Below are 57,671 nucleotides of genomic sequence, written 5' to 3' on the forward strand. Positions count from 1 at the left end.
CTCGTCGACGGCGGCTACGACGTCGCCGACTACCGCACCATCGACCCCGCCTTCGGCACCCTCGAAGACGCCGAGAAGCTGATCGCCGAGGCCGGAGAACTCGGCATCCGGGCCATCGTCGACATCGTCCCCAACCACGTCTCCGACCAGCACGCCTGGTTCCGGGCCGCGCTCGCCGCCGGCCCCGGCAGCCCGGAACGCGAGCTGTTCCACTTCCGCCCCGGCCGGGGCGAGAACGGCGAACTCCCGCCCAACGACTGGCCCTCCCAGTTCTCCGGGAACACGTGGACCCGAGTCTCCGACGGCGAGTGGTACCTCCACCTCTTCACCCCCGAACAGCCCGACCTCAACTGGGCCCACCCGGCCGTCCGCCAGGAACACGAGGACGTGCTGCGCTTCTGGTTCGAACGCGGGGTCGCCGGCGTACGGATCGACTCTGCGGCGCTGCTCGCCAAGGACCCGGCGCTCGCCGACTTCGTCGAGGGCGTCGACCCCCACCCGTACATCGACCAGGACGAACTCCACGACATCTACCGCTCATGGCGGGCCATCGCGGACACGTACGGCGCCGTCTTCGTCGGAGAGGTCTGGCTGCCCGACTCCGAACGCTTCGCCCGCTACCTGCGCCCGGACGAACTGCACACCGCCTTCAACTTCAACTTCCTCTCCTGCCCCTGGGACCCGGACCGCCTGCGCCGCACCATCGACGACACCCTCGCCGAACACGCCCCCGTCGGCGCCCCCGCCACCTGGGTCCTCTGCAACCACGACGTCACCCGCACCGCCACCCGCTACGGCCGCGAGGACACCGGCTTCGACTTCGCCAAGAAGCGCTTCGGCACCCCCACCGACCTGGAACTCGGCACCCGCCGCGCCCGCGCCGCCGCCCTCCTCACCCTCGCCCTCCCCGGCTCCGTCTACCTGTACCAGGGCGAAGAACTCGGCCTGCCCGAGGCGGAGGTCCCGCTCGACCGGATCGAAGACCCCATGCACGCCCGCTCCGGCGGCACCGACCCCGGCCGCGACGGCTGCCGCGTCCCCCTGCCCTGGGAAGCGGGAGCACCCTCGTACGGATTCGGCTCCCACACCGAGCCCTGGCTTCCGCAGCCCCGCGACTGGGACGGCTTCGCCGTGGACCGCCAGCGGGCCGACGCGGGGTCGATGCTGGCGCTCTACCGGGCGGCCCTGCTCCTGCGCCGGACGACCGAGGGATTCGGCGACGGCCCCCTGACCTGGCTGCCCGCCGCGGAGGGAGTACTCGCCTTCGCGCGGTCCGAGGGCCTGGTGTGCGTGGTCAACCTCTCCACGGACCCGGCCGCGCTCCCGCCGCACCAGAGCCTGCTCCTGTCGAGCGGCCCCCTGGACGCCGACGGCCGCCTCCCCGAGGACACGGCGGTGTGGCTGCGCACCTGATGCGCGGCCGGCCGACGGGCGTTTCCGGTGCCGGCACCGGGAGCACCCGTCGGCCGGCCACACCGCAGACGGCGGCGAAGACCTCGTTCGGCTCACGTGCGGCTCACACCGGGCTCGTCGGACCCGCCGGTGATCCGCTCCAGGTCCGTGGTCAGCGAGTCCAGCCACTCCACGGTCGCGTAGTACGACCGCGGCGCACCCGGGGGCTCGACCGCGAGGTCGTCGAAGGCGCGGGCGCGCAGCGCCATCGGCGTGCCGGGCGTGTCACCGCGCGGATCCAGCCGGGCGGAGACCAGGAGCATGCCGGCGGCCACCCGGTCGCCGATCAGCGTGACCGCCACGGCGGACTCCCCGGGCAGTGGCGGAACGACCACCGGCTCGGGCGGCACGAGCAGCCGGTCCGCGCCCCACAGCGTGTGGTGGCCCGACATCAGCGCGGCCTGCCAGTCGTGGGGGTCGTCGGAGCCGGCCCGCTCCTTCGGCTCGCTCCGGTACTGGGCGTACGCCGTCTCCGCCATGATCAGCGCGTGCTGCAGCGACCGATGGCCCGGCGCCGTGGGCACCGGAGCCCGCGACCCGCCCGTGGAGACCTCGGCGGTCGTGGCCACCACGGTCTCCGCGGCGATCCGGAGCATCCACGCCACCGACCGGCGCAGCTCGTCCTGGGCGCCCCGGGGCCAGGCCAGCAGCCCGAACACCGCGCCGATCGCACTGCCGCCCAGCACGTCGAGCAGCCGGAACTCGGCGAGTTGCCAGGTCGCGGGGGCCAACTGGGCGAAGACCAGGGCGACGAGCACCGTGAACAGCGCCTGCGCCCACCCCACCCCCTTCACCGGGCCCAGCGTGAAGGTGACCAGCATCAGCGGGGGCAGGGCCGCGGCGTACACCACCGTGTCCGTGCCGACCGTCGCGAGCAGCGCGGCCGCGACGAGCGCGCCGACGAGGGTGCCGGTGAGCGCCACCCGCACGGTGCCGCGTGTCTCGCGCACCGTCGTACGGGTCAGGGTCAGCGTGGCGAGGAGCATCCAGAACCCGTGCGGGAGGGTGTCGAGCCCGGCGATCGTCCGCGCCGCCGCGAGGGCCAGGCTGATGCGTACGGCGTTCTGGAAGAACACCGACCGCTGTCCCGCGTGGCCCGTGAGCCGCCGCCACCACAGCTCGGGCGCCCGCATCCCCGCGTACCAGAACCGTCCCGGGGCCGCCGCGGCGGCGGCCGCCCGGCCCCGTACCGCGAGCTCCGCCGCCGTGGACGTGGCGAGCGCCGCGTCGGCGACCTCCAGCATCGCCGCGTGGCGGCGCAGCGCGGCCGGCGGGGCACCCTCCTCGGGCCCCTCGGCCAGGGCCCGGCGTGCCTCCCGCAGCCGGGCGCGCGCGTCCCCGGTCGCTTCCCGGCCCCCGTGGGGCGCCGCCCGCTCCCGGCCCCGCAGGAGCGCCGCGGCCTCCCGGGAGGCGTCGGCCACGGCGTGCAGAACGGTCAGGTCGGCCCGGCCCGACGAGGGGTCGCCCGGAGGAGGCGGCAGCAGCGCGAGCCGCGCGAGCAGGGTGCGGACGGCCAGACCGGTGTGGGTCAGCGCCCGGTCCCGTACCCCGGCCCCCGCCGGACGTTCCGCCTCCGGGACCTGGGAGGCCCGCAGCCCCGCGCCCAGCTCCCGGGCGGCCCGCAGCGTCGCGCCGGAGGCCGCGTAGGGGGCCTTGCCCAGTTCGTCGGCGCAGCGCGCCGCGCCGTCGGACGCGCGGGCGGCCAGCTCCCGGTAGGGGACGCCCGCCGCGCGTTCGGGCAGCAGGAACGTCTCGGCGACGATGAGCAGCAGGAGCCCCGCCGTGGCCCCCACCAGGCGTTCGCCCAGGGAACCGGGATCGTAGGGCGGGAAGGACGGCAGGATGTACATCAGGTGCAGCCCCGGGGCCGCTCCGGCCGGACGGGGCCCGCCCACCGCCATGAAGGCCAGCGCGAAGCCGATGACCAGCATGCCGAGGGCCGCGGTCCAGGTCCGTACGGACAGGTAGGTGCCGATCGTGATCAACACCCAGCAGACGGGCACCGCGCGGGACAGCACCACCGCCCGCTGCCGCCCGGTGCCCGGGATGTGCGACAGGCCCGCCAGCGCGATCGCCGCGAACAGCGCGTACGTGGCGGCGACCGTCGAGCCGAAGCCGTACAGGAACACGTAGAAGCCGACCGTCGCGGCGAGCGTGACCCGCACCGACCGTCGTACGGCCGCCGCGTAGACGGGCGGCAGCCGCACCTTCGGACGTCGGACTCGGGGAACGCCACCCATGCGACCAGCTTCCTCCGCGGGGGCCACCAGGTCGTCGGAGCGCCGTGCGTCGACGTCTCGCCCGCCGCCCCTTCCACTATCGGACAGTCGGATGAGCGGCGCCAACCACGGCCGGCGACCACGCGCCGGTCCGCCGCCCCCGGGGGGGGACGGCGGACCGGCCTGCCACGGGCCCGGGTCGAGCCGGACCGGTCCGGTTCCTACGTGGCCGGCACGGAGTCCTCGAAGGCCGTGCCCGCCGACCGGTACGCCCCGACCTTGGCGGCCACCTGGGCCGGGGTCAGGACCTGGTCCTTGACGTGCAGGACGTAGTCGACCTTCTGGTCGTAGGCGCGCGGAGCGGTCGACGTCTGGCCGGCGAGGTCGATGAGCCACTGGTTGAAGTTGATGGACATCGGGCGTTCGGGGAGGTAGCGGGCGTCGTGCCGGCCGAACTCCTGGCCGTCGACGTAGTAGACGATCGTGTTGTCGTCGATGGTCAGGACGAGGTCGTGCCAGCCGGCGTAGCTCGCCCGGACCTCGGAGTGCTGGTTGACGGCCTCCCAGGGGTCGGGCCGGTAGGTCTCCCACGAGGTGGTGTACAGGATGTTGGCGGGCTCGCCCCAACCGCCGTTGGGGAGGTACTCGAAGTCGTACTCGGCGTAGTCGTCGGCCATCGGGGCCTTGAGGTCGTTGATGGTGAAGAAGGTCTGGACGACACGGTCGCCGTCCGGGCCGGACACCGGCGCGTCGGAGAAGCGCACCCGCGCCGCGTACGTGCCGTTCTTGAACTTCGACGCGCGCGTCAGGATCTCGGTGTGCCGGGTCGACTCGCCCGTTCCGGCGGTCGAGCTCCGCAGGTTCATGATCGAGTTCGTGCCCTCCTTGGCGAAGGTGACGTTCTCGGGCGCCCAGGTGGCGCCGGGCACCCCGGGGCCGCCGGAGTTGGAGCGCACGCTCCACCCGTGGGCGTTGATCGCCGGGTCCGTGTGCCCGGTGTAGTCGAAGTCGTCGAAGAGCGCGGCCCCGGCGGGCGGCGGGGTGGTCGGGCCGGTGGGGGTCGGCGTCGGCGTCGGCTCGTTCCCGGCGGGAGCGGTGCCCCAGACCGGTACCCCGCCCACGGTCGCCGTGACCTTGGACCAGTTGGCGTACGTCGTCTGGGCCGGTCCGAAGGAGTAGTCGTCGTTCTGGTTGAGCGGCTGCCAGTTGGAGCGGTGGAAACGCAGCTGCATGTCGCCGGTGTCCGCGCCGGGCGCCAGCGAACCGGCACCGGCGGTGAAGCCGATCTCCAGGTAGCGGTCGGCGGTCGCGGTGGGGTTGGCCAGGGTGCCGAACGTGCCGGTGAGGTTCGCGCAGCCCTTCACGGCCCAGGAGCAGGCGTAGGTGTACGAGGCTCCCGCGTCGGCCTTGAAGTAGTAGCGCACCTTGACCTGGCTCAGCGGCACGCTCGACGTGCCGGTGTTGACCACCTTGAGCCAGGGCTCGACCTGGTCTCCGCCGGTCGCGCTCTGCCGGTACTGGACGGTGACGGCCTCACCGGCCGCCGCGGCCGGAAGGGCGGTGAGGGCGGTGGCGCCGAGTCCGGTCACCGCGGCGACGGCGAGCGCGGCACGGATCCGCAGCCTCCTGTTGGCCGCGGGTGCGTTCTGGGGGTCGCTCATGGGGAATTCCTCTCCTTCGGTGGGGTGGAACGGGGGTCCGGGGGCGGTCATGGGGTGGGGGCGGGTACGGGAGCGGGGAGGGACGGGGGCGTGGGGGAGAGCCGGCGCGGCACCCCGAGGGCGTCGAGCCGCGTCCTGTGGTGGCGGAGCCGCTCCTGGAATCCGGGCCAGTCGTGACGGCCGGTCCACACGACCTCGGCGAGGGCGCAGAGCCGCGGAAAGGTCAGGTACTCGGCGTGCGCCGTGGTCGGCACGTACTCGGTCCACAGCTGCACCTGCGAGCCGAGGACCTGGGCGGCCTCCTCGGGGCTCCACTCCGCCGGTGCCGGGTCGTTGCCGTGGACGGTGCGCAGGTCGACGACCTCGCCGGCCTGGCCGGGCGGCTCCGTGGGGCTGTGGGACTGGGGGTAGTCGAGGTAGGTGGTGCGGTGCGGCGCCATGATGACGCGGTGCCCGCGCCGGACGGCGGTGCGGCCGTGGTCGGCGTCCCGCCAGGGCATGACGGTGAAGTACGGGGGGAGGTCGGCGCCGTTCTCGGTCCAGCTGAGCGGGCGGCGGCCGGCGTCGAGGAGATGGCGGCCGATCCGCTCCATGAACCAGCCGTGCAGGGCCGAGGGGCCCGCCAGTCCCTCCTCGGCGGCCCTTCGGCGGGCGGCGGGGGAGTCGTGCCACTCGGTGGTGGGGCACTCCTCACCGCCGATGTGGACGTACGAGGAGGGGAAGACGTCCATCACCTCGTCCAGGACCGTGCGGCAGAAGCCGAGGGCCCCGTCGTGGACACCCAGGATCGTGTCGCAGACGCCCCACCGGTCCCAGACGTCATAGGTGCGGCCCGGGTGGTTGCCGAGTTCGGGGTAGGCGGCGAGAGCGGCGCGGACATGGCCCGGCATCTCGATCTCCGGCACGACGGTGACACCGCGCTCGGCCGCGTACGCCACCAGACCGGTGAGCTCCGCCCGGGTGTAGGCACCGCCGTGCGGCACCCCTCCGACCTCGGTCAGCCGGGGCAGCGCGGCGACCGGCATGCGCCAGCCCTGGTCGTCGGTGAGGTGGAGGTGGAGGACGTTGAGCTTGTGGAGGGCCAGGAGGTCGACGTACCGCCGGAGGTAGGAGACGGGCCGGAAGCGGCGGGCGACGTCCAGCATGGAGCCGCGCCACGGGAAGCGGGGGGTGTCGGTGATCTGCGCACAGGGCACCGACCAGGCGACACCGGTCACGGGCTCGGCGTGGAGGGCCTCGACGGGCAGGAGCTGACGGAGGGTCTGGACTCCGGCGAGGAGCCCCTGGGGGCGCGCGGCCCGCAGGAGGATTCCGCCGGCGCCGACGGTGAGGCCGTACCCCTCCTCGCCGAGGCCGGTCAGCGCGCGGTCGAGGGCCAGGACGACCGAGCCGTCGGGGCGCGCGGGCAGCGGCAGACCGGTGGCCGGCCCGAGCAGGGTGCGCAGCAGTCCGGCCGCGCCCTCGGCGCCCGGCGAGACCTTCAGCGAGGTCGTCGGGTCGAAGGTGAACCGGCCCGGCAGGAACTGGAGTTGGGTGGGTTCGGGGACGAGGTGGGGGTGGGGCATCGCGGTGCGTTATCCCTTCACGGCTCCGCCGGTCATTCCGGCGGCGACCCGGCCCTGCAGGACCAGGAAGAGGACGAGGACGGGCAGGGCGAAGAGGGTGGAGGCGGCCATGGTGGCGCCCCAGTCGGTGCCGAAGACGTTGGAGAAGGACGAGAGCCAGACGGGCAGGGTGCGGTCGTCCTGGTTCTTGATGATGAGCATGTTGGCGAAGGCGAACTCGTTCCAGGCGGTGATGAACCCGAAGAGCGAGGTCGCGAGCAGCCCCGGCGCGAGCAGCGGGAGCGTCACGCGGCGGAAGGCGGTGGCCCGGGTGCAGCCGTCGACCTGCGCGGCCTCCTCCAGCTCGGCCGGGACGGCCGCCAGGAAGGACCGGAGGGTGACGATGGTGAAGGGCAGGGTGATCATGAAGTAGACGAGACTCAGGGTCGCCAGCCGGTCGAGCAGGTCGGCGTCCCGGGCGATCACGTACATCGGGATCAGCAGCGCCTCCCAGGGCGCCACCTGGGCGATGAAGACCATGAGGATGAAGCCCCGCCGGCCGCGCCAGCGCATCCGGGCGACGGCGAACGCGGCGGCGAGCGCCACCACCAGGGCGAGCAGCACGCATCCGGCGGTCACCAGCAGGCTGTTGCGCCAGAAGATCCAGAAGCCGTCGGCGGCCACGGCGTCGCGGAAGTGGTCCAGGGTGACGGAGACGGGCAGGAACCGCGGGGTCTCGGACTGGATGTCACGGGTCGGCCGGAAGGCGGTCAGGACCATCCAGTACACCGGGAAGACGGCCAGGACGAAGACGAGCGCCGCCGCGGTGTTCAGGGGGAGTCGGCGCAGGATGCGCGGTGTCACCGGTCGGCCTCCTGTCGGAGCATCTGGCGGAAGTAGGCGATCAGTACGGCCACGAGGAGCAGCACGGTGAGGGTGGAGACCGCCGCCCCGAGGTCGTAGCGGTGCAGCGACTGGGCCACCCGGTAGGCGTAGACCGGCAGCGTGGTCGTCGCCTCGCCGGGCCCGCCCTTGGTCACGGCCCAGATCTGGGCGAAGCAGCGGAAGACCCAGATGACCTCCAGGCAGAGGACGAGACCGAAGATCGGCCGCAGAAGGGGGAGCGTCACGGAGCGGAAGATCCGCCAGGCGCCCGCCCCGTCGAGGCGGGCCGACTCGTACAGCTCGGTCGGGACGGTCAGGAGCGCCGAGTGCAGCGTGATGGCCGCGAAGGGCACCGACTGCCAGACCACGAGCAGGACCAGGACGGTGAACGCGGCGGGACCGTCCGCCAGCCACGAGTACCCCTCGAACGACTCGAACCCGAGCCGGACGAGAACCCAGTTGACCACCCCCAGGCGGGAGGCGAAGAGCCACTGGAAGACGGTGGTGGTGGCGATGACCGGGCTCGCCCACGCGAGGACGAGCCCGCTCGTCACCAGCATCCGCATCCGCCGGCCGAGCCGCTGCATCATCAGGGCGACCAGCGTGCCGATCACCATGATCAGCACGACGTTCACCAGGGTCCACCAGAAGGTGCGGCGGACGACCTCCCAGAACTCGGGGTCGGCCAGGACGGTCCGGTAGTTGGCGAACCCCACGAACCCTGCCTCGCCACGGATGAGCTCGCCCAGCCCGTACTCCTGGAAGGAGATGAGCAGGTTGCGGGCGAAGGGGTATCCGAGGAGGAGCACGCCGCCGAGGACGGTGGGGGCGACCAGGAGGTAGGGCCAGAGCGCTCCCCGGTCCGGCCGCTTGGGGCGCCGCGCCCCGGGACCGCTCGGGCGGCCGGTCCCGGGACCGGCCGACCCGGCGTCGGTCGCGTCGGTCGGGTGGGTCGCGGCGGTCGAGCGGGCGCTCGTGGGACCGGTCGTACGGGCGTTTCCGGGGCCGGTTCCGTCCCCGCCCGCGCGGCCGCTCGCGAGATCGGTCACGGGACCGCTCACGAGCCGAGGGTCTTGGTGATGCTCCGCGAGGCGGTCGCCGCGGCCCGCGCGGGATCGGTACCCGTCAGCACGGCGGTCATGTACTGCTTGATCGGGTTGGTGGCCTCGACGGCGGCCCACTGCGGGGAGTTGGGCGTGGCCCGGCCCTGCGCCGCGCCGGCGGCCATCGCTGCCGTCCCCTCGTCGTCCTGGATGACGTGCGCCAGGGAGGTGCGGTTGGGGACGTAACTCATCGTTCTCGCCATGTCCGTCTGCCACTTCTCGCCCGCCAGCGCCCTGACGACCGCGTAGGCGGCATCGGGGTGCGTCGAGGCCTCCGGCACGATGAGGTCGGAGCCGCCGGTGAAGACCGCGCCGGGCTTCTCCGCCGTCTTGCCGGGCACCGGGAAGAATCCGAGCTTCCCCTTGAGCGCGGGGTTGATCTCCTCGACGATCTTCGCGCCGCCGGGCACGGCGACGATCTGGGCGACGTCGCCCTTGGCGAAGACCTCGGCCTGCGGGGGCTTGGCCTCGTCGGAGTCCTTCGGCCCCTTCCCCAGGGCCTGGAGCCGCCGGTAGAAGTCCATCCCGGCCAGGGCCTGCGGGGTGTCGAGCGACCCCTTCCACCCGGCGCCGTCCTTCACGGCGAGGTCGCCGCCGTCCTCCCAGACGAAGCCGGACAGGGTGTACCAGTTCTGGCCGGGCAGGTAGATGCCCTGGGTCCCGCCCCGGTTGAGCTTGGCCGTGACGGAGAGCCACTCGGCCTGCGTCTTCGGGGGAGCGGTGACGCCCGCGCGGGCGAAGAGGTCCTTGTGGTAGATCACCACGCGGTTCGCCGCGTACCAGGGGATGCCGTACTGCTTGCCGTCGACCCTGCCGGGCTCGGCGAGCCCCGGCAGCCAGTCGGCGCCCTTCAGCTCGGCCGTCTTGCCGCTGAGGTCGCGGACGCCGCCGCTCGCCGCGTACTGCGCGACCTGGGTGTTGCCGACCTCGATGACGTCGGGGGCGTCCTTGCTGGCCAGGGCCGCCGTGACCTTCTCGCCGATGCCGTCCCACTCCTGGATCTGGATGTCGAGGTCGATGTCCTTGTGCTCCGCCTCGAAGCCGGCGCGGAAACGGGAGAGGAAGGCGTCGGTGACGCTGTCCTTCATGATCCATACGGTGACCTTCTCCGGTCCGCCGGAGGCTGCCGGGTCGCCCGATCCGCCACATGCCGTGGCGGTGAGGGCGACGGCCGCCGCGAGGGCGACGGAGCCGGCGAGGGGACGAGTCTTCACGAGCACCTCGATGAATGGTTGACCAATTGGTCAAGTGGTCAGGTGTGTGACCAGAAGGTGACACGGACCGTGGGAGCCGTCAATCCCTTGAAAAACATGAGTTGTTCACCCAGTGACAGGTCAACAGATCCGGTTAGTATCGGACTTACCAGTTGACCAGTCAGGGAGAGTGGCATGAAGGGCGTGGCATGAAGGACGGTTCCTCCAGCGGGGTGCTGAAGCGGGAGCGGGTACGCGAACACCTGCTCGGCCTGATCGAGGCGGGCGGCCCGGGCGACCCGATCCCGTCCGAGCGCACCCTCTGCGCCACCCTCGGGGTCTCCCGTCCCACCCTGCGCGCGGCGGTCGACGAACTCGTCGCCACGGGCGCGCTGGTGCGGGAGCACGGCCGCGGCATGTTCGTCGCACCCGCCAAGATCACCCAGCAGCTCGCCCCGGACGACGCGGCCTTCACCGTCCCCCGCGCCTCGGGCAGCTGGTCCAGCACCGTCCTGGAGTCCGCCACGATCCGCGCCGGAGCCCGCATCGGCCGCAGGCTCCGCCTCTCACCCGCCGCCGAACTCCTCTACGTCGCCCGCCTCCGCCTCGTCGACGGCTCCCCCATGGCGATCGAGCACCTGCACATCCCGGCGGACCTGGTGGGCGCCGCGCTCACCCCGGAGGAGCTGGAGGCGGGCGACCTCTACGACCATCTGCGGGAGCACCACCAGGTCCACGTCCGGGAGGCCACGCAGTCCATCGAGCCCACCGTCGTCAGCGAGGACGAGGCCGCGCTCCTGGACGTCCCCGTCCTCTCGCCCGCCCTGCTGATCGAACGCCTCACCCTCGACACGGCGGGGCGGCCGGTCGAGTACGTCCACTCGGTCTACCGGGGCGACCGCTACCGCATCGTCTCCCGCCTCGACTTCACCCGCGACGGCCTCGTGACCTCCTCCACCGAGGGGGATGCATACTGACCCCCAGCCGGGCCGTGCCCGGGGAGGCGACTCCCGGGTGAGGACCCACGGAGGCGTACGGGGGAGGGAACAGGATGGAGTTCAAGCGCGAGCGGGTACGGGAGCATCTGCTCACCGTGATCGAGAGCCGTCGGCCCGGCGACGCCATCCCCTCGGAGCGCACCCTCTGCGCCGCCCTCGGCGTGTCCCGTCCCACGCTGCGCGCGGCGGTCGACGAACTCGTCGCCACCGGCCTGCTGGTGCGGGAGCACGGCCGCGGCATGTTCGTCGCCCCCGACAAGATCACCCAGGAACTCGTCGCCGAGAACCGGGCGGCAGAGGCCCCCAGGAGCCGCGGCAGCTGGACCAGCACGGTGCTCGAACTCCGCACGGTGCGGGCCGGAGCCCGGATCGGCCGCAGGCTCGCGATCTCCCCGGCCGCCCAGCTCGTACGGGTCACCCGCCTCCGGCACGTCGACGGCGCCCCCATCGCCCTGGAGCACCTCCACGTCCCGGCCGACCTGGTCCCCGGGCTCACCGCCGCCGACATGGAGGGCGGTTTCTACGCCCACCTCCGCGAGCGGCGCGGGATCCGGACCGCCCACGCGGTCCAGTCGATCGAACCGACCGTGCTCAGCGAGGAGGAGGCGGCCCTCCTGGACGTTCCGGTCCTGTCACCCGCGCTGCTCTTCGACCGGATCACCTCCGACACGGACGACAGGCCGGTCGAGTACGTCCGCTCCCTCTATCGGGGCGACCGCTACCGCATCGTCTCCCGGCTGGCCCTCGGCGAGAGCGCGACCGGCGACCCCGCGGCCCAGGCCGCGCGGGGCGGGGCGTGGTGGGGGACGGTGCGGTGACCCGGCCGGAGGGCCGCACTCCCCGGGATGCGGTGGCCCGGCCGGAGGTCTTGCTGCCCGGGGTGCGGTGGTCCGGCCGGAGGTCTTGCTCCCCGGGGTGCCGTGATGCCTCGCCCCTCACCCGGCCCGCTTGGAGAGGAGGACCCGGGTGAGCAGGTCACGGGTGAGTGCGAGAGGGGACTCCTCGGGGTGGGTGGTCAGGCGGATCCTCACCCAGGCTTCGTCGACGGGCAGTCCGGTGACCCGGGAGAGCCTTCTGGCCTGCCAGGAGGTGATGGGAGACCAGATCCAGCGACGGTGTCCGAGTGGCTTCATGCGCTGATCAACGAGGCGGGGCCGTCAACGGAATGGAGCAGACCAGGTGATTCGGGGAGGAGCGGGGCGTCGATCGCCCCACGGGGACACCAGCGTGGGTGCCTGGTTCACGCCGGGCAGCGCGGACGCGGAGGTGCTCCGGTGACGTCCGAGATGCCGCCCGCATGCCCACTGCACGGCGCCGGGCTCGACGCACGGAGTCTGGTGGGCCGGCGGATCGAAGGGGTCGTCGCGTCGTGGCACCTGTACGGCGAGGACGACCCCGAGGGCCCGCTCGACGTCTGGCTGATGGACGAACACGGGGACGCCGTCCTCGTCACGACGGGATCGGACTGGTGCCTGATCCTTGAGGCGTCGGCTCCGCACGAGGGCTACGAGATGGCCGAGTCGGGACGCGTCACCGTGGGGCCCGCCGGTGACGAGACCCCCCTCGCCGCGCACCTCGGGGAGGAGATCCTCGCGGTACGGGAGGAGTACGAGCCCCGCACCGGCCGGACGGCCCTGGAGCTGTCGTTCCCCACCGGCGGGGTCCGCTGCGACAGCTGGGCGGGGGACCTCCGGCTGCGCCCGTTGTGACGGAGCCGGTTCGGGGAAACGGACTCCTGCCCGCACGGAGGTGATCCGTGCGGGCAGGGAAGGGCCTACGCCGTCGCCAGGGCCAGCGTCGGTGACAGGCGTGAGGCCCGGACCGCCGGGTACAGGCCCGCCACCGTGCCGATCGCGAGCGTCGCGGCGAAGCCGCCGCCCACCGCCCACAGCGGTACGACCCACGGCAGCCCGCCCGTGGACGCGTACACCCCCGTCGCCGCCCCGCCGAGCGCCACGCCCGCCAGACCGCCGAGGCCGGAGAGCATCAGGGACTCCGTCACGAACTGGATCCTGATCTGCCCCCTCGTCGCGCCCAGCGACCGGCGCAGGCCGATCTCGTGGCGGCGTTCGAGGACCGAGATGATCATGGTGTTGGCCACACCGACCCCACCCACCAGGAGTGCGATCCCCCCGAGCCCGAGCAGCAGCGTGGAGAACGCCCCCTCCGTAGCGGCCTTGGCCTTCAGCGCCGAGGACGGATCGCCGACCGACACGTTCTGCGGGTTCTGCGGGTCGATGGTCGGGGCGAGGAGCCGCTGGACCTCCTCCACGGACGCGTCGGTGGACCGCTCGTACACCGTCGTCGGATGACCGTCGAAGCCCAGCAGCCGTCCCGCGCCCTCCCAGCCGACCAGCGCCGAGCGCTCGATCTCGGGTGCGAGCGGCAGCGGGTCCAGTACGCCGATGACCGTGAAGTACCGGTCGTCGATCCAGACCTGCTGCCCCGGCCGGGTGATGCCGAGCCGCTCGGCCGCGACATGGCCGAGGACCACGGACGGGTAGCGGCCGTTGGCGGCGTTCAGCCAGGTGCCGGCCGCCGTCCCACCGCGCAGCACGCCGAGGAGTCCCTCGGTGGCCGCCTTCACCGCGATCCCGCCGGTCTCGGCCTCCGGGATCTTCTCGGAGCGGCGCACCGAGCTCCTGAGGTCGCCGGTCCCGGCGGCCTCCTCCACGCCCGCGATCCGGCCGACCATGCCCACCGCGTCCTTGGGCAGCTTGACCTCCTGCCCGCTGAACATCCCCTCGCCCGGCTTGGCGACCAGCATGTTCGTGCCGAGCGCGTCGAGCTGTCGCAGCAACTGGGCCTGGCTGGAGGCCGAGATGCCCACCACCGCGATCATCGTGGCGATCCCGATGGCGATTCCGAGGGCGGACAGCACCACCCGTACGGGCCGGCTGCGCAGTCCGGCGGACCCGACGTGGAGGACATCGCGCGGCCCGAGCCGGGCGGCCGCGAGTTTCGTACGGGGCATCAGGCCGCGACCTTTCCGCCACCGGAGTCACCGGAGGTACCGGAGCCACTGGCATCACCGGCATCACCCGAAGTACCCGAGTCGCCGGCATCACCGGAGTCCCCGCCGACCGGCGACCCGTCGGGGGAGACGAAGGGCTCGCCGCCCCCGTGCCCCGTGTCCTCCACCACGCGCCCGTCCCGAATCCGTACCTGCCGCGGCAGGCGCCCCGCGATCTCCGTGTCGTGCGTGATGACCGCGATCGTCGCGCCCTCCGCGTTGAGCTCGTGCAGGAGCGTCATCACCGCCTCCCCGGACGCGGAGTCCAGCGCGCCCGTCGGTTCGTCCGCCAGCAGCAGGGCCGGTTCGCCCACCACCGCCCGCGCGATGGCGACGCGCTGCTTCTGGCCGCCCGACAGCTCGTGCGGCCGGTGCTTCAGCCGGTCGGCGAGGCCGACCCGGGCCAGCGCCTCGGCGGCCATCCGCCGCCGCCGGGCCCGGGGCAGCCCGGAGTACAGCAGCCCCTCGGCCACGTTCTCCAGGGCGCCCACGCCCGGCACGAGATGGAAGGCCTGGAAGACGAAGCCGATGCGGCGCGCGCGCAGGGCGGATAGCCGGCGGTCGCTGAGCGAGGCGATGTCGTACCCGGCGATCTCGACCGTGCCGGCGCTGGGCCGGTCCAGGGTGCCGATGATGTGCAGCAGCGTCGACTTGCCGGATCCGGACGGCCCGACGATGCCGAGCAGTTCCCCTTCGCCGACGGTGAGGTCGACGCCGTCGAGGGCGCGGACGCCGCCCGCGTACTCCTTGGTGACTCCGCGGAGCCGTACCACCGTGGTCATGCGGACGGCACCCCGACCTTCGTGCCCTCGCGCAGCCCGTCGCCGCTGACCTCGACGCGGCCCTGCCCGAACATGCCGAGCTCGACCTTCACGTCGCGGGCGGTTCCGTTCTCGACGACCTGGACGCCGAAGCCGCCGCCGGGCAGGGCGAGCAGCGCGTTGACGGGTACGGAGAGGACGTCCCGGCGCGTCTCGCCGGTGAGGTCGACGGTGACGGGGGACTGGTCGATGCCCTCGACCTTCCCCGGGTCGTCGAAGGAGACGGTGACGGGGATCTTCGGTGTTTGGTCCTGCGGATCGTCGCCCGCCGACGCGGTCTTTCCGACGGCGGACACCTTCCCCGGCAGCTCCGTGCCGTCCGGCAGCCGCACCTTCACCCGGGTCCCGGTCTTCGCCGACGCGGCCTCCGGCACCGGGATCCTGAACTGGACGACCCGCTCGGAGCCGGTCACGGTGAGCACCGGACCGCCCGGCGAGGTCCGGTCGCCGGGCGCGGCACCCGCCTGCTTGACCCGTACCGCGCTGCCCGCGAAGGCGATCTGGTCGGGTCCGACCGTGCCGGTCTGCTCGAGGTCGTGGGACTTCTGCCAGCGCTTGACGGCGGCGGCCGTCTTCGCCGTGTACTCCTCGTCGACGTCGAAGCCGACGTACCCGAGGGCGGCGAGGTTCTCCTCCAGCTGGCGGACGTCCTTGCCCTTGTCGCCGGTCTTCAGCGTCCGGTACATGGGTTCGGCGCCGTACATCAGCCGGACCGGGACACCCTCGACCTCGTAGAGCCGCTCGTCCCGCTCGACGACCGAACCGGCGGCCGCGATCCAGGTGAGGACCCCGGCGGGACCGGCGTTGATCTTCCGTTCGCCGAGGTGGCCCAGCGTGCCGTCCTGCTGCGAACTGTCACTGAGGTCGCCCCGGGTGACGGCGGCCGTCGCGGGCGGCAGCCCCTTGGAGTCCGCGGAGCCGGTGGCTCCCTCGCGGGGCCCGTCCGGCGCGGAGACGGCGGTGACGGCGGCGCCGCCACCCGCCACGGCCACGATCGCCGCGAGGGCGAGCACGAGCCGCCGCCTGGCCATCGGGCGCTCGTGGCCGCTCATCGGTTCACGCTCTCGCACGCCTTGTTGGCCTTGTCGAACTTCTGCTTCTCCGCGCCCTGGGGTATCGGCATGGCGGCCTGCGCGCCACCGTCGAACTTCGGGTCGGGCATGTTGAAGCCGTTCTCGCGCATGCACTTGGCGAACGCGAGGGCCTTGTCCTTGTCGGCCTGCGTCGGCTCCTTCCCGAACCCGGCGGCGGCTGCCTTGCCCTGACAGGCCTTGAACGCCTTCTCCATCTTCTCCTTCGACATGCCGTCGCCGCCGATGGTGAGCCCGACTCCCTGCTCGCCCGGCTTGGGCTCGGGCACGTCGAGGCCCTGCTCGCGCAGGCACTTGCGGTGCTCGAAGGCCTGGTCGGCCTTCTTGCCCTCCTCGCTGACACCGCCGTCGTTCCTGCCGCTCCCGGAGGAAGAGGTGTCCGAGCCCGAGCAGGCGGTGGCGAGGAGGGCGAGGGCGGCGGCCAGGACAGGGGCGGCGGCCGTGCGGGTGATCCGTCGAATGGTCATGGCGTGGAGCGTGCCGCGAAGGGATGTTTCGTTTCCCTCAGCGGTTTCGTTTACACCGACGAAAGGTCCCTTTCGGATACACAGGGGGCATGCGCGTACTGGTGGTGGAGGACGAGGCGTTTCTCGCCGAGATGATCGCCGAGGGGCTGCGCCGCGACGCGCTCGCCGTGGACGTCGCGGCCGACGGCCTCGAAGCCCTGCGGAAACTGCGGCTGGGCGAGTACGACGTCCTCGTCCTCGACCGGGACCTGCCCGGGATGCACGGCGACGACGTCTGCCGCCGTGTGGTCGAGCAGCGGCTGATGACCCGGGTGCTGATGCTGACGGCGGCGGGCACGGTACGGGACCGGGTCGAGGGCCTCGGTCTCGGCGCCGACGACTACCTGGCGAAGCCCTTCGCGTACGACGAACTGCTCGCACGCGTCCTCGCGCTCGGCCGGCGCGCCCGGCCGGCGCTGCCCCCGGTCCTCGAACGGGCCGGGATCGTCCTGGACACCGCACGCCGGCAGGCCAGCCGGGACGGGCGCCATCTGCAGCTCTCCCGCAAGGAGTTCGCCGTCCTTGAGTCCCTGCTGCGGGCCGAGGGAGCGGTGGTCAGCGGCGAGGACCTGATCGAGCAGGTCTGGGAGGAGCACACGAGCTACCGCACGAACGCGGTACGCGTCACCCTCAGCAAGCTGCGGGCGAAGCTCGGTGAGCCGCCGGTCGTGGAGACCGTGCCGGGCTCCGGCTACCGGATCGCGTCGTGAGGCGGGTCGCGCATCGGGTGGTGGCGGGGGAGCGGGCCCGCCTGACGGCCCTGTACGGCGGACTGCTGCTCCTCGCGGGCGCGCTCCTGACGGGGGTCGTGTACCTGCTCGTGAAGGAGGGCCTCTACTCGTCGATCAGCCTGGCCGTCACCGGGACCGTACCGGCGCAGCGTCTCGAAGACCTGCCGAGCCCCTACCCGACGGCGTATCCGACGTCCTATCCGACGGCCTTTCCGAGCGCCGGGTGGGTCAGCGCGGCGCCCGCGAGCCCCGGCCCGAGCCCGGGGACGAGGCTCCCCAGCGAGGTGCTCGCGATCACGCGGTCGGTGAGCGACGCGGCGGAGTCGGCGGCCCTCGAACGCCTCCTGACGGTCTCGCTCGCCGTCCTGGTCGTGTACGCGGTGCTCTCCGTCGCCCTCGCGTGGTGGATGGCGGGCCGGGTCCTTCGGCCGGTGGCGGTGATCACGGAGACCGCCCGCCGGCTCTCGGGGGAGAACCTGCACGAGAGGATCGCGCTCGACGGCCCGCCGGGCGAGTTGAAGCGGCTCGCCGACACCTTCGACGGGATGCTCGGCCGGATGGAACGGCTCGTCTCCGCCCAGCAGCGGTTCGCGGCCAACGCGGCGCACGAGCTGCGCACCCCGGTCGCCGTCCAGCGGGCGGCGGCCGAGATCGGACTCGCGGGGGAGCCCTCGCCGGAGCGGGTCGCCCGGATCCGGGGGAAGCTGATCGAGGTCGCCGACGACAGCGAGCGGATCATCGAGGGACTGCTGCTGCTCGCCGCCTCCGACCAGGGGCTGAGGGAACGTCGGCCGGTGGCGGTGCACGAGGTGGCCCGCGACGCGGTCGACGCGCTGGCGGCGGAGGCGGCGGAGCGCGACGTGACGGTCTCCGTACGGGCCGAGCCGCTGACGGTCGACGGCGACGCGGTGCTCCTTGACCGGCTGGTCCACAACCTGGTGGCGAACGGACTGCGGCACAACCTCCCCGACGGCCGTGTGGAGGTCCGTACCGGCCCGAGCGGCATCGAGGTGACGAACACCGGCCCCGAGATCCCGCCCGGCACGGTCCCGCTCCTCTTCGAACCCTTCCGCCGCCTCACGGAACGCACCCACGCCCCCGGCGAGGGAGCGGGCCTGGGCCTCTCGATCGTCGAGTCGATCGCCCGCGCCCACGACGCGACGACAGAGGCGTTCCCGAACGCGGAGGGCGGAGGGCTGACGGTGCGGGTGCGATTCGGCTCGTGACGCCCTTCAGACGTGACATCCCGATGTCACGACGGACTTGGGGTCGTCACGGCCTCCCACTCGTGACGGTTCTTGACGAGAAGAAAGTGTGAGTGGTTAAGTACTCACATGAAGACCGAACGCCCCCGCCAGCTGTCCACCGCCGAAGAGCGCCGCGCGACCGTGCTGCGGACCGCCATCGGCGCCTTCGCCGCACGGGGGTACTTCGGTACGACGACGACCGAGGTCGCCAAGGCGGCCGGCATCTCCCAGGCCTACGTCTACCGGCTCTTCCCGAACAAGGAGTCCCTGTTCGTCGCCGTCGTCGAGCACTGCTTCGTGCGGGTGCGGGCCAACCTGGAGCAGGCGGTGGCCGAGGCGCCGGGCGGCTCCCCCGAGGTGGTCCTCGACGCCATGGGGGACTCGTACGCCAAGTTGATCACCGGTGAGGACGGCGACGGTGACCTGATGCTGGTCCAGCTCCAGGCGCAGGCGGCCGCGGCCTCCGAGCCGGCCGTCCGCGAGGCCGTGCGCCAGGGCTACGCCCGCCTCGTGGAGTACGTGCGCGGGGCCTCGGGTGGCAGCGAGCGGCAGGTCCAGGAGTTCTTCGCCCTGGGCATGCTGTGTCATCTGATCGCGTCGACGGGGGCGGACGAGGTGGACGCGCCCTGGAGCCGGACGTTGTCGGCGGGCATCAGGCACTACTGACCCGCGACCGCGCGGGTCCCCGGCGGGGCGTCACTGCCCCGCCCGTTCTTCGGCCGCGAGTGTGAGTGGTTGACCACACAATAAGGAGTGTCGTGCAGAAACACCCTGGAGTCGAAGCCCCCGGCGTCACCGCCCGGCACGTCACGGCCCGCCCCCGGTTCGCCCTCGCGGCCCTGGCCGGGGCGCAGTTCACCGTCATGCTGGCCACCTCGATCGTGAACGTGGCGCTCCCTCGGATCCGGGCCGGAGCGGGCCTCTCGGACAGCGGCACCACGTGGGTGGTCAACGCCTACGGTCTCGCCTTCGGGGCGCTGCTGCTCGCCGGTGGGCGTGCGGCGGACCTCTGGGGCCGCCGCCGGGTGCTGCTCGTCGGCCTGGCGCTCTTCGGGACCGCGTCACTGGCCGCCGGCCTGGCGACCACGTCCGCGACGCTCATCGCCGCCCGTGCCGCGCAGGGCGTCGGAGCGGCCGCCGTCGCACCGGCCGCGCTCGCCCTCCTGACCGAGGTGTTCCCGCCCGGCCCGGGCAGGGGGAGGGCGTTGGCGGTGTGGGGAGGGGTCTCCGGCGCCGGCGCCGCTGCCGGGGTCCTCCTGGGCGGCCTCCTCACCCAGGCGTGGGGCTGGCCGTGGATCTTCCACGCCGTGGCGGCGGGAGCGCTCCTGGCCCTGGTCGCCGCGGCGGTGGTCGTGCCCTGCGCACCCGCCGCGGGCGGCGGACGCTTCGACCTGCCGGGCGCCGCGACCGTGACGCTCGCGCTGACCGCCCTGGTGTGGGGGCTGACCGGCGCCCGCCACTCCGGCTGGACGGACCTCCGGGTGGTGGCGGCCTTCGCCCTGGCAGCCGTACTCCTCACGCTGTTCGTCCTGATCGAGCGACGGCACCCGCATCCGCTGCTGCCCCCGCGTCTGTTCACCGCGGGCGGGGTCCGGGCCGGCAACGTGCTCATGGGGCTGCTGGGCTCCGTATGGATCGCCCTGTTCTTCTTCCTCCCCCTCTACCAACAACAGGTCCTGGGCTCCGGCCCCCTGACGACGGGCCTGGGACAGCTTCCGCTCGCCGGAGCGAACCTGCTCGGCTCGGCGCTGGCGCCGCGCATAGCCCGGCGGTTCGGGCCGACGGCGACCGTGACGGCGGCGCTGCTCACCGAGGCGGGCGGACTGCTGTGGCTCTCGCGGATCAGTGCCGACGGTGGCTACCTCACCGACGTCCTCGGTCCGAGCATCCTGATCGGGCTGGGCCTGGGGATCGCGTTCGTCCAGCTCACCGCCTTGTCCGTCGAAGGAGTCCCGCGGACCGACGCGGGGCTGGCCGGGGGCCTGGTGAACACCACCCGCCAGGTCGGCGGAGCGATCGGCCTCGCCCTCCTGGCGACCCTCGCGGGCTCCGTCACGGCCGGGGCGGAGACCGAGGCTCCGTACCTGGACGCCCTCACCGCCGGCTACCGCACCGCCTTCGGGATCTCGGCCGCGGTCCTGACCGTCGCAGCGGTCCTGGCCCCGGTGCTCTCCGGCCGCGTGGCCGGGCGGGCTGCCGGGCGGGACGCCGCGCGGGTCATGGGGCGGGACGAGGCGACCCGGCCGACCCGGCGCGGCGGCGCGCGGCGGCAGGGCCGCTCACGGCCCACGCGCTGAATCCGGCCGTCACGACAGCTCGTCACCACACCTCATCACCACAGAGCTCGTCGCCACAGCTCCTCACGACGACCCGTCACCGAGAACCGTCACCACCGAGAGAAGGAAGCCCCACCATGCAGACCATCGACATCACCGCCCCCGTCATCGTCCGTCTTTCCACGGCCGTCGACGCTCCGCTGGAGACCGTGTGGCGGCTGCACACCGACATCGACGGATGGGCGGCCTGGAACGCGGACGTCGAGCAGGCCGCCCTCAACGGCCCGCTGGCCCCGGGAGCCTCCTTCACCTGGAGGACCCACGGCCTGGACATCACCTCCACGGTGAGCGAACTCGTCCCCGGCGAGCGGATCGTGTGGGGCGGCCCCGCGGCCGGCATCACCGGCATCCACGTCTGGACCTTCGAGCGGACCGGCGACCGGGTCACCGTCCGCACCGAGGAGTCCTGGAGCGGCGCCCCCGTCGACGCGGCGACCGAGGAACTCGGCCGGGCGCTGCACCAGTCCCTGCGGAGCTGGCTCACCGCCCTGAAGTCCCGGGCGGAGGCCGAGCGGACCGTGTGACGTACCGCCCGTGTGACGCACGGCCGAGGTGACGCACCGAGCCCACCAGCGTCCCGCCCCGCACCCGGACGTCGCCGCCCAGCACACCGCACCCACCGCACCCAGCACACCCAGCACACCGCACCGCACATCGAGAAGTGAGGCTCCCGTCATGACCAGCAAGCCCTTCCTGACCGGCCACTACGAGCCCGCGGTCGACGAGATCACCGCGACCGGACTCACCGTCGAGGGGAACCTGCCGCCGGAGCTCTCGGGCCGGCTCATCCGCAACAGTCACAACCCCAAGCCCGGTGTCACGCCGACCCACTGGTTCAAGGGCAGCGGCATGGTGCACGGCATCCGGCTCAGGGACGGTCGGGCCGAGTGGTACCGCAACCGGTGGGTGCGGACCCCCGCGCTCGAAGGCGCCCCGTACATGACGGAGTCGGGTCCTGATCTCACGGCCAGCACGGCCGGTACGCACGTCATCGAGCACGGCGGACGCCTGCTCGCCCTGTGCGAGGCCAACCTTCCCTTCGAGCTCGGCGCGGACCTGGACACCGTGGGCGCGTACGACTTCGGCGGCAAGCTGCGCGGCGCGATGACCGCGCACCCCAAGACGGATCCGGTCACGGGCGAACTGCACTTCTTCGGCTCCTCGCCCTTCCCGCCCCACCTGGTCCACCACGTCGCCGACGCCAGCGGCGAGATCACGCACTCCGCCGAGATCCCGGGCGCGACGGCGGCCCTCAAGCACGACTTCGCCCTCACCCGGCATCACGTGGTCTTCGTCGAGGGCTCGGTCACCTTCGACCCGGGTGAGCACTCCGGCATCCCCTACGCCTGGAGCGACGCCCAGCCCGCCCGGATCGGCGTCATGCCCAGGGGCGCGGGCGGCGCGAGGCACATCCGCTGGTTCCCGATCGAGCCCGGCAGCATGCTGCACGCGGCCAACGCCTACGAGGACGACCGGGGCCGTATCGTCCTGGAGGGACCCACCGTCGACCGGGAGGGCTTCCAGCTCTCCTGGAACTGGTGGGTCGGCGCCCCCGGGCGGGGGAGTGAGCCCAACACGCTCTCCTCCACGCGCCGTTGGGTGATCGACCTGTCGACCGGCCGGGTCGACGAGCGGATCGTCGACGACCTGGCGGTGGAGTTCCCCACCCTCAACGAGGACTTCCTCGGCGCGGAGCACCGCTACCAGTACGCCGTGTCGTTCCCCGACCGGAACGGCTTCGGCGGCTACGGGATCGTCAAGTACGACCGTACGACGGGAGCCCGCCGTATCCACGAGGTCGGCGACGCCCGGCTCCCGAGCGAGGCGGTGTTCGTCCCGGCGGAGGGCGCCACGCGTGAGGACGACGGCTACCTCCTCACGGTGGTCTCGGACCTGAAACAGGACGCCTCGCGGCTGGTCGTCCTCGACGCCTCGAACCTGGACCGGATCGCGGCGGTCCAGCTGCCCCGCCGCGTCACCGCCGGCATCCACGGCTCGTGGATCCCCGACGAGGCCCTCGGCGGCGACCGCGCCTGACCCGCTCGGCAGGACGCACTCCCGGAGGACGGGCACGAACCGTCCTCCGGGAGTGCGTCGCGTGCGGCGTCATTCCTTCGCGGTCGGCGCCGTACGGGCGAAGTGGCGGGCGGTGGGGACGAGGGCCGCGGCGGCGGGCACCAGGAAGCAGGCGGCGGCGCAGGTGGCGAGCACGGCGGTGACGCCGAAGTGCTCGATGGCGGGGGCGATCAGGGCGAGGCCGACGGGCGCGAGGCCGTACGACACCAGGAAGTCCAGCGAGGAGACCCGGGCCAGCTTGTCCGGGGCGACCTCGCGCTGGGTGGCGGTGAACCAGGGCACGTTGAACAGCTCGATGCCGATCCCGGCGACGGCGTACGCGGCGACCACGACGAACGGGTGCACCGGCAGCATCAGGCTGAGCGGCGCGACTCCGTAGGCGCCGAGCCCGGCGAACGCGGCCCAGCCCTGGGAGCGCGGCCGCAGTCGGGCGATGAGCAGGGCTCCGCCGAGCGCGCCGACGGTGTACGCGGTCATGGCCGCGGCGAGGACCCACTCGGTGCCGTAGCGGTCCCGGCTGATCAGGGGCAGGGCGACGCTGGTGGCGGAGTACCCCAGGGCGATGACGGCGACGAGCGCCCCCAGCCCCGCGAGGAACCAGGGATGGCGCCGGGCCTCGCGTATGCCCTCCAGGAACTCGGCGCGGAACCCCGCACGCGGGGCGGGATCGTCGGCGGTCGCGGTCGCTGCGGCCGTGGAGGTGGTTCCGGTGGCTGTGACGGCTGCGGCGGTGGAGCCCTTGCCCGGGACGAGCGCGGCGACCAGCCACAGCAGCCCGATGCCGAGCAGCAGCGTGGGGACGTCGAGGAAGGCCGCGAGGAGCGCCGTCAGGGCGGGTCCGGCGAGGGTGGAACCGCGTACGGCCATGGTCATGGCGGCGTTGGCCTGCTGACGTCGTTCGGGTGCGACGGTCTCGGCGGTGAGCGCCTGGAAGGCCGGGCGGCAGGCCCCCTGTCCGGCGCCGGCGAGGGCGGCGGCGGCCGTCATGAGCACCAGCGAGCGTCCGAGGCCGGCGGCGAGGAGCGGCGCGGCGGCCGCGGCCGCCAGGGCGGACCAGAGGACGACCGCGCGGCGGGAGTGCCGGTCGGCGAGTACGCCTCCGACGGCGACGGCCGCGAGGAAGCCGACGGTACGGGCGGCGAGGACCAGGCCGAGGCCCGCGGCGCCGAGGTCGCGGTGGAGCACGGCGAGCCCGAGGACGAAGGGCAGGGCCCAGGTCGCGAGACCGGAGGCGGTGGTGCCGGCCCAGAGGCGCAGGAAGGTCGGGTCAGTCAGGACCGAACGCGAGGGCGGGGCGGGGGCTTTGCTCGCGGTCGGCGTGGGTGTGGTGGACACGGTGGGGTCACTCCTCAGAGGTGGGGAGCGGTGCGCGGAACCGCCCCCGGGGTCGTTAATGAAAATGATTGCCATTACAGTACCCTTCGAACGCGGCACTCCTGCCCGGTGCACCACCGCACCCATGCCGCCCTTCCCAGACCGGAGAACCCATGCGCCACCCCGTCCGTCTCGGCATCGCCCTGACCCTCGCCCTCGCCACCGCGGGCTGCTCCGCCACGACCGGCGGAGGTTCCGGCGACACCGGCGGCCCCGCCGCCGGACCGACCGCCGGGTCCGGCGCGGCCAGGACGGTCTCCGTCACCAGCTGCGGCCGCGAGGTCTCCTTCGCCGGGCCGCCCGCCCGGACCGTCGCGCTTGACCAGACGTCGACCGAGACCCTGCTCGAACTCGGGCTCCAGGACCGGATGGCGGGCACGGCCAACCTCAAGACGAAGATCCCCGCGGTGTACGAGGCCGCCTACGCCAAGGTCCCCGTCATCGCCCCGAAGATCGCGACCGGCGAGCAACTCCGCGCTGCCACGCCCGACTTCGTCGTCGCCGGCTCCACCGACCTCTACACCAAGGACCGCGCCGGCACCCGCGAGGAACTCGCCGCCCTCAAGGTCCCCACCTTCGTCAGCGCCGTCGACTGCCCGCAGCAGAACCCGGCCGGCAAGACCCCCTTCGAGCTGCTCTTCTCCGACTACGAGAACCTCGGCAAGCTCTTCGGCGCCGAGAAGAAGGCCGGCGCCCTCGCGGCCGATCAGCGCGCCGCCGTCGCCGAGGCGGGGAAGACCGCCGCCAAGGCCCCCCAGGGAGCGGACCGGCCCACCGTCGTCTACCTGTACTCCGTCTTCAACGGCATGCCGTACGTCGCGGGCGGCACGAGCCTGCCCAGCGAGATGAGCCGGATCATCGGCGCCGAGAACGCCTTCGACGACATCGCGGAGGACTGGCCGGAGGTCTCCTGGGAGGAAGTCGCCAGACGCGATCCGGACTTCATCGTGATCGGTGACCTCTCCGAGCGGGGCAGGCCCGGCGACAGCGCCGCCGAGAAGCGCGCCACGATGACCGGACACCCGGTGATCTCCAAGCTGGCCGCGGTCCGGGACAACAAGATCCTCCAGGTCCCCGGCATCGAACTCGACCCCTCGGTGCGCTCCGTCCACGCCCTCGGGCTGCTCGCCCAGGGCATGAAGGACCTCGGCCATGCCCGCTGACCCGTCGGCGAGCACGGGACCGGCGGACCTGTTGCTGCCGTCGGCGAGGCAACCCGGACGGGAGACGGACTCCACGGGGGCGGTGGGGACTGCCGGGACCGTCGGGTCCAAAGGGCCTGCTGGGCCTGCTGGTTCCGACGGGTCTGCCGGGTCCAACAGGGGTGCTGGGTCGGTGGGGTCCGTCGGATCTGACGGGTCTGCCGGGTCCGTGGAGTCCACCGGGTCCGGTGGGTCCGCTGGGGCCGCCGAGTCGGCCGGGTCCTCCGCGTCCCCCCGTACCGATCCGCCCCCGCGCCTCCTCCTGCTCCTCGCCGCGGTCGCCGCGCTGGTGGGCTCGATCGCGGCAGCCGTACGCGTCGGCACCGCCGACATCGGCTGGACCGATCTCGCCCGCGTCCTCGCCACCCGGATCGGGCTGGACGTGGAACCGCTGCCCCCGCTGCTCGACTCCCTCATCTGGGACCTGCGGCTGCCGCGCGTCCTGATGGCCGCCCTGGTGGGCGCCTCGCTCGCGGTGTGCGGCGCCGTACTCCAGGCGCTCACCCGGAACGCGCTCGCCGACCCCTACCTGCTCGGTGTCTCCTCGGGCGCGTCGACGGGAGCCGTCACCGTCGTCGTCCTCGGGGTCGGCGCGAGCACGCTGGGCGTCACCGGTGGCGCGCTCGCCGGCGCGCTGCTCTCCTTCGCCCTGCTCCTCCTCCTGCTGCGGCGGACCGGACTCGACTCGGTCCGCATCGTCCTCACCGGCGTGGTCGTCGGTCAGCTCCTCGCCGCGCTGACCTCGCTGGTCCTGATGGCCTCGGCCGACGCGGACACCACACGGGCCGTCACCCACTGGTTGCTGGGCTCGATGGCACCGGCCCGCTGGGACACGGTCGTGGTCTCCGCGATCGTCACCCCGCTGGGCCTGGTGCTCGCCTGGCTGTGCTCGAACGCCCTCGACGGCCTCGCGTTCGGCGCGGACACGGCCGCGTCGCTCGGGATCGGCGTACGGCACACCAGGATGCTGCTGCTCGTGGTGACGGCCGCGCTGACCGCGGTCGCGGTGGCCACCGTCGGCGCCATCGGCTTCGTCGGACTGATCGTCCCCCACGGCGTGCGGTTCCTCGTCGGCCCGCTGCACCGGGTGCTGCTGCCGTACACGGCACTCGCGGGCGCGGTGTTCCTGGTGTGGACGGACGCCCTCGCGCGGATCGCCTTCGCCCCCCGCGAGGTTCCCGTCGGTGTGATCACCGCGCTGCTCGGCGTACCGCTGTTCCTGCTCGTCCTGCGCAAGCGGGGTGAACTGTGAGGATCACCGTCGAGAACCTGAGCTGGTCGGTCGCGGGAACACCCGTGGTACGCGAGGTCAGCGCGGCCGTCGCCGCCGGTGAGACCGTCGGACTGCTCGGCCCCAACGGCTCGGGCAAGTCCTCCCTGCTGCGCTGCCTGGCAGGTCTCCGCACCCCCGACGGCGGCACGATCCGCTACGACGGAGAGTCCGTCCAGGAGTGGAGCGCGCGCCGGATCGCCCGTCACGTCGCCTTCGTCGCACAGGACTCGGGCGCGGACAGCGATCTACGGGTCGCCGACGTCGTGGGCCTGGGCCGCACCCCGTTCCGGGACCGCTGGCGCGGAGCGGACGCCCACGACCGGGCTGTCGTCGCCGCGGCCCTGGAGGTCGTCGGGCTCACCGCGCTCGCGGGCCGGTCCTGGAAGGCGCTCTCGGGCGGCGAGCGGCAACGTGCCCACATCGCCCGCGCGCTGGCCCAGCAGCCGTACGCACTGCTCCTCGACGAACCCACCAACCACCTCGACGTCAAACACCAACTGGAGCTGATGGAACTCCTGACCGGGACCGACCGGACCGTCCTGGTCGCCCTGCACGACCTGTCCCTCGCCGCCCGGTACTGCGACCGGCTGCTGCTCCTGCACCACGGCCGCCTGATCGCCTCCGGCCCGCCCGCCGCCGTCCTGACGGCCCAGCGCCTCGCCGAGGTTTTCGAAGTCGACGCCGAACTCACCACCGACGCCCTCGGACACCCCACCGTGACCTACCGCGGGCCGGTCGGCACCCGACTCCGGACCGCCCGGTGAAACGAATCCCCTCCCCGATGACAAGGAATCACATGTCCCAGCCCACGCCTCTGCACACGACGCCGACCGCCGCGCCGACCGCCGCGCCGACCGCTGCGCCGGTCGCTGCACCTCGCTCCGGCGCCCCGTCCGTGGTCGACGCCTCCGCCGTCTCCGTCGACCGGCTCATCGCCGACGTCCTGTCCGGCGGCCACGGTCCGCTCCCCTCCGAGCTCGTCGCGACGAGCGTGTTCTGGATCCACCACGGCACCCGGCTGGCCGGCGGTGACACCACCTACCTCAACCAGTACGTCCTGGTCCGCCTCGGCGGCACCTTCGGCGGCTGCGCCTTCGAGGCCGGCGAGATCACCCCGGAGATCTGTCGCGACTCCTCGGGCGCGCCGCTCGACGTCCTGCTGCGCGACGCCCCGCGCCCGCTGCGGATCGCCGCCCTCGACGCCTACCTCTCCCACACCCGCCCGCACCGGGTGGCAGCCGAAGAGGGCGATGCCGAGCCCGTCACCCTCCCCGCCGGTGTCCCCGAGGTACGGGCGAAGGCCCGGGACGCCGCCATCGCGGGCCTGCTCGACATCGAGGAAGGCACGAAGGTCGGCCTCATCGGTGTGGTGAACCCCCTGGTGGCGGCGATCCGCGAGCGCGGCGGCGTACCCCTGCCCTGCGACTTCAACCTCAGGGCCACCCAGTGGGGCGACCCCGTCACGGACGACATGCACGAGGTCCTCGACCGGGCCGAGGCCGTCGTCGCCACCGGGATGACGCTGAGCAACGGCTCGTTCGACACGATCCTGGAGCGCTGCCATTCCCGGGGCATCCCGCTGATCGTCTACGCGCAGACCGGCAGCGCCGTCGCCCGTGCCTTCCTCGGCGCGGGAGTGACCGCGCTGTCGGCGGAGCCCTTCCCGTTCTCCCAGTTCAGCGCGGAGGAGACGGTCCTCTACCGGTACCGGACGGGCGGCGGCGCATGATCCCCGCCCCTCACCTGGCCACCGTCGCCATCCGTCACGGCACGGAGAGCGGCGCCCGCCCCAGCCGCACCAGGGGCACCGAAAACGTCACCCTCCCCACCGAAAACGTCACCCCCTCCACCGAAACCGGCTCCTCGCCCGTCGGTACCGCACACGCCCCCTGCCACCACGGCGAACTCCTCCAGGGAGTCTTCCTCGACGCCGACGGACGCCGCTGCGCGGGTCTGGTGACCCTCCCCATGGCGGGCCCCGGCAGCCGCGCCGACTTCGTCCGCCGTCCCGGAACGCCGCCCCACGCACTCACCGTCGTCCCCGCCGACCGCACGAAGGCCGCGCGGGCCGCGGTCCTCACGATCGAGGAGTGCGCCCGGCGCACCGGACTGCCGGCCGGCGGCGGGGAGCTGCGGCTCACCGGGGACGTGCCGGTGGGGCTGGGCATGGGCAGCTCCAGCAGCGACGTCATCGCGACCGTCGGGGCCGTCGCCGACGCGTACGGACTCCGCCTGGCCCCCGCGACGGTCGCCCGCCTGGCCGTCCGGGCGGAGCTGGCGAGCGATCCGCTGATGCTCGACGGCCCACCGGTCCTCTTCGCCCAGCGACAGGGCCGGGTCATCGAGGTCCTCGGCGCCGCCCTGCCGCCCCTGGTCGTCGTGGGCTGCGCCCTGGGCGGGGGCGCACCCGTCGACACCCTCGCCCTGCCCGTACGGGAGGCCTCCGACGCCGACGTCGAGGAGTTCGAGCGGCTGCGCGCGCTGCTGCGCCGGGCCATGACCACCGGCGATGTCGCGCTCCTGGGCGAGGTCGCCACCGCCAGCGCCCGGCGCGGCCAACAGGTGCTCGGACACCCGGAGTTCGACGCGCTGACGGCCGTCGCCCGGCGGGCCGGGGCGGCGGGAGTCCAGATCGCGCACAGCGGCACCGTGGCGGGAGTCCTGTTCGACCCGGCCACGCCGGACCTGCGGCACCGCGTACGCGGCTGCCGGCACGCCCTGAACGCCCACGGCATCCCCACCACCCGCACCTTCACGACCACGCCCACCACCCAGGGAGATCCCGAATGGACCAGCACATCGCCGAGGCGATCGGCCGGCCGGACCTGATACGCCTGGACGACCGGCTCGTCTGTCTGCGCTTCGAGACGATGAAGGTGGTCTCCGCCCTCGCCGCGGTCCGCCACCTCCTCGACACCGGAGTCGTACGGCGCGGTGACACCCTCCTCGACAGCTCCAGCGGCATCTACGCGTACGCCCTCGCCCTGGCCTGCCACCGGCACGGCATGCGCTGCCACATCATCGGCTCCACGACGGTCGACCACACCCTGCGCACCCAACTCGCCGTCCTCGGCGCCACGCTGGAACGGATGGAGCCCTGCGACGACCTCAAGCTCGACCAGAAACGACGCGTCGCGAGGGTCCACGAGATCCTCGCCGACCACCCCGAGTACCACTGGATGCGGCAGTACCACGACGACATCCACTACCTCGGCTACCGCGCGATCGCCGACCGCGTCCGCGAGGAGACCGGCACGGACCCGCTCACCGTCGTCGGCGGAGTCGGCTCCGGCGCCTCGACCGGAGCCCTCACCCGCTACCTCCGCACGCCGGACGACGGCCCCGCCGACGTCGAACTCGTCGGCGTGCAGCCCTACGGAAGCCTCACCTTCGGTGCCCAGCACACCTCCGACCCCGACATCATCATCGCCGGCATCGGCAGCTCCATCCCCTTCGGAAACGTCTCCCACGCGCTGTACGACACCCTGCACTGGATCTCCTTCGACAGCGCCCTCTCCGGCGCCGTCGACCTCCTGCGCCGCCACGCCGTCTTCGCGGGGCTGTCGACCGGCGCCGCCTACCTCGCCGCCCGCCACGAACGCGAGCGCACCCCCGGACGAACCGTCCTGTTCATCGCCCCCGACACCGGCCACCGCTACGTCGACACCGTCTACGCCCGCCACCACGAGGCCGCGCCCCTCAACCACCTCACCCCCCAGGAGGTCTCCGACCCCACCGAGCTGACCCTGCCCTGGTCCCGCATGCCCTGGAACCGCAGGCCGGCCCCGGCCCCGTGACACACCGAGCCCCCGTGACGATCCCGCAAAGGCGTGTCGTTCGCGTCAGGACCAGGAGGCCGCCACCAACGACCGCTCCGCAGCGGCCAGATGGACCGCCGAGGCCAGCCACGCCCGGGCGTATCCGTCGGCCGTGGCGTCGGTGAGGCGGCCGAAGGCGTCGCGGGGGCGCCGGTCCGCCTCCGCCGTCAGCGCGGCCGCCAGCTGCGCGGCGCCGCCGAACCCCGCCCGGCACAGCGGCGCGACGACGGCGGCCGTGTCCGAGCCGCGCCCGGCCTCGGCCACGGCACGCCGCCCGCCCGCGACCCCCGTCTCCAGGAGCCGCCGCACCCGCCACAGGGGCGCGTCCGCCAGCGGATCCGGTCCGGCGGCCACCGGACCGGTCGGTTCGGGGTGCGTCGCCCCGGTCGGGAAGTGGCTGCCCTGGAGACGGTCGTACCCCAGGTCGGCCCGGCCCAGCCACTCCTCCGGCAGCCGCAGCGTGTGCGAGGCCCCCGGCACCGGCCCGACCGCGAGCGGCCGGAGCGTCGCGGCCCGCTCCAGGTCCGGCCGGCCGAGAACCCGCAGCGCGAGGCCCGGATGCCGCGCGATCCCGCGCAGGTTGGCGGCGTGCGGCAGTTCGGGATGGGGGTGCGCGGCGCGCAGCCGTACCAGTGGCCCGTCGTCGGCGACGCGGGCCACGAGGTACTCGCCGACCGCGCCGACCACCACCACGTCACAGCCCAGGAGCGACGCCTCGGTCCCGTCGGTCCCGCCCGCCCCGTGCGAGCCGCCGTCGAGCGCGGCGGCCATCGCCTCGTGGACCGGTCGCGCGAACAGTGTGGCCGCCGGCTCCTCGGACCAGTCCACACCGCGCAGCGGGGTCGCGTTCACGCCCCGGCCCGCCCCGAGCCGCCCGTCCGCCGATACGGTCGCGCCGACGATCCGCAGCCCCCCGCGCGCGAGCCCCGCGTGGTCGAGGACCGCCCCGCCGAGCGCCACGGACGCGGACCCCGCCCCGCGCGCGCGGGCCAGACCCCCGGGACGTACGTCGGACACCGTGTATCCGGAGCCGTCAGGACCCAGCAGGTGTGTGGTCACACCGCCGTACCCGGTGGCGGACAGCACGGGTTCCCGGGACAGGCCGTACACCCGCAGGCTGCCGCCCGCCTCGTAGGCACGGCGCGAAGTGCCGGTCGCGCCGGATCCGGCGGTTCCGGAGACGAGCAGGGCGGCGCCGGCCAGCAGCTCGCGGAAGCCGCTCGTGAGGTCGCCGAGCCGCTGGCCCTGACCGCGCTCCCGCGCGGCCCGCAGCCCCCGCACGACACGTAGCGCGGCCGCCTCCGCGCGGGGCAGCCCGGCCAGCCGGGCGGAGTGCGCGGCGCGCAGCAACTCGGCCTGGACCACCGCCCCACCGGCCATGACACCTGCGGACAGCGCCTCGGCGGCCGCCTCCCAGAGCGCGGTCGCCGCCCGGACCTGGGCGGCGGTGAGCGCGGGCGCCGGACTCTCCGTACCCTCGGCGCGCGCGGCCGGTGAATCGGCGACGGCCGCGGCGACGGGCTCCGGACCGCCGCCCGGAGCCCCGGCGATCCCGGGCGGCATCCCCGCGTCCGGAACCGTCTGGTGTCCGGGATCCGAAGCCGGGTCCGCGATCGGCGCCGCGCCGAGCACCGCCGCCCGGTGCAGGCAGCGCGGGGCCAGCAGACACGTACAGACCGCATGTCCGGCGGCGGCGACCACCCCCGAAGGACCGGGGCGGAGGGTGACCACCGCGTCCTCGCCGAAGCGCACGTCGACGGAGCCGTCGGCGCCGGGTACGGCCGACGCGGCACACCCCGCGATCGCGGCGTCGAGCTTCTTGCGCAGCCGTGCGCTGAGCTGCTCCACGGCCTCGGCGAGGACCTCGGGGGCGACGGGAGGCAGGACTTCGGTGCTCAACGGGGTTCTCCACGGAGGCGGTCGCCCACCCAGCGGGCGAGAGCGAGGGGACTGAGGGCGGCCACCGGCATTCCGGCGGCGACGAGTTGGCGCGCCACCGGCACCGAGTAGCGAGGCGAGCCGGCGTCGTCGAGGGCCGCGCAGCCCAGCAGGTGCGCGCCGGACGATGCCAGCGCACGCACCTCGCCGAGCAGCCCGGCGAGCGGTGCGCCCTCCTCGAAGTCGCTGACCACCACGACGAGGGTGCGGCTCGGCACGGTGATCAGCGAACGGGCGTGGGCCAGCCCCGCCGCGATGTGCGTACCCCCGCCGACGCGGACCTCGAGCAGCAGGGACAGGGGGTCCTCGACCCGGTCGGTCAGGTCCACCACCTGGGTGGAGAACGCCAGGAAGTGCGTGGACAGGGTCGGTACGCCGCCGAGCACCGCGGCGGTCAGCGCCGACCAGATGACCGAGGCCTCCATCGATCCGGAGACGTCGACCACCAGGATCAGCCGCCAGTCCGCCTCCTTGCTCGCCCGCGTGCTGAACACCGGCCGCTCCGGTACGACCACGACCCGGCCGTCCTCCGTGCGGCGTGTGTGGGCGAGATTGGCGCGCAGGGTACGGGCGAGGTCGAGGCGACCGCCCGGCCGGCGGGTGGGGCGAGGCGTGGCCAGGCCGGAGAGCGCCGGGCGCAGGCGGGTGGCCAGCTCGCGCGCGAGCTCGTCGACGAGCCGCTTCACCAGGGGCCGGAGCCGGGCGAGTTGCGCCTCGGGCATGCCTCCGGCCAGGGACAGCACCGAACTCAGCAGCTCGACCGACGGGCGCACGGCCGCCGGATCCAGCTGGGTGAGCACGTCGGACCGCCCGGCGTCCGCCGCTTCGGCCAGGACCTCTTCGCGTACGTCGGCCCCGAAGAGGGCCTCCAACTCCTGGGACCACTCCCGGGCGGTGGGGAACGAGGGGTCCTGTCCGCCCCGACCGGAACCGCCGTCGAGGTCCTCGGCTCCCTCGCCGCGCCCGCCGCCGTACAGCTCGTCCAGGGCGAGCGCGTAGCGACGTGCGTCGGCGGGCAGCCGGTCCTTGTGCCGACCGAGGAGGAGCCGCCAGCGGTCGGCGTGCCCGAGCCGCCGGTCCGGCGAACCGGCGGTGAGCGCCCCCGAGGGCTCGGTGCCGCCCGGCGCGGCCTCGACCTGCTTGGTGTCGGCCCGGCTCGCGGCTGCCTCGCTCACGGCTTCCGCGGCCGTTCCGGCGTCGGCCGCAGCTGTCTCGGGTGTGGCCGCGCCGGGTGGGGGAGGGGACCCCACGGACGCGTCCGGACCGGACAGGGCCACCGACTTCAGCGCCGCAAGGCCTGCCGCGTCGGCCGCCGTCCAGAGGGCGAGCAGCTCGGGCGGCACGTCGAGGGAGAGGTCGATCCGGTCACCGAGCCGCTCGGTCACCGTGCTGAGCAGCCGGTCCCGGTCGGCCGGGGCCAGTACGTCGAATCCGCCCCGCAGCGCCGGGAGCCGGTCGAGGAAGTCCTGGTCGCCCAGGGCCTCGACCCGGTCGAGCAACGGGGTGAGCGCCTCCGGGGACGCCTGGAGCAGCGGTCCGGCGGCCGTGAGCAGCCCGGCGAGACGCTTCGTCAGGGCCCGTCGGGCAGGGGGAGCGGTGGCTCCCTCGATCCAGTCGGCCGCCCGCTCTCCCAGCCCGACGGCCGGATCGAGGTCCAGCATCACCCGTACGGCGAGGGCGGCGCCCTGCATCAACGGCGAGGCCTCGGCGGCGAGGTCGGCGAGCGCCCGGTCGAGGCGGAGGCCCAGGTGCCGGGCGGCGGTCCGGTCCGCGAGCGCCACCAGCGCCCGCGCGTCCGGGGCACTGTCACTCCCGGCCAGTCCCGGCAGCGACCGCACGGCGGCCTCCAGGAGCTCACCCGTGAGAGCCCCGGCCATGGCGCGGGCGTCCGAGGTGGTGCCGGGGTGGTGGCCACGCCGGATCCCCTCCAGGAGGTCCAGCGCCGCGAGCAGTTCGGACAGCTCGGCCGTGTCGGGCAGCACGGCGGCGGCCTCCCGCAGCCGCGCGTCGACCAGCTCGGGAAGGTCGCAGCGTACGGCGGCCGACAAGCCCGCCAGGATCTGGGCCGGGGTGGGGCCACCCTCGGCGGCCTCGCGTCGCGCGGTCTCACCCAGGGTTCCGGCGGCGGCCTGGGCCGAGGTGACCCCGCGGACTCCGGCGAGGTCGAGCCGCGCGGACACCGACGGCGTCCACCGCAGGCGCCACTTGGTACCGAGCGCGGTGCCGTCGCCGGTGGCGGCGACCGAGACGGGCTCGCCGTAGGACGCGCCGATGGTCAGCAGACGGTGCAGCAGCACCTCACGGCGACCGTCGAGGGGGGAGCGCAGCGGGTCGAGGCGTACCTCGCGGGAGTCGGAGTCTCCCGCGCCGGGCAGCCGCAGCCGCGCGAGTTCCTCCTCCACGGAGGGGCCGAGACCGGAGCGGGGCGCGTGCGGGCTGATCCTGCCGCGCGCGGTGCCGACGAACACCGCCTCCAGGGCGCGCGCCAGCGCGCGGCCACGGCCGAGGGGCTCGCCCTGTCCGAGGACGGTGGTGACCGCCTCCAGGAGTTCGCCGCGCCCGGGCGCCGGCAGTCCGCGCAAGGCGGCCAGGTCACAGGCGAGGCGCAGGGTCTCGGCGGCCTCGCCGGTACCTGCGGTGTGGCCCGCGCGCCGCAGCTCCCGGCACACCCCCGTCACCGCGGTGGCGGCCGCCCCACGGATCCGGTCCGGGTCGCCGGCCGCGGTGAGCACGGCCTGCTGCCAGAGCGGGTCGCGTATTCCGGCGGGGTAGCCGGAGCGGGAGTCGAGCAGGTCGAAGGAGTAGGGGACGAAAGAGGTCACCGGTGCGTCCGCGACGGCCGACGCCGGGCCGGGCCCGCCCCCGGGGGGCACGGGCCCGGACGTGGCGACCGGAACCGGACCGGTCCCGCTCCCGGAGGGAACCGGCGCGGCCGCCCGCGCTCCAGCGGGCCCGACCCCGGTGAAGGGGTCCGGGGCCGTGCCCGCGTCCGTCGCGGTGTCCACGAGCAGGGCGGGCGCGTGGAAGGCGCCGATCACGGCGGCGACCCGGCGGCCTCCCGCCGAGGCGGCGGCGACCACCTGCCGCATCCGTGCCTCGCGGGCCAGATCCGTCGCGGGCACCGAGCCGTCGGCGCGCAGCGCCCAGCCCACGCCCAGAGCCGCGCGCCGCACCGCTTCGGGAGAGCACCCGGGCGCCAGCACCTCCACGGCGCGGTCCCACATGTCCTCACCGTTGCGTCCGGTACCGGCGGCGGCGAGCGCCCCGGCGTAGGAGCGCGCCTCCTCGTCCTCCCCGGCGCGCGGACCGGCCAGGCGGGTGCCCATGTCCGTCGTTCCGGCGCCGTCTTCCCCACCGTCATGGTCGGCCGGACCGTCGCGGTCCTCCGCCCCGGCGGGGTGCTCCGAGCCCTCGCCCCGGCCCCCGGCCGTGCCGGGGAGCGACCAGCCGGGGTCGGACAGCGGCAGGTCGCAGCACACGACCTCCACCCCGTGGGTCCGCGCCCACCGCACCGCCGCGAGCTCCGGCGAGAAGTCCGCGAAGGGGTAGAACGACAGCCGCCCGCCCTCGCCGGCCCCGGCCAGCGCGACCGGGGCGACCGTCTCCGGGTCCGCCAGATGCTCCAGCCAGGGCTGGAAGTCCGCGGGGAGTTCCACGCAGACCACCTCAGCCCCCGCCTCCTCCAGGAGGGCGGGCACCACGGCGGCCAGGGCCGGGCTGTGGTGGCGTACGCCCAGCAGGTACGGTTCGCGCGACGCGGCCAGCGTCTCCACGGCCGCCCTGGGGTCGCTCGGCTCGACGGTCGTCACCGCAGGCTCCCGCGCAGGTCCCAGAGCCGACGCCACATCGCCGAGCCGCTCTCGGCCCGGCGGCGGACCGGGCCGTCCCAGTAGCCCAGCAGCCGGGCGTGGTCGGCCGGATCGTCCTTGCGCACGACGCCGAGGAGATGGCCCGGCAACAGGTCCAGGACGTCCCCGCCCGGCAGGTAGGCGGCGGCGACGCCGAGCGACGCCGCCACCTGCACGGCCTCGGCCGTCGACATCACCGTGCCCGGCCGTTCCACGTCCCAGCCCTCGGTCGAGCGCCCGGAGCGCAGGTCCCGGAAGACCGTGACGAGGGCGTCGAGGACGGCGTCGTCGACCCCGAAGGCCGCGCCCGCCCGCTGCACCGCCGCGACGGCCTGACGGCGAATCAGGACGGCCTCGGCGTCGGCGTCCGCGATGGGACCCACCGTCTCGAAGTTGAACCGCCGCTTCAGCGCGGCCGACATCTCGGAGACTCCCCGGTCGCGCAGGTTCGCGGTGGCGATCACGGTGAAGCCGGGCGCCGCGCCGACCACCGCGTCCTCGGTCGCGGTCAGCTCGGGCACGGTGACGCGCCGGTCGGACAGGATGGACACCAGGGCGTCCTGCACCTCGGGCAGACAGCGGGTGATCTCCTCCACCCGCACCACCCGACCGGTGCGCATGGCGGAGAGGACGGGGGAGTCGACCAGGGCCTGCGGGGTCGGGCCCTGCGCGAGCAGCAGGGCGTAGTTCCAGCCGTAACGGAACGCGTCCTCCGTGGTACCGGCCGTGCCCTGCACGGTCAGTGCGCTGGTCCCGCTGACGGCGGCCGCGAGCAGCTCCGACAGCATCGACTTGGCGGTACCGGGCTCCCCGGTGAGCAGCAGTCCGCGCTCTCCGGCGAGGGTGACCACGCACCGTTCCACCAGAGCGCGCTCACCGACGAACTTCGGGGCGATCTCCAGCTTCGACGGCAGCCCGGCGCGGCGCTTGGGCAGGGCGAGCTCCACGCCGTCGCTGCCGCAGACGAAGGTGACGACCGCGCGCGGCGTCAGGGCCCAGCCGGGCGGGCGCGGGCCGGGGTCCTGGGCGGCGAGGAAGGCGAGTTCGGCGGCGTGGCGCTCCTCGGCCGGCTGGACCTGCCGGGCGGGTGCGGCCTGTTCGGTGACGGTCATGCGGGGGATTCCTCCGGGCGGTGCAGGTACGGACTTCGACGTACGGGACGGGCGGATGTGCGGGTGTAAGGAGGTGCGGGCGTGGGGCCCGGCGCGGCGCGCCCACGGCGGAGCGCGCCGCGCCGGACTCGGGTCGACGGCCGACCGTGACGGCCGGTCAGCGGCGGCGCCTGGTGCGCTTGACCTTCAGCTCCTCGAACCGCGGCACATCGCCGTCGAGGATCCGCAGCCACGCCCGCGCGAAGAGCTCCGCGGCGGGTTCGACCGGCACCAGCGCGCCCAGGACCGGCCGAACGCCCGCGACCGGCCCGTACATCGGCAGCTTCCACTGCTCGACCGGCAGCACAGACGCCGACTGCTCGGCCCAGGCGCCCGGCAGGAACAACGAGCGCCCCGCCCGGGCCCGTACCGCCGACACCACCAGATCGGTGGCCTCCAGTTCGGCGCGGGCCGCCTTCAGCCGGGCCGGCTTCCACCCCGTCCACCGCGCGGTGTTGCGGTCGGTCGGGTCGGGCATGGCCAGCAGCATCAGGTACACCGCCGCCGCGTCCGCGCCCAGCCCGTGGGCCCCGGAGACCTCCGCCACCAGGGCGGGGACCGACCGGGACGGATCCTGAGGCCACCAGGTGCCCTCCGGGTCCGTCTCGCCGGCCGCGGGCGCGCCCGGATCGGCGAGGAGACGCGCGAAGACCGGATCGTGCGCGCGCCGCAGAGCGGTCTCGGTCGGCGTCGGATGCTGCTCCTGCCCGCGCAGCGCCACCAGGTACGGGTCGGACCCCGTGGAGTCCAGCAGAGCGGGCCTCAGCGCGGGCTGGGGCTGGCCGTCGTGGGTGGCCATGAGCACCGCGCCGTACCGCTCGTGGTCCGGTGCCGTCTCCGTCGGGGCGCCCGCCACCTTGCGGAAGTCCGAGAGGCTCGTGAAGTGCCCCACGGACAGCAGCAGCTCGGGCGAGGCCAGACGCTGCCGCACGGCCGTGAGCGCACTGGGCAGCGTCGCCCGTACGGGGTCACCCGCGGGCAGCCGGTGCGCGAGCCAGGCCGACAGGCTCATCGCACCCGTGAGGACCGACGTGGTGAACGGCGCGTCCGCCGGCGCCACGGTCGTCGGCCGGTCACCCTCGATGCGCCACTCCACGTCGACGCTCAGCTCCGGCGACGACGACGGGTCGAGGAGCGCCGGGAGCGCCTGGTGCACGGGCCATCCGCTGCGCGCCGCGCGCGCGGCCTCCGCCGCCAGCCAGTCGGGCACCTGCGTCCGCCGTCCCACCCGCGCGATCCACACGGCGGCCGCCGCCGCCACGTCCGGTCCCTCGCTCCACAACCGCGCGGGATCGGCGGGCAGGAGCGCCGCCACCACGGCCCGCCGCACCTCGACGTCGAGGGTCCGCAGTTCGTCGCGGGCATGACGCGCCTCGGCCACCTTCAGACCGAGGGTCTTGCGCAGCTCCGCCGGCAGGAAGTTGCTCTCCCAGCTGTCCACGTCGGGGATGCCCACGACGACGAGCCGGGCGAGCGCTCCCGAGACCCCGGTGAGACGGCTGAACTCCTCGGCCGTCTCGGGGAAGAAGGGGGCCGTCGTACGGATCGCCGCCTCCCGCAGGAAGGCGGTCAGCCAGTCCGCGCCGCGCGCCCGGTCACCCACCGGCGCGTCACCGCGCACGGTGTACGGGCCGGGCACCTCGAAACGGCCGCTCGGGTCGTACAGCAGCGCCCCGAACTCCCGTCCGCCGTCGACGGCGCTGTTGTGCTCGGTGATCCCGAGTGCCGCTCCACCACCCAGCGGCAGGACACTGCGGTGCCAGGAGCCGCGCTCCTGACCGTCCGGGGTGTGCAGGTGGGGCGAGGTGAGGTGGACGAGGACCCGGCGCCAGTGACCGGCCGAGCCGGCCGCCGAGGCCAGGCCCAGCGCGTCCACCCGGCCGAGCAGCCCGAGCAGCGCCGTCCGGTGCTCGTCGGTGGTGCCGGGCGCGACGGCCCGGAAGGCGATCGCGGCCGACTGGTCCAGGAGTGGGGTGAAGGGCAGTCCCGAGTACGGCAGTGACGGCAGGTCGAAGTGCACCCGGCCCGGCAGCGCCGTGGCCGAGGTGTCCGCCCGTACCGACGCGAGCCCGCCCAGGAAGCGGTGGGCCACGTCCTCGGTCGCACCCGACCGGTAGTACCCGGAGCTCGCGATCCCGCTCAGGGCCGTGCTGATCACGTTGTCGGCGGGACCCTCGGAGAGGGCCTCGGCGGGCTCGCCCGCCGGGTCGAGCCGCGCGGCCACGGCGTCCAGGGACTTCTGCTGCCCCACGGCGAAGCTCAGCACCCGCACCACTCCCGCGATGAGTTCGGGCGCCGAGATCCCCGGCAGCGCGGTGCTCACCAGCTCCGGCAGGTCCGCAGCACGCTCCGCCAGGGCCGCCGCCTTGAGCAGCGTCCCCATCGTCTCCCCGTCGGCGGCGCGCAGCACGGCCGACCCCTCGGGGTCCCGGGCCCGCAGCGTGTGCAGGTGGGACAGCGGCGGCAGGGTCGTGGCGGCGGTCCCGTACCTCTCGTGCCGGTCGCCCGACGCCGTCGTCGTGACCACGCCGTCGGGGTCGCTGAGCGACAGCTCCCGCCACTGGTGGCTGAGCGCCCTGGGCCGGTCGTCGCCGGGGAACGTCAACGCCGCGACCGGCATGGCCGAGCCCGCGGGCACGGTGACGGAGCGCCCGGTGGTGTCCTCGGCGTGCCAGCCGTTGCCGGGCAGCCGTACGACCCGCCAGCCGAGCAGGCCGTCCTCGGGCGCGCCGGCGATCGCACCGTCCACGCGCGGTGCGGGCCGCAGCCACGACGAGCGGGCGACCAGTTCGGCCCCGGTGGCGTGCGGGCGCAGCGCGTCCGCGAGGAACCCGGGCTGGGAACGGCGCCCGTAGGCGCCCTCGGCGGGGTCGTACTCGGCCCAGCCGCCCTCGCCGTGCCGCTCGCCCGACTCCCACACCCAGTACGAGGTGCCGTCGGAGAGCAGCGGGCGTTCCAGCGGCAGCTTCGTGTCGCCGGCGTGCAGGACGCCTCCGCCGGTGGTGCGGCCGCCGCCGGGCAGCGGCAGGCTCGGGTTCTCCGTACGCATCGACCAGTAGTCGGCGGAGCCCTCCAGGGTGAGCACCTTGTCGGGCGCGGTGTGCCAGTACCCCTGTGTCTGGCTACCGCTGCCGTAGGTGCTCCAGAACACCAGCAGGGCGCCGTCCACGTAGTGGAAGCCGTACCGGTAGGAGTGCGCCGAGGGCACACGCAGATCGTGCGTGAGCACGGTGGAGTCGGCGTCGATGACCCGCACCTGGACGGCGCTGGCCACGATCAGGTACGGCCAGGCCTCGACGACGGTCAGACCGTCGACGTCGTCGCGCCCCGGAGCCAGCTCCGCAAGGGCCTCCTCCCACGCGGGCCAGCGCAGCTCCTCCCAGAGACCGCCGCGCAGGGTGCGCGCCAGGGTCGCGCCGAGGTCGGCACCGGCCGCGGCCGCGACCTCCTCCGGGGCGAGCGCCAGGGCCTCGCCGGGCAGCCACGACAGTCGCGCCAGCGCGCTGGGGAGTCCGGGCAGCCCGGCCGCCACCGAATCGCGGGCGACCTCCCGCATCCACTCGGCGAGCATCGGACGACCGCCGGTCGAACCCGCGAGCCTCCGCATCACGTCCGCTCCGGCCGACGCGCTGCCGTAGCCGTTCGCACCGTTGCGGAAGGCGGGGCGGAAGCGCGGGTCGGCGGCGAGAGCCGCCAGGTCCCGCGGCTGCTCCCCGCGCGCCCAGTCCGACAGGTTCAGGGCGTCGTGGCGCCGGTTGCGGCCGGTCGGCTCGGGATCGGCGACCGGGATCTCCAGCGCGAGCAGCAGGTCCAGCAGGTCGACGTCCTCGACGCCGACGCGCAGCGCGCCCTCGCCCTCGGGCCGCGCCGCCAGTTCGGCGCGCAGCCTCCCGGCCGCGCGGTTCACCAGGTCCAGCAGGGCCGGCGGCGTGGGGCGGGTGCCCCAACCACGGTGCCGGGCGGCGTGGAAGCGCTCCAGCCACCCCGCCGCGCCGTCCTCGCACCGCTCCTCCGCGGGCGCCTGCGCGTCGGTCAGTCCGGTGTCCGCCCCGGAATCCGCCAGGATCCCGAGCCACAGCTCGCTCAGTTCACCGTCGTCCCCGGGCGGGGTCATCGACAGGAGCGTGCCGCGTACGGCCGGGGTCCGGCGGGCCAGCGCGACGAGCGCCGTCCGGTGCGACTTCCACCAGCCGCTCGCCGCGCGCAGCGTGGCCGGCAGCGGCAGGAGTTCGGCGAGGTACTCCTGCTCCGCCTCGTTGCCGGACAACTCCGCCGCACGGGCCAGGCGCCGCAGCTCCACCGCGGCCTGGGCGGACGGGGCGAGGCCACCGGCGGTCCGGCGCACGCACAGCCGCCGGAATCGCTCGTACGCCTCGACGGGGGCGAGCCGCGCGGCGAGTTCCTTGCCGTAGCCGGTGAGGACCTTGACCGGCAGGGCGCCGGCCAGGGCGAACTCGAGGAAGACGGCGTCGAGCCGGTCCTCGTCGACCGCGAGCCCGTGCTGGGCCTCGCTGGTACGGGCCCGGCCAAACAGCTGGCCCGCGTACGTGGTGTTCTCGACCCCGAGGAAGACCCGGGCGGCCTGCTCGTAGAAGACGGGCAGGAAGTGCGGGACGGCCGAGGCGAGCCGCCCGGCCAGCTCCTGGCAGGCGTCCAGGGCGGCCTTGGGCTTGGTCTTCGCCTGTCGGGCCAGCCGGTCCAGCTCCGGCACGACCGCCAGTGCGTGGTGCCCGTCCTCCGGGTGGTGCACGAGCACCCACTCCGGGAAGCCCAGTTCCTGCCGCTGTCCGAGGCCGACCACGGCCGGTTCCCCGTGGAGTTCGAGCCCGAGGAAGCCCGCGGCGAGGTCCTCGGCCGGGCCGAGTTCGGCCGCGGCGAGCCGGACGACGACCCGGTCCTCCCCGAGGACCTGGTGGCGGTAGGCCCGCGCGGTCAGTTCGACGGCGGAGGAGCCCGCTCCCTCGGCGTCGGCCGGGAGCACCGCTCCGGCCCTGAGCAGCTCCGTGTTGCCGGAAGCGGTCGTGCTGGTCACGCGTCCCCACCCTCTTCGATCGTGCGGCCGGCGTACAGCGCCGCGGCCATGCGCATTCCCTCCGACCAGGCCACCGGCCCGACCTCGTTCAGCCGGACGGCGCGGCCGTCCTCGTCGTGCCAGGAGAGCGCGCCGGTCTCCGACTCGCCCTCCCAGTACGGTTCGCCGATCCACACGGAGGCCTCCGTGCCGCGGCCCCCGTCGCGGACCTTGCACGTCGCGTAGCCGCCGGACACCCGGTAGCCGAGCCCGGTCGCCCGCGCCGCGAGGCCGAAGCGCGAGGCGAACTTCCCGCCCGCGTAGTCCCGCACCTCCGCCGCCGTCTCCGGTTGGACGGCGGACGGCTTGGCCCAGGTGGCGCGGTGGATCTGCTCCACCCGCTGCGTGATGCCGAGTTCGGCCGCGAAGTCCCGCACGTCGTCCAGATCCGGAAGCAGCACGGGGTGCGGGAGCGTCACGGTGCGCGGGGAGAGCCGTACGGTCTCGCCGTCGAGGTCGACCACCTTCAGCTCACCGTCGGCGGTGGCGTCCCGCAGGAAGCCGACCTCGTCCGGGTCGTCGCCCACCACCGCCATGTCGCGCAGCGCGGACCGCCACGCCTCGTCCGGCCACACCCGCGCGATCAGCGTGGTGGGCACGGGGAGCGAGGACACCATCCAGGTGTCCACCTGCGCCACGCACGAGGCCGCGTGCCGGTCCAGCCACTCCGCGAGCCGCCGGAGCCGGTCGGCCTCGGGATGGTCGCGCAGTGCCTTCGGCAGCGTCTTCAACTGCCGCCCCCCGGTGCGCCGTGCGACCACCCGCCCGTCGTCGAGGGAGATCTCGTATCCCTCACTCGCTGCCAGCCACGTCATCAGCCGTGCCCCTCCGCCTGTCCTGTCGGAACCAGCGCAGCTCGAACCAAGGGACCCCTGTCCCTGAGCTGCGATGAGCTGCGATATGCGGGGAGACTATCCAGGGCCACTGACAACGCGTGTACGGGCTGTGGACAAGGCCTTGGGATCGCGCATGCGGGCTGTGGACAAGACCTCGGAATCGCGCATGCGGGGTGTGGACGAGGCCCCGGAAACGCGCATGCGAGCTGTGGGCGAGGCCCTGGCAACGCGTCCGCGGACCGTCTGAAAGGCCCGGGCGGAACGTCCTGCCCGTCAGCCGGGAGAGCGGCCCGCCCCGTGAGGAAGGGGCGGGCCGACCCGGTGTCAGATGCCGCAGCTGGAAGCCGACCAGAAGCGGCTGCCCCGGTGGTCGAGGTGGGTGTGGTCACCGTGTCCGGGGTATCCCGGGCCGAGGATCCCGTTGAAGCCGTGGTTGCGGGCCTGCTGGGCGAGCCTGCACAGCGAGTGGGGCCCGGAGCCGAGGTCGGCCGCGTCGCCGTACAGATGACGGCTCGACGAGGCACCGCCGACGGCGTCGTTGCAGGCGTGGCTGCGGAAGCCGCTGGTGACGCGGATGCTCTGGTCCCCGAGGGCGTGCCGCAGGGCCTCCAGCTTCCACATGGTCCGCAGGGCGTTGGACTTCGCCGTGGCCGCGCTCACCGCGCCGCCCGCCCACGTGGTGTTGCAGTTGTTCAGCTCGGCGTAGGAGAAGTGGACGGGGGTGCAGTCGTCGTCCTGGAGCGCGTAGATCTTGTTGAACGTCGCGGGGCCCGCGACGCCGTCGGCGGCCAGCCCGTAGGCGGCCTGGAACCGTTGGACGGCGGCCACTGTCCCGGGCCCGTAGGCGCCGTCGATGGCGAGCACCCCGCCGGAGCCGGGGTAGCCGGCCACCCGGATCTGCAGCTCCGTGACGTCGGCGCCGGAGGCGCCCTGGGAGAGGGTGCGCGACCAGGTGTAGCAGCCGTCGGCCTGGGCGGTGCCGGCGGTGGCCACCACTCCGGTCAGCGAGGCTGTCGCGATCATGACAATCGATAGAAGAAGGCGCAAGGGCAGCGAACGGGGGGTGCGTCGGGACATCGAACCTCCATGGCGTCACGAATCCGGAATGACCTCCGGACGAGAGTCCCCCCGAGATTGACCGCCCGGTCGACGCGCGTCAACCAGGCCGGGACGAGCGACATTTGTCGGCCCAATGGCGCCCGAACCATCGGGTTGGCCCCCCGTGGCGCGTCGCCGCCCGCACACCTCCCTCACGACACGCGCCGCGCCCGCGTCGCGAGGGCGGTGACGCGGCGGCGGCGTTCCTCCCGGGCCCGCGTGTGGCGGTCCAGCTCCTCCATGAGACGGCGCCCCCGATGGTCCGGGTCGAGTTCGTCGAGGACCCGGTCGATCTCGGCGAGCAGAGCCCCGTACAGCTGCCAGTGGTCGGGGTGGGCCTCCGCGTCGCTCCGCAGCAGCCCGGCGGCGCGGTCACGGGCCGAACGGGCCGCGCGCAGCTCGTCGGCGAGATGACCCTCCGCCCTCTCCGAGCCGGTACTCGTGTGCGAGGTGACGAGGACGGCGAAGCTGACCAGCACGTCCGCGAGGTGCCGAACCGTCTCCTGGAGCGCGCCGGCGGTCTCCTCACGGAAGAGCGCGGCGCCGTTCCGATCCCTGGCCAGGTCCGTCAGCGTACGGGTGAGGACGCGCAGCACGACCGCGCAGATCTCCAGGGTGTCGAGCCCGGTGCGGAGCACGATGCGGTGGAGCAAGCCCTCCTTGACACGCGGGTTCATACGGAGACTGTCCTCCGCCTGGCGCAGGGCGGCGTCGACGTCGGCGACGTCGTTGTCGAGGAGCCGGGCCTCGTGGAGACGCGCCGCGGCCCGCTCCACGGGCGGGGGCGCGGCGCCGGTCCCGGACAGGGGAGCGGGCTCGGGGTGCCTGTCCTGATCGGCGAGCTCGTCACCGATGTCGACGAGCAGCCGGCGCATCCGCCGGGCCAGGTCCACGATCGAGTCGCCCGCCGTGTCCACCCAGACCGGGGGCACCAGCACCACGTTGAACACCAGACCCACGACCGCGCCGATCAGGGTTTCGAGCACGCGGTCCCACGCGGTGTTCGCGACCTGGGTGACCCCGAGGACGAGCATCGCGCTGATGGCCACCTCGGGGATGAACTCCTCGACCCGGACGAACCGGCCCACGACCAGGGACGCCAGGATGACCAGGGCGAGACTCCACCACGTCAGCCCGACGAGCGCGCTGAACGCGATGGCGATGAGGACGCCGACGACGACGGAGGTCACCCGTCGCAGGCTCGTCTTGAGCGTCGAGTACAGCGTCACCTGCACGACGAGCAGGGCGGTCAGAGGTGCCGTCAGCGGTGCGGCCTCGGCGCTGAGCTGGAGGGCGACGACATAGGACAGCGTCGCCGCCGCGGTGGAGCGCACGGTCTGCACCGCGAAGGGATCCCGCCGGAACCGCTGCCACCACTGCCATCGGCGCGGGTGGACGAACCAGTCGGAGGGGCGCGGCATCCGTACTCCTTCTCCGGTCGGTGGCGGCCTGCTGGAGGCGCCTTCCCGCCCCCGTGCCGTCGAATCGCGATGGTTCGCGGTGTCGACCGCGAGCGCGCGCCGACGCGCCGACGACCGCCCGACGAATTGTCCGTTTCTCCTCGGATGGGGTCGGTGACCCGTGAACCGGCGTGCCGCGGGGCTGCTGAGGGGAAGCCCGTCGGCCTGTGGCTACCGGAGGGACTCCCACCCTCCGCCGGCCCGCGCCGGACCGTCGCCGTCCGCCTCTCCACGGGCGGCAGCCCGGCCTTCGGAGTCTCTTTGACCACTCACCACAGGCGGTCCTTCGGCGTCCCACCGTCCGACCACGCCGGGGAGTTCGACGCGGGAGCGGATGCCCAGCCGGGCGAAGACGCTCCTCAGGTGGTGGTCGACCGTCCGGGGGCTCAGGCGCAGTCGGTCGGCGATCTCCCGGTTGGTGGCGCCCTGTGCGACGAGCCGCGCGATCCGCTGCTGTTGCGGGGTCAGCCGTCCCCACGCCACGCGGGGTACGGCGCCACCGCTGGTACCGCCGGTGGCGCGCAGCTCCGACCGGGCATGCTCGGCCCAGCCCTCCGCGGCCGCCCGCTCGAAGGTGACGAGCGCGTCGCGGAGCGGCCCGCGCGCGTCACCGGGGCGCCTGCGGCGCCTCAGCCACGTGCCGTACGCGAGGAGCGTGCGGGCGCGTTCGAAGTCGTTGGCGCAGTCGTCGTGCCGGCGGACGGCCTCACCGAACCAGTACCCCGGTTCCTCGCCCTGAGCGAGCAACGCCCGGCAACGGGCCAGCTGCGCCGGCGCCGCGCTGTCGATGCCCTGGACGGCCCAGACGGCATACTCCTCGGCCGCCGCACGGGCCTCGACCCTCCGGTCGGCCGCCACGGCCGCCTCGACGAAGCACGGCACGACCAGCATCCGCAGCGCGAAGTGACCGCCCCGGGGGCCGGTCCTGACGAGCGGAACGAGCCGCGCCGCCGCCTGCGGGGCCAGGCCACGGCCCAGCTCACCCCGCGCGAGAGCCCATTCGGCGAGCGTCGCCGCCTGGAGAAGTCCGTGGGGGCGGGCCGTCTCCAGAGCCCGCCCGGCGTGCTCGACCACCGCCCGCTCGTCGCCGACCACCGAGCCCACCAGGGCGAGCACGGCGTGCTGGTGCGCGGCGACGTTGCGCTGCCCGGTCACCTCCGCCGCCCGCAGCCCCTCCCCGGCGGTGCGCGCGGCCCGGCTGTACCGGCCGGCCCGGAGTTCGGCGTACGCGAGGTGTTCGAGGACACGGGGCAGCAGGGACGTACGGCGCTCCGCGCGGGCCCGGGCGAGCGCACGCGCGTGGACCCGGGCCGCCGCGACCGTGTCGCCGAGGACGAGCGCGGCCGAGCCCGCCCGCAGCAGCAGCCTCGGATCGTCCTCGGCGCCGTCCCGCGCGACCACCCGCGCCAGCGGTGGGCGGGCACGGTCGAGCCGTACGCTCAGGGCGGCGCTCAGACCGTCGGCGAAGTCCCGTTCCGTCCCCCGGACGTCCCCGCCGCCGTCGAGGGCCGCCAGGCAGGCGGCGGCATCGCCCCCGGCCCAGGCGGCCTCCATCGCGAGGAACCGGGCGTCGGACGCCTCGACGGGAGCCCGCTCCCGCAACAGCTCAGCCGCCTGCAGCAGCGCCTCGTACGCGTCCATCACCGGTCCACCGGCCAGGGCGGCCAGGCCGCGCACGAGTTGGGAGCGGCCCCGGACCACCGGCGCGAGGGCGCGTCCCGCGGGGGAGGGACCGAGCCGGTCGGCACGGTGGTCCTCGCTCCGCGCGAGCGCCGCGCGCGTGCCCGCGGCGGTGGCCGACGGACCGGTCCCGGCGGCCTCCTGGACACGGCGGAGCCACGCCACCGGGGCCGAGGCGCGAGCGGCCCGCGCGAGGAACGGGTCCTCGAACCGCAGCACATCGCCCCTGCGCCACAGCAGCCCGTCCGCGAGGAGACCGTCCAGGGCCTCCACGGGGGTACGGGTCGCCCGCGCTCCGGAGCGCACGGCTTCGACGCCGACCTCGTACGCCGGGCACCCGGCCCCGTCTCCGGCCCGGTCCGTCAGCGCCACCAGGGCGAGCAGCCGGCGGGAGTCGGCGGGCAGCCGGTCCAGCAGCCCTCCGTACACCTCGGCCAGGACGGTGCCGTCGACGACCGGCCGCGGCAGGGGAACACCACCGGCGACTTCGGCCGCCGTGAGGCGGCGCGCCACGGCGGCGAGGAGTCCGGGGTGCCCTGCCGTCTCGTCGAACAGCCGGCCCGCGACGCGTGGTGACGGGGCCGCCGTGCACAGGTCGTCGAGGAAGGCCCGCGCGCCGTCCCGGGTCAGCCGTCCCAGACGCACGCTCTCCGCCCCCGGCACGTCGGGAAGCCGGTGGTGACGGGCGGCGGAGACGAGCCAGCCGGGGCGGGTCGATCCGCCGGACCCCGGGTGCGCCGATCCGGCGGGTCGGCCGAACGCCGGTCCGCCGGACCTGCGGAGCCCCGGTCCGCCGGACCCGGGGCGGTCGGCGGGTGGACGCCCGGGCTCACGACGGCCGGCGGGTTCCTGCCATGCGGCGGCGAGCGCGGCACGTGAATGCGCGTCCCACAGATGCAGGTCGTCCAGGCAGATCAGCGCCCGACGACCGGCGAGCAGTTCGGCCACCGCAGCGCCGAGGCCGTGCGCGCCCCGCGCCGACCGCAGCGCCCGTCGAGCGGCCGTCGGGGTGGGTGCGAGGGCGGCGAGCAGGGCGCGGGCGCCGCTCCACGGGCCGCGGTGCGAAGGCGCGGCGACGCGACATCCGACACGAGACCCGGCCCCATCGGCGACCCCGGCCGTAGCCCCGTCCCCGACCCTCGCTGCAGCCCCGTCCCCGGCCCCCTCACCGATCCTGCCCCCGTGCCCGGACGGCGTACGGAGGAAGTCGTCGGCCGCCCGGGCCAGGAGCGAGGTGCGTCCCTCGCCGGTGTCCCCGGTGACGAAGAGGACACCACCGGCCCCCGCGTCGACCCGGGCCGACAGGCGGGCCACCGCGGAGAGTTCGGCCGCCCGGTCGTACAGCCGCCGACTCGGGGTCGCGGCACGCGTCGCTCCGCTCACGCCCGCCACGCTACCGACCCGTACGGGACGGCGGAAGGTTCCCGGGTCTGGACGGTGGCCCAGACCCGGGAACCGCGCTCTGTGACCGTGCACAGGGCGTCAGGAACCGAGCGGGCAGCTGCCCCGGTACTCCTCGATCGTCAGACTGGGCCGAGGAAGCGGGCAGAGGAACTGCTCGTAGCGGGTGTCGTCGTCGATGAAGCGCTTCAGCCACGAGAGGCTGTACTTCGCGATCGTCGTGTTCGAGGCGTTCGGGGTGAAGTGGGTGGCGCCGTTGAGCTCCAGGTACCCCTTGTCGAGCGAGCCGGGAAGACTCTCGTAGAACGGCTCGGAGTGCGTGGCGACGGGGGCGATCGTGTCGCCGTCGGCGCCGATGACGAGCGTGGGCGTGGTGATCTCGGGCCAGGTCTTGTCCGTGTTCCAGGCCGTGAGGGGGACGGCGGCCTTGAGGGAGGGCCGGCTCTTGGCGGCTTCGAGGGTTCCGCCGCCGCCCATGGAGTGCCCCATGACACCGAGCCGGGAGGCGTCGACGCGCCCCCGCACGGTGCTGCGCTGGGTCAGGTGGTCGAGCGCCGCGAGGAGCTGCCGGCCGCGGCTGTCGGGCTGGTCGAGCGTGGTGAGGGTGTCGATGGTGAACACCACGAAGCCCTGCGAGGCGAGCCGCGGTCCCAGCCAGGCGATCGAGGACTGCGTGGCGGTGAACCCGGGCGAGATCACGACCGCGCCGAAGGTGCCGTCGGCGGTGGAGGTGGGGTAGTAGATGGTGCCGCCGCCGAATCCGGTGACGGCGAGGGAGGAGACGGAGGTCTCGGCGACCGCGTAGGAGCCGCGAAGGGCCTCCACACCGGTCTGGGTCGGCGCGGGACCACGCTCGTACGGGTTGCCCGCGGAGGCGGCGGCTTGGACACCGGGGGCGAGGAGCAGGGCGAGGCAGGCTGCGGTGGCGGTCGCGGCGGAGGCCGCGGCAAGGTGTCGTCTCACGACGGAGTCGTCCTCTCGTGTCGTGGGGCGGCCGCCCTCCGGGGAAACCGGTCGGCGGCCGCGCCGTGAACTGGCCCGGCACACTGTCCGGTCAGCACGACACGCGGGCATCGGCAGAACCACCGGCCTCCGCGACCGCCGGACCGATCTCCCGCGCACGGCAGCGTGATCCCTCAATCCGCGTCAGGGACGTGAGGAACCTCCCGCGGTCGTGCCGGCGGAGGAGCGACGGGCGCGTGAGGAGGCGAACCGCCGCAGGTCGGGGGGGAGCAGTTCGGTGGTCACGAACGCGACCACGGCCGCCAGGATCACCACGGGCGTCACGTCGGCGCTGCCGAGCAGCAGGGCCACGAGCACGACGCTGCTCACGGGGAGCCGCAGGGTGGCCGCTGCCGCCGCGGCCATCCCGGCAGCCATGGCCGGTACCAGCCCGAGTCCCGGCAGCGGAGCGAGCAGCACACCGGTGGCGGCTCCCAGGAAGAGGGCGGGGAAGACGGGACCGCCGCGCAGGCTGCCCAGACACAGGGTGTACGCGGCGCCCTTGAGGAGCAGGACGGCCACCAGCGCGCCGACGCCCCAGGTGTGCGCGTCGGAGGCCAGCGTGCTCAGTGTGGCCTGCCCGGACGAGGCGACGTCGACGGGCGAGCGGCCGGTGATCAGCGAGTAGAGCGCGGCACAGGCCGCGGCTCCCAGCGCGCAGACGACCGTCCGGAACCGCACGCCGCTCCGGACGTACGCCGCCACGAGCCGTCCCCCGCCCAGCACCAGGCGCATCACGACGGCGATGGCCACGGCCATCGGGAGGGACCACAGCACGTCTCCGGCGTCCAGACGCGGCGTCGGCGTCGGCAGGTCGAGGTTCAGACTGCCCGTCTCCAGACCGGTCCAGTTCCCGAATCCCGTGAACACCAGGGATCCGACTCCACTGGACAGCAGGGCGGGCAGCATCACCGCGAACAGCCGTGGGCCTCCCACCCCCGCGATCTCCATGAGGAGGACGGCGGCGATCAGCGGGTTGCCGAAGATCGCGGCGATCGCGGCGGCGGCTCCGGCCGCGCCCAGCAGCGCCGTGCTCTGCGGGGTCGAGGGCGCGCGAGCGAGGTCGCGGAAGAGGAGGGCCAGGCCACCGCCCAGGGCGATCAGCGGTGCCTCCGGACCGAGTACGGCTCCGAACGGCAGGCTCGCCACCGCGGCGAGGAGCACGCCGGGGAGCGCGGTGGACGAGGCGCCTCCCGCGTGCAGGCCCAGGGCGGGGATGTGGCCGCCCGCGCCGGGCAGCCGGGCGGCGATCTGTCCGACGCCGAGGCCCGCGACGAGGAGAAGGGGCAGCGGCCACCACCACGCGGGCGCGTCCCGGCCCATGTGGTGGGGGAGGTCCGCCCACAGGAGGTGTTCGAGTTCGTGCAGGCCGACCAGGAACCAGAACGCGGCGAGGGAGACCGGGACACCGATGAGGGCGCAGAGGACGAGCGCCTTGAGATAGCCGGGGGTCAGCAGGATGTCCCGCAGACGGTCCGCCTCCTCGGGCTGCGTTCCGCCGGCGGCCGGACCGGACGGAGGACTTGGCTCGGCCATCGGTGTCTTCCTTCCCCTCGACCGGGCGCCCGGTGCGCGGCCCGCCGTGAGTGTGCGGTGAAACGGGGGCACCGCCCGTGCGGAAGCCGGGATCGGAGCGGACAGCCGGGATCGCGGCGGCTGGGCGGGATCGGAGCGGACGGAGGCGACGGCCGGCCCGGAATCGGGTCCCGCACCGCACGGTCCATCGCTACCCGGTGTTCCTTCCGGCCGCAACAGAGACACACCGGGAGCGCGAGGTCCTTCACCCGCAGTGGTACGTGAACGCCGCCGCCGACGTGTGGACCGTGGGTGACATGATCACCAGGCGTGCCACGGCCCGGTGCGTCCCGGGCCCGTGGAAGGTCCACAGCAGATGGAGCGTGGCCTCCTCCTGACCACGGGCCAGTTTCTCGTGCAGGACCGTGGAACGGGTCCCGTCGCTGCGTTCCCAGCGGTACGTGACGGTGCCCGGCCGTCCGTCCGTGCGGACGACGGCCACGACGTCCGCGGTGCCGTCACAGCCGAGGCGCTGCCCCGAGGTGCCGACGGTGACGTCCCGCACCGCGACGCCGGGCCCGTACTGCCGCCAGGCCAGGAAGACCAGGACGGCGGCCAGTACGACGCACGCGAGCGCGTAGCGCCGCGGCCACCGGGAACGGACGCGCGGACTCGGCGCGGGGACGCCGGGCAGGGTCCCGTGCCAGATCTGGACCGCCGTCGGCGTGTTCTCGGCACGCCGTGCGGCGGCCGCGGTCACGCCCGGTCCGAACCGGAGGACCTCGCCTTCGACACGGTCGGGCGCGGCGAGAGACGCGGCGACGGGCACTTCCGGGCGCGTCGCGTCCGGTGCGCGTCGCACCGTCTCCTCCGACGCGTCCTCCGGTGCCGGACGTTCGAACCAGTGGCTGCCGAGTTGGGTGGCGCTGTAGTCGTCGTCGTTCATGAGATCGCGCACCGCCGGATGAAGACCTGCTGCAGGGAGCCGCCGTTGGTGGCGGCGGGGGTCGTGGTCGCGCGCAGAGCCCAGTAGCATCCGGCGCCCCGGACGTCGTGGGCGAGCATGAGGGTGTACCGGGTGGCTCCCTCGCGCCGGTAGGTCTCGGAGCCGTCGGGGGCGCCCGGCGATCCCTTCTCGTCCCCGGTGAACCACTCGATATGGATCGTCACCGGTCCCGTCCCGTCCGTCGTGACCTCGACGGCGGCCGAGGCGGCCGTCGGCCCGGTCTGGCGCAGACTCGTGACGGAGACCGCCGACACGGAGACGGGCGGCGTCGGGGGAGCCGTGGTCGGTGGCGTGCTCGTCGGGGTCGTCGGAGGGGTGCCGGTGGGAGGTGTGGACGTGGTCGGTGGCGCCGAACCGGGAGGCGTGGTCGGGGGAGTGGTCACGGTCGGCGTCGTCGTCGCCGCGCCCGTGGGCGACTCGTCCGGGGTGACGCTCACCCCCGGGCTCGGCGACGAGGAAGGCCCCGGTGTCGTCGCCGTCGGATCGGGGGTGGGCGTCGGTGGCGTGGCGGTCTCCGGCGGAGGCGTGCTCGCCCCGGTGCTCGTCGTCGCGAAGGCCTGGGCGGCCTTGTCGCCGTGCGGCTCCTCGCCCCCGGCGCGCGCGGCGAGGGCGAGCAGGAGCGCCAGGACGAGCCCTGCCGCACCCGCCGGCAGCCCGCGCGGGAGCCGCCACCGGGAGCGGGGCGGCGGGGCGGGCAAAGTGGTGGTGGCGAGCGCGGTCGTGCCCTCCGGGATGCCGCCCGAGGACGGGAAGAACAGCGGCAGGAGCGCGGCCAGCGCCGCCAGGCGGCCCCGGCCCCGTTCCTCCCACTCCGGTCCGTAGGTGGCCAGGGCGACCGACTCCAGCTCGGTCACGAACGCGGCCGCGTTCTCCGGCCGCTCGTCCGGGGACTTCGCGAGCCCCCGCCGGATCAGCGGGCGCAGCGGCTCGGGCGCCTGCCCGTCGGGAACGGGCGTGTCCAGGTGCTGCAGGGCGAGTTCCGCGAAGTTGTCGCCGGAGAAGGGCTTGCGCCCGGTCAGACACTCGAAGAAGGTCGCGGTCGCCGCGTAGACGTCGGCCGCCGGCGAGGCCGGGGCGCCGTTCCACTGCTCGGGCGCCATGTAGGCGGGTGTGCCGGCGACTCCCGGTGTGGTGCCCCGGCCGACCGCGATGCCGAAGTCGACGAGCTTGGACGCCCCGTCGGCGGCGACCAGCACGTTCTCCGGCTTGTAGTCGCGGTGCACGACGCCCGCCCGGTGCGCGGCGGCGAGGCCCAGGAGCGAGCCCTTGAGCACCACGAGGGCCGCCTCGGGACCGGTCGAGCCCTCCCGGGCGAGGAGCGCGCGCAACGCGACGCCGTCGACCAGCTCCATCACGAGGGCCGCACCCCGTGGAGCCTCGACGTACTCGTAGAACGTCACGACATGGGGACTCTCCAGGGCGCCGAGCAGCCGGGCCTCGGCCCTGAACCCCCGAACGAACGCCTCGTCCGAGCGGAACCGCTCACTCAGGTACTTCACGGCGACGGGCATGCCCGTCGCGTCGTGCGTGGCGAGCACCACGCGGCCGCTGCCGCCCGCACCCAGCTCCCGGGTCTCGGTGTACCCCGGAACCACCCATGCGCCCATCCCCGCCCCCCTTGACGCCGTCTCCGGCTGTCCCGCTCACATGGACAGATTCTGGCCACGGCCGGTTCCCCGCGAAAGGGGGCGACTTGAGGCACAGGTGACGGTGAGGACCGTGGGGCACAAGCACCGAAAAAAGAGAATTCGGCCGCCGTAACCCTCGTACGGGATCAGAGGTAGGGGATCAGGGGCACGGGATCAGAGGCACGGGGGCGGGCCGGGCATCACGCGCTCTCCCCGGGCCGCCACCCCCAGGCGGTGAGCATGCCGGCCGACAGGGAGGCGCATGCGTCGGAGTCCAGGTACCGGATCGCCGCGTCGACGCCCGCGTCGTCGACCAGACCGGTCCCGCGCATCGCCGCCCTGCTCCGCTCCCACGTGTCCGCCCAGAAGCGGCTGAGGGGGCTGCCGGGCACGAGCGGCGGGACATGGATCTCGGCGGCGACGGGCACGAGCCCCGCCCCACGCAGCAGTTGAGGGTACGACGGCACCCAGGAGACGTCGGTGCCGATGGTGTCCCGCAGCCCCTGCCACATCGCCCGCATCGCCAGGGTGTACGGCGTCGCGGGCGCCCGGTCGCCGGTCAGGTCGACCGCGTCGCTGAGCACCAGCACCCCGCCGGGCGCCACGAGTTCGGCGAGGCGGGCGACGACGCGCTCGTGCTCGGGCAGGTGCATCAGCACGAAACGCGCGTGGACGAGCCGGAACCGGCCGGGAGCGAAGTCGGGGGCGGTGACGTCGGCCTCCAGCAGGTCGAGCCCCGCCACCGGCCGCTCACCGAGGAAACGCACGTCGCGGTCCACGGCGAGCACACTCTCCACCCGCGCCTCGTCGAGCAGCCGGCGCGAAACCGTCCCCGTGCCGGCGCCCACGTCGAGGCACCGCCACCCCGGTCCGACGCCGAGGGCCCGCAGCCGAGCCATGGTGATGTCGTCGTAGGCGAGGGCGCCGAAGTCGATGCGCTCGCCCTCGCCGGCCTGCTCGGGCCGGAACACGGCCTCGCCGTAGCGGCCGCCGCCCGGCGCGCCCTCGTGCGGCGACGCGTTCACAGCGCCGCCGTGGCCACGAGGTGGGCACCGTCCTGAAGGTGTTTCAGTGCCCGGTGGGCGAGGAGCGGGAACAGCGGACCGTCGAACGGTTGCATGGCAGGACCTCTTCACACGATGGGCCGGAACCGGTCGGCCCGTCCCGAGGCCGCCGCCCACCGATCCTCCACCTGCGTCCCTCCGCAGGGCCGAGGCGCGCCGTGCCCCGACCCATCGGCCCCACGGCCGGCGGCACCCGAGGGTGCCGAGGGGCGGAGCCGGATCGGAACCCTCCACTCAGTCGATGACCGCCGTGGCTTCGACCTCGACCAGGATGTCGGGTCCGGCCAGGGCGGCGACGCCCACCCCGGTGAGCGGCGCCACCGGGGTCACCCCCAGCTTCTCGGCCGCCCGGGCGACCCCCTCCAGAAACAGGGGCATCTTGTCGGGGGTGAAGTCGACGAGGTACACGGTCAGCCTCACCACGTCGTCGAACGTGGCACCGACCTCGGCCAGTGCGGTACCGACGTTGAGGTAGCACCGCTCGACCTGGGAGGCGAGGTCGCCTTCGCCCACCGTGGCCCCGTCGGCGTCCCACGCGACCTGCCCGGCGACGAAGACCGTCCTCGACCCGGTGGCGACCGCCACCTGCCGGTAGAGGTCGACCTTCGCCAGTCCTTCGGGGTTCACCAGGGTGATGGCCATTGCCGTCTACCTCCTCGTCGTACGAGCCCGTGGGCCCGCTGCCACCGAACCAAGACCTCACTCGGTTTCTTGTGGATACCCAGGAACCGTAGGAGAGTGAGCCCCGACCTGGAAGAAGGCACTTTTCGGTGACTGGGGAACCACATGGGGACCAAGCAGCTCAACGGCTCGGCGGCCGACGAGGCGGACCTGACACGCGCGGACTCCCTGGGGCGGGAGATCTTCTCGGACATCGCCAACAAGTGGGCGCTCCTGATCATCGAGTCCCTCGGTGACGGCACCCTGCGCTTCAGCGAGGTGCGGAACGCGGTCCAGGGCATCAGCCACAAGATGCTCACGCAGAACCTGCGCATGCTGGAGCGCAACGGCCTGGTCGACCGGACCGTGCACCCCACCGTGCCGCCGCGCGTCGAGTACACCCTCACCGAGCCGGGCCAGGCCCTCCGCGCGACCGTCGACGGAATGTGTGACTGGACCCATCGATACGTCGGCCACATCGAGGCGTCCCGCCACCGCTTCGACAGCTGAGCGCGGGGGCGCGGCCGGCGGGAGGAGCGGCTCCTCGTCTCCTTGACCTTGACGCGACGGCAGGGTTTCTACTGGGCCTCGTACGGATCGGAGCGACCCCGTGGTCGCCGGGACGATCCCCCCGGAGAGGACACCGAGATGGACACCCGCACCGAGATCGAGACCCGCACGGAGAAGAACCTGGCCCTGCTGCGAGCGGCCTACGAGGCGCTGGGCAGCGGCGACCTCGACGCGTGCGTCGAGATGCTGACGGAGAACTTCGTCGCCCATGTGCCGGGGGTGGCCGACCCGCTGCACGGCCGGGAGATCTGGCGGCTGGGGACGCGGACGATGCTGGACGGGTTCCCGGACCTGCGGATCGACGTCGAGGACATGTTCGGCGTCGACGACAAGGTGGTGGTACGGGTCCGCTTCAGCGGCACGCACCGGGGCGCCTTCCAGGGGATCGCGGCCACGGACCGGCCGGTCGGCTTCCGCAGCATCGAGATCTACCGCGTCGAGGACGACAGGATCGCGGAGGAGTGGGTGGCTCCGGACATGATCAGCCTCATGCGGCAGATCTCGGCCGTTCCGACCGCCACCGACGAGAATGCGGCGGACAAGGACCGCGACCGCCGGTAGGGTCGCGATCATCATGCATACCGTCATCCACAACTGGCAGGCCGCGCGCACCCGGTCGACGCTCTGACCGCGGTGCCGACCGGCGTCGGCACCGGGGACACGACACCAGGGCCTCACAGCCCAGCGTCCACCCTTCGCCTCAGGATGACGAGGATCCCCACCATGCGCGCCATCCCGCGCCCCACTTTCGTGTTCGTTCACGGCGGCTCCAGCAACGCCCGGGCCTGGGGCCCGTTGCAGAACGAACTGGCCCTGCTCGGACACCGTTCGTACGCCGTCGACCTGCCCGGCCACGGAGACAACGCCGACGTTCCCGCCGCCTACTACCGGCAACCCCAGGACGTCACCGCCCTGGCCGCCGCCCCTTCCCCGGTGCGTGGCATCACGCTGCGGCACAACGTGCGCCACGTGCTGGACGTCCTGCGGCGGCTCTCCGCGTGGGGCCCGGTCGTCCTGGTCGGCAACAGCCTCGGCGGCCTGACGATCAGCGCCGTCGCCAACACCGCGCCGGACCTGCTCGACCGGGTCGTCTACCTCTCCGCGCTCTGCCTCAGCGATCCCGCCATGTTCACCGAGCCGTGGGACGTGGCCGACGACAACCTGCTGGACGCCGCCGCGGCGCGGATCGCGGTGCCGGAC

45 protein-coding genes (1 of these 45 running past the window's edge) are annotated in these 57,671 nt (G+C 74.0%); 19 read left to right on the forward strand and 26 right to left on the reverse strand.

Going from position 1 to position 57,671, the window contains the following annotated elements:
• On the forward strand, window positions 1-1,413 hold a 1,413-nt coding region (locus ABT129_RS30290; RefSeq protein WP_351907961.1), incomplete at its 5' end, for an alpha-amylase family glycosyl hydrolase.
• A gap of 92 nt (window positions 1,414-1,505) precedes the next feature.
• On the opposite strand, the gene ABT129_RS30295 is transcribed toward ABT129_RS30290, so the two are convergent.
• From ABT129_RS30295 to ABT129_RS30320, 6 genes are all read right to left on the reverse strand, one after another.
• The gene (locus ABT129_RS30295; RefSeq protein WP_351907963.1) at window positions 1,506-3,692 is read right to left on the reverse strand and encodes an FUSC family protein; all 2,187 of its coding nucleotides are present in this window, start codon (window positions 3,690-3,692) and stop codon (window positions 1,506-1,508) included.
• Between the two features lie 200 nt (window positions 3,693-3,892).
• The gene (locus ABT129_RS30300) at window positions 3,893-5,332 is read right to left on the reverse strand and encodes a cellulose binding domain-containing protein (protein WP_351907965.1); all 1,440 of its coding nucleotides are present in this window, start codon (window positions 5,330-5,332) and stop codon (window positions 3,893-3,895) included.
• A 47-nt stretch (window positions 5,333-5,379) separates the two neighbouring features.
• Complete coding sequence (locus ABT129_RS30305) at window positions 5,380-6,897, reverse strand: beta-N-acetylhexosaminidase (RefSeq protein ID WP_351907967.1); 1,518 nt, start codon at window positions 6,895-6,897, stop codon at window positions 5,380-5,382.
• Between the two features lie 9 nt (window positions 6,898-6,906).
• Window positions 6,907-7,740, reverse strand: coding sequence for a carbohydrate ABC transporter permease (locus tag ABT129_RS30310; RefSeq protein WP_351907969.1), 834 nt, complete (start codon window positions 7,738-7,740; stop codon window positions 6,907-6,909).
• Window positions 7,737-8,597, reverse strand: a complete 861-nt coding sequence (locus tag ABT129_RS30315) for a carbohydrate ABC transporter permease (RefSeq protein WP_351908059.1) — start codon at window positions 8,595-8,597, stop codon at window positions 7,737-7,739. Before ABT129_RS30315 ends, ABT129_RS30310 begins: the two co-directional genes overlap by 4 nt.
• A 221-nt stretch (window positions 8,598-8,818) precedes the next feature.
• Window positions 8,819-10,078 carry an extracellular solute-binding protein gene (locus ABT129_RS30320; protein ID WP_351907971.1) on the reverse strand — a complete coding sequence of 420 codons (1,260 nt, stop codon included), beginning with the start codon at window positions 10,076-10,078 and terminating at the stop codon, window positions 8,819-8,821.
• Window positions 10,079-10,266: 188 nt separating this feature from the next.
• Between ABT129_RS30320 and ABT129_RS30325 the strand changes: the two genes are divergently transcribed.
• Window positions 10,267-11,034, forward strand: a complete 768-nt coding sequence (locus ABT129_RS30325; protein ID WP_351907973.1) for a GntR family transcriptional regulator — start codon at window positions 10,267-10,269, stop codon at window positions 11,032-11,034.
• A 74-nt stretch (window positions 11,035-11,108) separates the two neighbouring features.
• Complete coding sequence (locus tag ABT129_RS30330; RefSeq protein ID WP_351907975.1) at window positions 11,109-11,873, forward strand: GntR family transcriptional regulator; 765 nt, start codon at window positions 11,109-11,111, stop codon at window positions 11,871-11,873.
• A gap of 117 nt (window positions 11,874-11,990) precedes the next feature.
• On the opposite strand, the gene ABT129_RS30335 is transcribed toward ABT129_RS30330, so the two are convergent.
• Complete coding sequence (locus ABT129_RS30335) at window positions 11,991-12,188, reverse strand: hypothetical protein (protein ID WP_351907977.1); 198 nt, start codon at window positions 12,186-12,188, stop codon at window positions 11,991-11,993.
• A 141-nt stretch (window positions 12,189-12,329) separates the two neighbouring features.
• On the opposite strand from ABT129_RS30335, the gene ABT129_RS30340 reads away from it, so the two are divergent.
• Complete coding sequence (locus tag ABT129_RS30340) at window positions 12,330-12,764, forward strand: hypothetical protein (protein WP_351907979.1); 435 nt, start codon at window positions 12,330-12,332, stop codon at window positions 12,762-12,764.
• Window positions 12,765-12,829: 65 nt separating this feature from the next.
• On the opposite strand, the gene ABT129_RS30345 is transcribed toward ABT129_RS30340, so the two are convergent.
• The 4 genes from ABT129_RS30345 to ABT129_RS30360 are packed head-to-tail and all read right to left on the reverse strand — an operon-like array spanning window position 12,830 to window position 16,447.
• Entirely contained in the window at window positions 12,830-14,029 is a 1,200-nt protein-coding gene (locus ABT129_RS30345) for an ABC transporter permease (protein WP_351907981.1), read from the reverse strand.
• Window positions 14,029-14,850: an ABC transporter ATP-binding protein gene (locus tag ABT129_RS30350; RefSeq protein WP_351907983.1), complete on the reverse strand. Its 822-nt coding sequence runs from the start codon at window positions 14,848-14,850 to the stop codon at window positions 14,029-14,031. Before ABT129_RS30350 ends, ABT129_RS30345 begins: the two co-directional genes overlap by 1 nt.
• Window positions 14,847-15,941: a peptidoglycan-binding protein gene (locus tag ABT129_RS30355; RefSeq protein ID WP_351907985.1), complete on the reverse strand. Its 1,095-nt coding sequence runs from the start codon at window positions 15,939-15,941 to the stop codon at window positions 14,847-14,849. The genes ABT129_RS30350 and ABT129_RS30355 overlap by 4 nt, the downstream gene beginning before the upstream one ends.
• Window positions 15,938-16,447 (reverse strand): hypothetical protein, encoded by a 510-nt coding sequence (locus ABT129_RS30360; RefSeq protein WP_351907987.1) that lies wholly within the window; start codon window positions 16,445-16,447, stop codon window positions 15,938-15,940. The genes ABT129_RS30355 and ABT129_RS30360 overlap by 4 nt, the downstream gene beginning before the upstream one ends.
• A gap of 89 nt (window positions 16,448-16,536) precedes the next feature.
• Between ABT129_RS30360 and ABT129_RS30365 the strand changes: the two genes are divergently transcribed.
• The 6 genes from ABT129_RS30365 to ABT129_RS30390 all read left to right on the forward strand — a co-directional run bounded on the left by ABT129_RS30365 (window position 16,537) and on the right by ABT129_RS30390 (window position 22,837).
• Complete coding sequence (locus ABT129_RS30365) at window positions 16,537-17,196, forward strand: response regulator transcription factor (protein ID WP_351907989.1); 660 nt, start codon at window positions 16,537-16,539, stop codon at window positions 17,194-17,196.
• A 20-nt stretch (window positions 17,197-17,216) separates the two neighbouring features.
• On the forward strand, window positions 17,217-18,443 hold the full coding sequence (locus ABT129_RS30370; protein ID WP_351908061.1) for an ATP-binding protein: 1,227 nt from the start codon (window positions 17,217-17,219) through the stop codon (window positions 18,441-18,443).
• A 108-nt stretch (window positions 18,444-18,551) separates the two neighbouring features.
• Complete coding sequence (locus ABT129_RS30375; RefSeq protein ID WP_351907991.1) at window positions 18,552-19,130, forward strand: TetR/AcrR family transcriptional regulator; 579 nt, start codon at window positions 18,552-18,554, stop codon at window positions 19,128-19,130.
• A 92-nt stretch (window positions 19,131-19,222) separates the two neighbouring features.
• The gene (locus ABT129_RS30380) at window positions 19,223-20,761 is read left to right on the forward strand and encodes an MFS transporter (protein ID WP_351907993.1); all 1,539 of its coding nucleotides are present in this window, start codon (window positions 19,223-19,225) and stop codon (window positions 20,759-20,761) included.
• Between the two features lie 116 nt (window positions 20,762-20,877).
• The gene (locus ABT129_RS30385; protein ID WP_351907995.1) at window positions 20,878-21,324 is read left to right on the forward strand and encodes an SRPBCC family protein; all 447 of its coding nucleotides are present in this window, start codon (window positions 20,878-20,880) and stop codon (window positions 21,322-21,324) included.
• Window positions 21,325-21,475: 151 nt separating this feature from the next.
• Window positions 21,476-22,837 carry a carotenoid oxygenase family protein gene (locus tag ABT129_RS30390; protein ID WP_351907997.1) on the forward strand — a complete coding sequence of 454 codons (1,362 nt, stop codon included), beginning with the start codon at window positions 21,476-21,478 and terminating at the stop codon, window positions 22,835-22,837.
• A gap of 69 nt (window positions 22,838-22,906) precedes the next feature.
• On the opposite strand, the gene ABT129_RS30395 is transcribed toward ABT129_RS30390, so the two are convergent.
• The gene (locus ABT129_RS30395) at window positions 22,907-24,211 is read right to left on the reverse strand and encodes an MFS transporter (protein ID WP_351907999.1); all 1,305 of its coding nucleotides are present in this window, start codon (window positions 24,209-24,211) and stop codon (window positions 22,907-22,909) included.
• 152 nt (window positions 24,212-24,363) lie between these two features.
• Between ABT129_RS30395 and ABT129_RS30400 the strand changes: the two genes are divergently transcribed.
• From ABT129_RS30400 to ABT129_RS30425, 6 genes are all read left to right on the forward strand, one after another.
• The gene (locus ABT129_RS30400; RefSeq protein WP_351908001.1) at window positions 24,364-25,413 is read left to right on the forward strand and encodes an ABC transporter substrate-binding protein; all 1,050 of its coding nucleotides are present in this window, start codon (window positions 24,364-24,366) and stop codon (window positions 25,411-25,413) included.
• A gap of 208 nt (window positions 25,414-25,621) precedes the next feature.
• Window positions 25,622-26,704 carry a FecCD family ABC transporter permease gene (locus tag ABT129_RS30405; protein WP_351908003.1) on the forward strand — a complete coding sequence of 361 codons (1,083 nt, stop codon included), beginning with the start codon at window positions 25,622-25,624 and terminating at the stop codon, window positions 26,702-26,704.
• Window positions 26,701-27,489, forward strand: coding sequence for an ABC transporter ATP-binding protein (locus tag ABT129_RS30410; RefSeq protein WP_351908005.1), 789 nt, complete (start codon window positions 26,701-26,703; stop codon window positions 27,487-27,489). The genes ABT129_RS30405 and ABT129_RS30410 overlap by 4 nt, the downstream gene beginning before the upstream one ends.
• Before the next feature lie 32 nt (window positions 27,490-27,521).
• A complete protein-coding gene (locus tag ABT129_RS30415; protein ID WP_351908007.1) occupies window positions 27,522-28,454 on the forward strand; it encodes a Rossmann-like domain-containing protein in 933 nt (310 codons plus the stop codon).
• Entirely contained in the window at window positions 28,451-29,554 is a 1,104-nt protein-coding gene (locus ABT129_RS30420) for a GHMP family kinase ATP-binding protein (protein ID WP_351908009.1), read from the forward strand. Before ABT129_RS30415 ends, ABT129_RS30420 begins: the two co-directional genes overlap by 4 nt.
• Window positions 29,512-30,522, forward strand: a complete 1,011-nt coding sequence (locus ABT129_RS30425) for a pyridoxal-phosphate dependent enzyme (protein ID WP_351908011.1) — start codon at window positions 29,512-29,514, stop codon at window positions 30,520-30,522. Before ABT129_RS30420 ends, ABT129_RS30425 begins: the two co-directional genes overlap by 43 nt.
• A 45-nt stretch (window positions 30,523-30,567) precedes the next feature.
• Here the strand turns inward: ABT129_RS30425 and ABT129_RS30430 are convergent, their stop codons facing one another.
• The 14 genes from ABT129_RS30430 to ABT129_RS30495 form a co-directional block, all read right to left on the reverse strand.
• Complete coding sequence (locus ABT129_RS30430) at window positions 30,568-32,442, reverse strand: hypothetical protein (RefSeq protein ID WP_351908013.1); 1,875 nt, start codon at window positions 32,440-32,442, stop codon at window positions 30,568-30,570.
• Window positions 32,439-36,290: a vWA domain-containing protein gene (locus ABT129_RS30435; protein WP_351908015.1), complete on the reverse strand. Its 3,852-nt coding sequence runs from the start codon at window positions 36,288-36,290 to the stop codon at window positions 32,439-32,441. The genes ABT129_RS30430 and ABT129_RS30435 overlap by 4 nt, the downstream gene beginning before the upstream one ends.
• Window positions 36,287-37,441, reverse strand: a complete 1,155-nt coding sequence (locus ABT129_RS30440) for an ATP-binding protein (RefSeq protein ID WP_351908017.1) — start codon at window positions 37,439-37,441, stop codon at window positions 36,287-36,289. The genes ABT129_RS30435 and ABT129_RS30440 overlap by 4 nt, the downstream gene beginning before the upstream one ends.
• A 157-nt stretch (window positions 37,442-37,598) precedes the next feature.
• Window positions 37,599-42,512 carry a DNA-binding protein gene (locus ABT129_RS30445; RefSeq protein ID WP_351908019.1) on the reverse strand — a complete coding sequence of 1,638 codons (4,914 nt, stop codon included), beginning with the start codon at window positions 42,510-42,512 and terminating at the stop codon, window positions 37,599-37,601.
• Window positions 42,509-43,366, reverse strand: a complete 858-nt coding sequence (locus ABT129_RS30450) for a DUF4132 domain-containing protein (RefSeq protein ID WP_351908021.1) — start codon at window positions 43,364-43,366, stop codon at window positions 42,509-42,511. Before ABT129_RS30450 ends, ABT129_RS30445 begins: the two co-directional genes overlap by 4 nt.
• Window positions 43,367-43,711: 345 nt before the next feature.
• Entirely contained in the window at window positions 43,712-44,464 is a 753-nt protein-coding gene (locus ABT129_RS30455) for a D-Ala-D-Ala carboxypeptidase family metallohydrolase (protein WP_502981962.1), read from the reverse strand.
• A 173-nt stretch (window positions 44,465-44,637) separates the two neighbouring features.
• On the reverse strand, window positions 44,638-45,906 hold the full coding sequence (locus ABT129_RS30460; RefSeq protein ID WP_351908025.1) for an FUSC family protein: 1,269 nt from the start codon (window positions 45,904-45,906) through the stop codon (window positions 44,638-44,640).
• A gap of 210 nt (window positions 45,907-46,116) precedes the next feature.
• Window positions 46,117-49,008 (reverse strand): helix-turn-helix transcriptional regulator, encoded by a 2,892-nt coding sequence (locus tag ABT129_RS30465; RefSeq protein WP_351908027.1) that lies wholly within the window; start codon window positions 49,006-49,008, stop codon window positions 46,117-46,119.
• Window positions 49,009-49,107: 99 nt separating this feature from the next.
• Window positions 49,108-49,989: a bis(hydroxyethyl) terephthalate hydrolase gene (gene bdeA, locus ABT129_RS30470; RefSeq protein WP_351908029.1), complete on the reverse strand. Its 882-nt coding sequence runs from the start codon at window positions 49,987-49,989 to the stop codon at window positions 49,108-49,110.
• Between the two features lie 183 nt (window positions 49,990-50,172).
• Entirely contained in the window at window positions 50,173-51,564 is a 1,392-nt protein-coding gene (locus tag ABT129_RS30475) for a chloride channel protein (RefSeq protein ID WP_351908031.1), read from the reverse strand.
• Window positions 51,565-51,808: 244 nt separating this feature from the next.
• Window positions 51,809-52,489: a hypothetical protein gene (locus ABT129_RS30480; RefSeq protein WP_351908033.1), complete on the reverse strand. Its 681-nt coding sequence runs from the start codon at window positions 52,487-52,489 to the stop codon at window positions 51,809-51,811.
• On the reverse strand, window positions 52,486-54,156 hold the full coding sequence (locus tag ABT129_RS30485) for a serine/threonine-protein kinase (protein ID WP_351908035.1): 1,671 nt from the start codon (window positions 54,154-54,156) through the stop codon (window positions 52,486-52,488). Before ABT129_RS30485 ends, ABT129_RS30480 begins: the two co-directional genes overlap by 4 nt.
• Window positions 54,157-54,377: 221 nt before the next feature.
• Window positions 54,378-55,202, reverse strand: coding sequence for a class I SAM-dependent methyltransferase (locus ABT129_RS30490; RefSeq protein ID WP_351908037.1), 825 nt, complete (start codon window positions 55,200-55,202; stop codon window positions 54,378-54,380).
• A 273-nt stretch (window positions 55,203-55,475) separates the two neighbouring features.
• Window positions 55,476-55,883, reverse strand: coding sequence for a RidA family protein (locus tag ABT129_RS30495; RefSeq protein WP_351908039.1), 408 nt, complete (start codon window positions 55,881-55,883; stop codon window positions 55,476-55,478).
• 144 nt (window positions 55,884-56,027) lie between these two features.
• Here ABT129_RS30495 and ABT129_RS30500 point away from each other — a divergent pair, with 144 nt between their 5' ends.
• The 3 genes from ABT129_RS30500 to ABT129_RS30510 form a co-directional block, all read left to right on the forward strand.
• A complete protein-coding gene (locus tag ABT129_RS30500) occupies window positions 56,028-56,411 on the forward strand; it encodes a winged helix-turn-helix transcriptional regulator (RefSeq protein ID WP_351908041.1) in 384 nt (127 codons plus the stop codon).
• A gap of 138 nt (window positions 56,412-56,549) precedes the next feature.
• Window positions 56,550-57,032, forward strand: a complete 483-nt coding sequence (locus tag ABT129_RS30505) for an ester cyclase (protein WP_351908043.1) — start codon at window positions 56,550-56,552, stop codon at window positions 57,030-57,032.
• 162 nt (window positions 57,033-57,194) lie between these two features.
• Window positions 57,195-57,671 carry the 5' portion of an alpha/beta hydrolase gene (locus ABT129_RS30510; protein ID WP_351908045.1) on the forward strand. The gene runs 387 nt beyond the window's last position, so the window shows 477 of its 864 coding nt (coding positions 1-477); its start codon is at window positions 57,195-57,197; its stop codon lies off the right edge, out of view.

Source organism: Streptomyces sp. NPDC002057, assembly GCF_040296665.1.
Taxonomy (GTDB): domain Bacteria; phylum Actinomycetota; class Actinomycetes; order Streptomycetales; family Streptomycetaceae; genus Streptomyces.

Excerpts from the sequence above, each read along its gene's own strand:
- ABT129_RS30295 (WP_351907963.1), bottom strand. The coding sequence starts at position 3,692 with ATGGGTGGCGTTCCCCGAGTCCGACGTCCGAAGGTGCGGCTGCCGCCC.
- ABT129_RS30300 (WP_351907965.1), bottom strand. The coding sequence starts at position 5,332 with ATGAGCGACCCCCAGAACGCACCCGCGGCCAACAGGAGGCTGCGGATC.
- ABT129_RS30305 (WP_351907967.1), bottom strand. The coding sequence starts at position 6,897 with ATGCCCCACCCCCACCTCGTCCCCGAACCCACCCAACTCCAGTTCCTG.
- ABT129_RS30325 (WP_351907973.1), top strand. The coding sequence starts at position 10,267 with ATGAAGGACGGTTCCTCCAGCGGGGTGCTGAAGCGGGAGCGGGTACGC.
- ABT129_RS30330 (WP_351907975.1), top strand. The coding sequence starts at position 11,109 with ATGGAGTTCAAGCGCGAGCGGGTACGGGAGCATCTGCTCACCGTGATC.
- ABT129_RS30335 (WP_351907977.1), bottom strand. The coding sequence starts at position 12,188 with ATGAAGCCACTCGGACACCGTCGCTGGATCTGGTCTCCCATCACCTCC.
- ABT129_RS30345 (WP_351907981.1), bottom strand. The coding sequence starts at position 14,029 with ATGCCCCGTACGAAACTCGCGGCCGCCCGGCTCGGGCCGCGCGATGTC.
- ABT129_RS30350 (WP_351907983.1), bottom strand. The coding sequence starts at position 14,850 with ATGACCACGGTGGTACGGCTCCGCGGAGTCACCAAGGAGTACGCGGGC.
- ABT129_RS30355 (WP_351907985.1), bottom strand. The coding sequence starts at position 15,941 with ATGAGCGGCCACGAGCGCCCGATGGCCAGGCGGCGGCTCGTGCTCGCC.
- ABT129_RS30360 (WP_351907987.1), bottom strand. The coding sequence starts at position 16,447 with ATGACCATTCGACGGATCACCCGCACGGCCGCCGCCCCTGTCCTGGCC.
- ABT129_RS30365 (WP_351907989.1), top strand. The coding sequence starts at position 16,537 with ATGCGCGTACTGGTGGTGGAGGACGAGGCGTTTCTCGCCGAGATGATC.
- ABT129_RS30375 (WP_351907991.1), top strand. The coding sequence starts at position 18,552 with ATGAAGACCGAACGCCCCCGCCAGCTGTCCACCGCCGAAGAGCGCCGC.
- ABT129_RS30385 (WP_351907995.1), top strand. The coding sequence starts at position 20,878 with ATGCAGACCATCGACATCACCGCCCCCGTCATCGTCCGTCTTTCCACG.
- ABT129_RS30390 (WP_351907997.1), top strand. The coding sequence starts at position 21,476 with ATGACCAGCAAGCCCTTCCTGACCGGCCACTACGAGCCCGCGGTCGAC.
- ABT129_RS30400 (WP_351908001.1), top strand. The coding sequence starts at position 24,364 with ATGCGCCACCCCGTCCGTCTCGGCATCGCCCTGACCCTCGCCCTCGCC.
- ABT129_RS30415 (WP_351908007.1), top strand. The coding sequence starts at position 27,522 with ATGTCCCAGCCCACGCCTCTGCACACGACGCCGACCGCCGCGCCGACC.
- ABT129_RS30420 (WP_351908009.1), top strand. The coding sequence starts at position 28,451 with ATGATCCCCGCCCCTCACCTGGCCACCGTCGCCATCCGTCACGGCACG.
- ABT129_RS30425 (WP_351908011.1), top strand. The coding sequence starts at position 29,512 with ATGGACCAGCACATCGCCGAGGCGATCGGCCGGCCGGACCTGATACGC.
- ABT129_RS30440 (WP_351908017.1), bottom strand. The coding sequence starts at position 37,441 with ATGACCGTCACCGAACAGGCCGCACCCGCCCGGCAGGTCCAGCCGGCC.
- ABT129_RS30450 (WP_351908021.1), bottom strand. The coding sequence starts at position 43,366 with ATGACGTGGCTGGCAGCGAGTGAGGGATACGAGATCTCCCTCGACGAC.
- ABT129_RS30455 (WP_502981962.1), bottom strand. The coding sequence starts at position 44,464 with ATGTCCCGACGCACCCCCCGTTCGCTGCCCTTGCGCCTTCTTCTATCG.
- ABT129_RS30460 (WP_351908025.1), bottom strand. The coding sequence starts at position 45,906 with ATGCCGCGCCCCTCCGACTGGTTCGTCCACCCGCGCCGATGGCAGTGG.
- ABT129_RS30475 (WP_351908031.1), bottom strand. The coding sequence starts at position 51,564 with ATGGCCGAGCCAAGTCCTCCGTCCGGTCCGGCCGCCGGCGGAACGCAG.
- ABT129_RS30480 (WP_351908033.1), bottom strand. The coding sequence starts at position 52,489 with ATGAACGACGACGACTACAGCGCCACCCAACTCGGCAGCCACTGGTTC.
- ABT129_RS30485 (WP_351908035.1), bottom strand. The coding sequence starts at position 54,156 with ATGGGCGCATGGGTGGTTCCGGGGTACACCGAGACCCGGGAGCTGGGT.
- ABT129_RS30495 (WP_351908039.1), bottom strand. The coding sequence starts at position 55,883 with ATGGCCATCACCCTGGTGAACCCCGAAGGACTGGCGAAGGTCGACCTC.
- ABT129_RS30500 (WP_351908041.1), top strand. The coding sequence starts at position 56,028 with ATGGGGACCAAGCAGCTCAACGGCTCGGCGGCCGACGAGGCGGACCTG.
- ABT129_RS30505 (WP_351908043.1), top strand. The coding sequence starts at position 56,550 with ATGGACACCCGCACCGAGATCGAGACCCGCACGGAGAAGAACCTGGCC.